Annotated in this window: 37 protein-coding genes (2 of these 37 only partly in view); 14 read left to right on the top strand and 23 right to left on the bottom strand. The window is 72.0% G+C overall.

Features of this window, described 5'->3' with window-relative positions:
• Positions 1 to 2306 carry the 5' portion of a putative bifunctional diguanylate cyclase/phosphodiesterase gene (locus ACFY3U_RS01705; RefSeq protein ID WP_387193138.1) on the bottom strand. Its footprint begins 103 nt before the window's first position, so only the first 2306 of its 2409 coding nucleotides appear in the window; the start codon lies at positions 2304 to 2306; its stop codon lies off the left edge, out of view.
• Positions 2307 to 2416: 110 nt separating this feature from the next.
• On the opposite strand from ACFY3U_RS01705, the gene ilvD reads away from it, so the two are divergent.
• Positions 2417 to 4264, top strand: a complete 1848-nt coding sequence (gene ilvD, locus ACFY3U_RS01710) for a dihydroxy-acid dehydratase (RefSeq protein WP_387193141.1) — start codon at positions 2417 to 2419, stop codon at positions 4262 to 4264.
• A gap of 87 nt (positions 4265 to 4351) precedes the next feature.
• Here ilvD and ACFY3U_RS01715 read toward each other — a convergent pair whose 3' ends face one another.
• Genes ACFY3U_RS01715 through ACFY3U_RS01730 form a run of 4 tightly spaced genes read right to left on the bottom strand, consistent with a single transcriptional unit; the run spans position 4352 to position 14230 of the window.
• Entirely contained in the window at positions 4352 to 6478 is a 2127-nt protein-coding gene (locus ACFY3U_RS01715) for a DEAD/DEAH box helicase (protein WP_387193144.1), read from the bottom strand.
• Positions 6475 to 7776 (bottom strand): BREX system ATP-binding protein BrxD, encoded by a 1302-nt coding sequence (gene brxD / locus ACFY3U_RS01720; protein ID WP_387193147.1) that lies wholly within the window; start codon positions 7774 to 7776, stop codon positions 6475 to 6477. The genes ACFY3U_RS01715 and brxD overlap by 4 nt, the downstream gene beginning before the upstream one ends.
• The gene (gene pglZ, locus ACFY3U_RS01725) at positions 7773 to 10514 is read right to left on the bottom strand and encodes a BREX-2 system phosphatase PglZ (RefSeq protein ID WP_387193150.1); all 2742 of its coding nucleotides are present in this window, start codon (positions 10512 to 10514) and stop codon (positions 7773 to 7775) included. Before pglZ ends, brxD begins: the two co-directional genes overlap by 4 nt.
• Positions 10511 to 14230, bottom strand: a complete 3720-nt coding sequence (locus tag ACFY3U_RS01730) for a phage resistance protein (RefSeq protein ID WP_387193154.1) — start codon at positions 14228 to 14230, stop codon at positions 10511 to 10513. Before ACFY3U_RS01730 ends, pglZ begins: the two co-directional genes overlap by 4 nt.
• Before the next feature lie 227 nt (positions 14231 to 14457).
• Here ACFY3U_RS01730 and ACFY3U_RS01735 point away from each other — a divergent pair, with 227 nt between their 5' ends.
• A complete protein-coding gene (locus ACFY3U_RS01735; protein WP_387193157.1) occupies positions 14458 to 14718 on the top strand; it encodes a hypothetical protein in 261 nt (86 codons plus the stop codon).
• Positions 14719 to 15086: 368 nt separating this feature from the next.
• Positions 15087 to 16364 (top strand): hypothetical protein, encoded by a 1278-nt coding sequence (locus ACFY3U_RS01740; RefSeq protein WP_387193160.1) that lies wholly within the window; start codon positions 15087 to 15089, stop codon positions 16362 to 16364.
• 267 nt (positions 16365 to 16631) lie between these two features.
• Here ACFY3U_RS01740 and ACFY3U_RS01745 read toward each other — a convergent pair whose 3' ends face one another.
• Both ACFY3U_RS01745 and ACFY3U_RS01750 read right to left on the bottom strand, forming a co-directional pair.
• Positions 16632 to 18590 (bottom strand): hypothetical protein, encoded by a 1959-nt coding sequence (locus tag ACFY3U_RS01745; RefSeq protein WP_387193163.1) that lies wholly within the window; start codon positions 18588 to 18590, stop codon positions 16632 to 16634.
• A 14-nt stretch (positions 18591 to 18604) separates the two neighbouring features.
• A complete protein-coding gene (locus tag ACFY3U_RS01750) occupies positions 18605 to 18901 on the bottom strand; it encodes a DivIVA domain-containing protein (protein ID WP_387193166.1) in 297 nt (98 codons plus the stop codon).
• Positions 18902 to 19112: 211 nt separating this feature from the next.
• On the opposite strand from ACFY3U_RS01750, the gene ACFY3U_RS01755 reads away from it, so the two are divergent.
• The 4 genes from ACFY3U_RS01755 to ACFY3U_RS01770 all read left to right on the top strand — a co-directional run bounded on the left by ACFY3U_RS01755 (position 19113) and on the right by ACFY3U_RS01770 (position 21132).
• Positions 19113 to 19994 (top strand): helix-turn-helix domain-containing protein, encoded by an 882-nt coding sequence (locus tag ACFY3U_RS01755; RefSeq protein WP_387193169.1) that lies wholly within the window; start codon positions 19113 to 19115, stop codon positions 19992 to 19994.
• Positions 19990 to 20175, top strand: a complete 186-nt coding sequence (locus tag ACFY3U_RS01760) for a DUF397 domain-containing protein (RefSeq protein WP_387194115.1) — start codon at positions 19990 to 19992, stop codon at positions 20173 to 20175. The genes ACFY3U_RS01755 and ACFY3U_RS01760 overlap by 5 nt, the downstream gene beginning before the upstream one ends.
• Positions 20176 to 20423: 248 nt before the next feature.
• Complete coding sequence (locus ACFY3U_RS01765) at positions 20424 to 20567, top strand: hypothetical protein (RefSeq protein ID WP_387193172.1); 144 nt, start codon at positions 20424 to 20426, stop codon at positions 20565 to 20567.
• Between the two features lie 7 nt (positions 20568 to 20574).
• The gene (locus ACFY3U_RS01770) at positions 20575 to 21132 is read left to right on the top strand and encodes a DUF6879 family protein (RefSeq protein ID WP_387193175.1); all 558 of its coding nucleotides are present in this window, start codon (positions 20575 to 20577) and stop codon (positions 21130 to 21132) included.
• Positions 21133 to 21258: 126 nt separating this feature from the next.
• On the opposite strand, the gene ACFY3U_RS01775 is transcribed toward ACFY3U_RS01770, so the two are convergent.
• The 9 genes from ACFY3U_RS01775 to ACFY3U_RS01815 form a co-directional block, all read right to left on the bottom strand.
• Positions 21259 to 22089: a DUF4352 domain-containing protein gene (locus ACFY3U_RS01775; protein ID WP_387193177.1), complete on the bottom strand. Its 831-nt coding sequence runs from the start codon at positions 22087 to 22089 to the stop codon at positions 21259 to 21261.
• A 287-nt stretch (positions 22090 to 22376) separates the two neighbouring features.
• Positions 22377 to 25877 (bottom strand): BREX-2 system adenine-specific DNA-methyltransferase PglX, encoded by a 3501-nt coding sequence (gene pglX / locus ACFY3U_RS01780; RefSeq protein ID WP_387193180.1) that lies wholly within the window; start codon positions 25875 to 25877, stop codon positions 22377 to 22379.
• Positions 25874 to 30004, bottom strand: a complete 4131-nt coding sequence (gene pglW, locus ACFY3U_RS01785) for a BREX system serine/threonine kinase PglW (RefSeq protein WP_387193184.1) — start codon at positions 30002 to 30004, stop codon at positions 25874 to 25876. Before pglW ends, pglX begins: the two co-directional genes overlap by 4 nt.
• Positions 30005 to 30123: 119 nt before the next feature.
• Entirely contained in the window at positions 30124 to 32142 is a 2019-nt protein-coding gene (locus ACFY3U_RS01790) for a DNA/RNA helicase domain-containing protein (protein ID WP_387193187.1), read from the bottom strand.
• A 359-nt stretch (positions 32143 to 32501) separates the two neighbouring features.
• Positions 32502 to 33086 (bottom strand): hypothetical protein, encoded by a 585-nt coding sequence (locus ACFY3U_RS01795; RefSeq protein WP_387193190.1) that lies wholly within the window; start codon positions 33084 to 33086, stop codon positions 32502 to 32504.
• Positions 33087 to 33307: 221 nt separating this feature from the next.
• Positions 33308 to 35800: a glycoside hydrolase family 2 protein gene (locus ACFY3U_RS01800; RefSeq protein ID WP_387193193.1), complete on the bottom strand. Its 2493-nt coding sequence runs from the start codon at positions 35798 to 35800 to the stop codon at positions 33308 to 33310.
• Positions 35801 to 35855: 55 nt separating this feature from the next.
• Complete coding sequence (locus ACFY3U_RS01805) at positions 35856 to 36698, bottom strand: carbohydrate ABC transporter permease (protein ID WP_387194118.1); 843 nt, start codon at positions 36696 to 36698, stop codon at positions 35856 to 35858.
• A 56-nt stretch (positions 36699 to 36754) separates the two neighbouring features.
• Positions 36755 to 37774 carry a carbohydrate ABC transporter permease gene (locus tag ACFY3U_RS01810; protein ID WP_387193197.1) on the bottom strand — a complete coding sequence of 340 codons (1020 nt, stop codon included), beginning with the start codon at positions 37772 to 37774 and terminating at the stop codon, positions 36755 to 36757.
• A gap of 98 nt (positions 37775 to 37872) precedes the next feature.
• Positions 37873 to 39153 carry an ABC transporter substrate-binding protein gene (locus ACFY3U_RS01815; RefSeq protein ID WP_387193199.1) on the bottom strand — a complete coding sequence of 427 codons (1281 nt, stop codon included), beginning with the start codon at positions 39151 to 39153 and terminating at the stop codon, positions 37873 to 37875.
• Positions 39154 to 39536: 383 nt separating this feature from the next.
• Between ACFY3U_RS01815 and ACFY3U_RS01820 the strand changes: the two genes are divergently transcribed.
• Positions 39537 to 40556, top strand: a complete 1020-nt coding sequence (locus ACFY3U_RS01820) for a LacI family DNA-binding transcriptional regulator (RefSeq protein WP_387193202.1) — start codon at positions 39537 to 39539, stop codon at positions 40554 to 40556.
• 55 nt (positions 40557 to 40611) lie between these two features.
• Here ACFY3U_RS01820 and ACFY3U_RS01825 read toward each other — a convergent pair whose 3' ends face one another.
• The gene (locus tag ACFY3U_RS01825; protein ID WP_387193205.1) at positions 40612 to 43224 is read right to left on the bottom strand and encodes a putative bifunctional diguanylate cyclase/phosphodiesterase; all 2613 of its coding nucleotides are present in this window, start codon (positions 43222 to 43224) and stop codon (positions 40612 to 40614) included.
• A 208-nt stretch (positions 43225 to 43432) separates the two neighbouring features.
• On the opposite strand from ACFY3U_RS01825, the gene ACFY3U_RS01830 reads away from it, so the two are divergent.
• Positions 43433 to 43807, top strand: a complete 375-nt coding sequence (locus tag ACFY3U_RS01830; RefSeq protein WP_387193207.1) for a PH domain-containing protein — start codon at positions 43433 to 43435, stop codon at positions 43805 to 43807.
• Between the two features lie 11 nt (positions 43808 to 43818).
• Here ACFY3U_RS01830 and ACFY3U_RS01835 read toward each other — a convergent pair whose 3' ends face one another.
• A complete protein-coding gene (locus ACFY3U_RS01835) occupies positions 43819 to 44745 on the bottom strand; it encodes a 2-hydroxyacid dehydrogenase (RefSeq protein WP_387193210.1) in 927 nt (308 codons plus the stop codon).
• A 177-nt stretch (positions 44746 to 44922) separates the two neighbouring features.
• On the opposite strand from ACFY3U_RS01835, the gene ACFY3U_RS01840 reads away from it, so the two are divergent.
• The 3 genes from ACFY3U_RS01840 (at position 44923) to ACFY3U_RS01850 (ending at position 49704) form a co-directional block, all read left to right on the top strand.
• Entirely contained in the window at positions 44923 to 46746 is a 1824-nt protein-coding gene (locus ACFY3U_RS01840) for a SpoIIE family protein phosphatase (RefSeq protein WP_387193213.1), read from the top strand.
• A 78-nt stretch (positions 46747 to 46824) separates the two neighbouring features.
• Positions 46825 to 47997 (top strand): PQQ-dependent sugar dehydrogenase, encoded by a 1173-nt coding sequence (locus tag ACFY3U_RS01845; protein ID WP_387193216.1) that lies wholly within the window; start codon positions 46825 to 46827, stop codon positions 47995 to 47997.
• A 132-nt stretch (positions 47998 to 48129) separates the two neighbouring features.
• Complete coding sequence (locus ACFY3U_RS01850; RefSeq protein ID WP_387193219.1) at positions 48130 to 49704, top strand: metallophosphoesterase; 1575 nt, start codon at positions 48130 to 48132, stop codon at positions 49702 to 49704.
• A gap of 338 nt (positions 49705 to 50042) precedes the next feature.
• On the opposite strand, the gene ACFY3U_RS01855 is transcribed toward ACFY3U_RS01850, so the two are convergent.
• Together ACFY3U_RS01855 and gatB are read right to left on the bottom strand one after the other, a co-directional pair.
• Entirely contained in the window at positions 50043 to 52400 is a 2358-nt protein-coding gene (locus tag ACFY3U_RS01855; protein ID WP_387193222.1) for a pyruvate dehydrogenase, read from the bottom strand.
• Between the two features lie 123 nt (positions 52401 to 52523).
• The gene (gatB, locus tag ACFY3U_RS01860; protein ID WP_387193225.1) at positions 52524 to 54023 is read right to left on the bottom strand and encodes an Asp-tRNA(Asn)/Glu-tRNA(Gln) amidotransferase subunit GatB; all 1500 of its coding nucleotides are present in this window, start codon (positions 54021 to 54023) and stop codon (positions 52524 to 52526) included.
• A gap of 153 nt (positions 54024 to 54176) precedes the next feature.
• Between gatB and ACFY3U_RS01865 the strand changes: the two genes are divergently transcribed.
• Both ACFY3U_RS01865 and ACFY3U_RS01870 read left to right on the top strand, forming a co-directional pair.
• Positions 54177 to 54428, top strand: a complete 252-nt coding sequence (locus tag ACFY3U_RS01865) for a hypothetical protein (protein ID WP_387193228.1) — start codon at positions 54177 to 54179, stop codon at positions 54426 to 54428.
• Positions 54429 to 54434: 6 nt separating this feature from the next.
• Positions 54435 to 54632 carry a hypothetical protein gene (locus ACFY3U_RS01870; protein WP_387193231.1) on the top strand — a complete coding sequence of 66 codons (198 nt, stop codon included), beginning with the start codon at positions 54435 to 54437 and terminating at the stop codon, positions 54630 to 54632.
• Here the strand turns inward: ACFY3U_RS01870 and gatA are convergent.
• From gatA to ACFY3U_RS01885, 3 genes are all read right to left on the bottom strand, one after another.
• Entirely contained in the window at positions 54613 to 56088 is a 1476-nt protein-coding gene (gene gatA / locus ACFY3U_RS01875; RefSeq protein WP_387193234.1) for an Asp-tRNA(Asn)/Glu-tRNA(Gln) amidotransferase subunit GatA, read from the bottom strand. The two genes, ACFY3U_RS01870 and gatA, sit on opposite strands and share 20 nt — an antisense overlap.
• On the bottom strand, positions 56085 to 56390 hold the full coding sequence (gatC, locus tag ACFY3U_RS01880) for an Asp-tRNA(Asn)/Glu-tRNA(Gln) amidotransferase subunit GatC (protein WP_130332719.1): 306 nt from the start codon (positions 56388 to 56390) through the stop codon (positions 56085 to 56087). Before gatC ends, gatA begins: the two co-directional genes overlap by 4 nt.
• Positions 56391 to 56527: 137 nt before the next feature.
• Positions 56528 to 57671, bottom strand: the 3' end of a protein-coding gene (locus tag ACFY3U_RS01885) for a putative bifunctional diguanylate cyclase/phosphodiesterase (protein WP_387193238.1). It continues 1310 nt past the right edge of the window; the window shows 1144 of its 2454 coding nt (coding positions 1311-2454); its start codon lies off the right edge, out of view; its stop codon occupies positions 56528 to 56530.

The raw sequence follows: 57671 nt of genomic DNA on the forward strand, positions 1-57671 counted from the left end.
GGGCCGGTGGAACGCAGCCGGGGCAGCAGCGGCGACGGGGTCGGCGGCAGCGGCGCGGCCGGTGGCGCCGGCGCGGCGGACGCCGGCCGGGCGCCGGGCGAGGTGGCCGCCTCCAGCATCGCCTCCAGGTGCTCCGCCGGCACCCCCCAACCGAAGAGCGCGCCCTGGCCGAAGCGGCACCCGGCGGCGACCACGGCGGCCAGCTCGGTCGGCGTGGTCACCCCCTCGGCGATCACCTCCAGGCCGAGCTGGTGCCCGAGCCGCATGACGATGTCGACCATCGGGGCGAACGCCGGGCCGTCCCGGTCGACCGGGCGCACCGGCTCGTGCTCGGCGACCAGGCTGTGGTCGATCTTCAGGATGTCGATCGGCAGCCGGCGCAGCTGCCCGAGCGAGGAGTAGCCGGCGCCGAAGTCGTCCAGCGCGATCCGCACCCCGGTCAGCCGCAGCGCGGTGAGCCGGCGGATCAGCTCGTCCAGGTCGGTGGCGACCGCGTGCTCGGTGACCTCCAGCACCAGCCGCTGGGGCGGTACGTGGTGGGCGCGCAGCGCCTCGGTGACCTGCACGACGTACTCCGGGGCGTGCAGCTCGCGCGGGGAGACGTTCACCGACACCCAGACGTCGTGCCCGTCGGCCAGCCAGCGGGACAGCTGCCGGCAGGCCTGGTGCAGCACCCAGGCGCCCAGCTTGGCGATCATCCCGCACTCCTCGGCCAGCGGGATGAACTCGTCCGGCCGGACGTTGCCCAGCTCCGGGTGGTGCCAGCGCAGCAGCGCCTCGGCGCCCACCGGCCGCACCGACGGCAGCGAGGCGACCGGCTGGAACACCAGCCGCAGCTCGTCGCGCTCGATCGCGCCGCGCAGCTCGTGCTCCAGCCGGGTGCGGCGCAGCATCAGCTGGTCGTGCGTGCCGTCGTAGCGTTCGATCCGGTTCTTGCCGCGCTGCTTGGCGTAGCGCAGGGCCAGGTCGGCGTGGCGCAGCAGCCCCACCACGTCGGTGTCCCCGCACTGGCCGGCCAGCCCGATGCTGACCGAGAGGAAGACCGGCCCGTCCGGCCGGTCGTACGCCCGGCCGAGCACCCCGAGCAGCCGCTCGGCGACCGCGTCCGCCTCGTCGGGGCGGCCGCGCATCAGCACCGCGAACTCGTCGCCGCCGAGCCGCGCGGCCAGGTCACCGGGGCGCAGGTTGCCCTTCAGCCGCCGGCCCACCTCGGCCAGCACCATGTCGCCCACGTCGTGGCCGCGCATGTCGTTGACGTTCTTGAAGCCGTCCAGGTCGAGCCCGAGCAGCACGCAGCGGACGCCCTCGTCGGCGCAGCGCTGCATCTCCCGCAGCAGGCCGCGCCGGTTGGCCAGGCCGGTCAGCGGGTCGGTGTGCGCCAGCTCGCGGAAGTGCGCCTCTCGCTCGGCCAACCGGCCGGCGTACCCGCGCACGTCGTGCAGGGTCAGGTACTGCCGGGCGACCAGGGCGAAGCCCTCGACGCTGCCGGCGACGATGCCGAGCACGTCGAACCGGCCGCCCTGGGCCAGGTGGTACAGCGCGGAGGCGGCCATCGCGGCCATCGGGACGAAGGCGAACTCCCCGTCGCGGCGGATCAGGTCGACGTCGACCTGCCCGGGCGCGGTCACCCGGTGCACCGCGACCGCGACCGCCAGCAGGCCCAGGGCGAGCAGCGCCGTGCCGGCGACGGTCACCGACCGACCGCTCTGGCAGACCCCGGCGGCGACGGCCAGTCCGCCGGTCGTGGTCGCGGTGATGCCGCCGCCGAGCAGCGCCAGCCGGGACCGGGGCGAATCGGCCCGCAGCACCACGATCAGGGCCAGCCCGCCGCTCGCCGCGGCCGCCACCGAGGCGAGCAGGATCGCCGGGCAGGACACCGGCGTGGCGTCGCCGAGCAGCCGGGTCGGGGCGCTGAACAGCACCCAGCCGACGAACCACAGGGCGCTGGCCATGATCAGCCCGTCCAGCAGCAGCCGGGCGGTGGCCGGCCGGCTGACCGCGGCCCCGGGCAGCCGGAGCAGGCCGGCGCAGGCGGCTGCCGCGCTCAGCGCGGTGGCCACGGAGATCACCGCCGGCCAACCGGACAGCCCGGTCGGGTTCGCCGGGTGGTGCCCGCCGGTGATCGTCTCGCCCAGGCCGACCAGCAGCCCGCCCAGCGCGAGCACCGCCGCGGCGGCGAGCAGGAGGTACGCGTGGCGGTGCGGGCCGCGGCGGCGCCGGGCCGAGTCGGCCAGCAGCGCGGCGGCGGTCACGGCGACGAGGCCGCACAGCACCGCGACGACGACCAGGCCCGGGGGGACACGCACGCCCTCAACTGTGCCGGATGGGTGCCGCGCGCGGGGGACCGGGTGTGCATCTGTTGGGACACGGCGCGACCGATGGGGGCCGGCGCGGCGACGGTGCCAGACTGGTACGCATGCCTGAGCTGCGGTCGAGGACCTCCACCCACGGTCGGACGATGGCCGGCGCCCGGGCCCTCTGGCGGGCCACCGGGATGACCGACGACGACTTCGGCAAGCCGATCGTCGCCATCGCCAACAGTTTCACCCAGTTCGTGCCCGGTCACGTCCATCTCAAGGACATGGGCGGCCTGGTCGCCGACGCGGTGGCGTCCGCCGGCGGGGTGGGCCGGGAGTTCAACACCATCGCGGTGGACGACGGCATCGCGATGGGCCACGGCGGGATGCTCTACTCGCTGCCCAGCCGGGAGCTGATCGCCGACGCGGTGGAGTACATGGTCAACGCGCACTGCGCGGACGCCCTGGTCTGCATCTCCAACTGCGACAAGATCACCCCCGGGATGCTGCTGGCCGCGCTGCGGCTGAACATCCCCACCGTCTTCGTCTCCGGCGGCCCGATGGAGGCCGGCAAGACCACGGCGATCGAGGGCGTCGTGCACAGCAAGATCGACCTGATCGACGCGATGATCGCGTCCTCGAACGAGGCGGTCACCGACGAGCAGCTCGGCGAGATCGAGCGGTCGGCCTGCCCCACCTGCGGCTCGTGCTCCGGCATGTTCACCGCCAACTCGATGAACTGCCTCACCGAGGCGATCGGCCTGGCCCTGCCGGGCAACGGCTCGACGCTGGCCACCCACGCCGCGCGCCGGTCGCTCTTCGTCGAGGCCGGCCGCACCGCCGTGGAGATCGCCAAGCGCTGGTACGACCACGACGACGCCTCGGTGCTGCCCCGCGCGGTCGCCGGCCGGGCCGCCTTCGAGAACGCCGTGGCGCTCGACGTGGCGATGGGCGGCTCGACCAACACGATCCTGCACCTGCTCGCCGCCGCCCGCGAGGCCGAGCTGGACTTCTCGGTCGCCGACATCGACGCGGTCTCCCGCCGGGTGCCCTGCCTAGCCAAGGTCGCGCCGAACTCGCCGCAGTACCACATGGAGGACGTGCACCGGGCCGGCGGCATCCCGGCCATCCTCGGCGAGCTGGACCGCGCCGGCCTGCTCCACCGGGACGTACACGCCGTGCACTCCCCCAGCCTGGCCCAGTGGCTCGCCGACTGGGACGTCCGGGGCGGCTCACCGCGCTCCGAGGCGGTCGAGCTGTTCCACGCTGCGCCCGGCGGGGTGCGCACCGTCGAGCCGTTCTCCACCACCAACCGCTGGTCGTCGCTGGACACCGACGCGGCCGACGGCTGCATCCGGGACCGCGAGCACGCCTACTCGGTCGACGGCGGGCTGGCCATCCTGCACGGCAACCTGGCGCCGGACGGCTGCGTGGTGAAGACCGCCGGGGTGCCCGAGGAGTGCCTGACCTTCCGCGGCCCGGCCAAGGTCTACGAGTCGCAGGACGACGCGGTCACCGCCATCCTCGCCAAGGAGATCGTCGCCGGGGACGTGGTGGTGATCCGGTACGAGGGCCCGAAGGGTGGCCCCGGCATGCAGGAGATGCTCTACCCCACGTCGTTCCTCAAGGGCCGGGGGCTGGGCCGGGCCTGTGCGCTGCTCACCGACGGGCGGTTCTCCGGCGGCACCTCCGGGCTGTCGATCGGGCACGTCTCCCCCGAGGCGGCCTCCGGCGGGCTGATCGCGCTGGTCCGCGACGGCGACGAGATCGTCATCGACATCCCCGGCCGGTCCATCTCGCTGGACGTTCCGGACGACGTGCTCCAGGCGCGCCGGGTCGCCGAGGAGAAGCGGGACCGGCCGTACACCCCGACCGACCGGCAGCGCCCGGTGTCGGCGGCGCTGCGCGCGTACGCCTCGATGGCCACCTCGGCCAGCGACGGCGCGTACCGGCGGGTGCCGGAGTAACCCTCCCCCACGGCTCTCGACAGCGCATCGCTGGTAGCTGCTTGGCGTCCTCGCCGCCCCTCCCGGCCAGGCGATGCTGGCAAGCGATCAGGTCAGGTCGACGAATCGGACCGGTTCGCGCAGTACGGCGAGCGCTCCGGAAACATCCGCGAGCCGCGCCGCGAGGGTGGCACGGGCCAGGCGCTCCGGCAGCGCGGAGCCGAACTTCAGCCCCGCCAGAGCGCGAGCACTGACGTCGGGTAGGCAGATCCGCTGCACCGCGTCGGCCACCAGCGACCGCCACTCTGTCCGGGTCAGGTCCGCCCGGAGCCGGATCGTGTAGTCGTCGAATCGTTGCACCGGATCCACGACCTCGCCCAGGGTGGCGGTGAGGGTGGCGTTCGCGCGCAGACCGGCCCAGGTCCACCAGGTCAGATCTTCGTGCGGGGCGCGCACGACGAGGCTTCCGCCGGGATGTACCACCGACGCCCGATCTTCCCGCTCCGCTGCCAACCGGTCCCTCGCCCTCGCCGTCAGCCGGACGGGCGGGTCCACGCCGAGGAGAACCTCCCGCATCGCGCGGGTGAGTGCGTAGCCCGATCCCAGCCAGCCCTGTGAGGTCCACCTCGCGCGACCCCCGCCATCAGCCGCTTCCACGAAACAGCGGCGTCGACGCCAGTCGACATACGTGACCCGCCAACTGCGCCCGCCAAGGAGCAGCCGACGGTCCCCCTGCACCTCCTCAGTCAGGAGGCTCGGATCGATACGACCCAGTTCCTGCCGACCGTGCAGCACCGTGAACTCCGGCGGTCCCGTGAAGACCGCCGTCATCTCCATGAAGTGCCGTCGACCGAACCGTCGGTCCGCCTCCGGGCCGATGAACAGCAGCCCGCCGTCACTGTCGAGGTAACCGTGATCCACGAGGTGACGGATGATCGGCTCAGCGCCTGAGTCGAACGGTGCGAGACCGTTCCACGCCTGCGTCCAGAGCCGGTCACCGACCCGAAGCTCCTGCAGGCAGAGCGCGAGCATCTGCTGGGCGACGATGTGTCGGGGTTCCGGGGGCGAGACGACCGGTTCGACCCATCGCCTCCCCCAGAGCGTCAGCAACCCAGCCGCCTGGGTCAGCTCCTGACCGGTTCGGCAGAGGAACATCGCGTTCCGGGCACTGCCCGGCCGACGACCGGTGCGGCCGAGCCGTTGCAGGAACGATGCCACGGAGGCGGGCGCGTCGATCTGGATGACCCGGTCGAGGTCGCCGACGTCGATGCCGAGTTCAAGCGTGCTGGTGGAGACGATGACACAGTCCCGCGCCTCGGCGAACGCCTGCTCGGACCGGTGCCGCTCGTCGGCCGAGAGCGAGGCGTGTGACAGGAAGGTCGTCACCCCCCGCTCGCGAAGCAGCTGACCCAGCTCCTCAACGGTCTGGCGGGACTCGCAGAAGACCAGCCGCTTCTCGCCGACGTGCAGCGCGGAGATGACCTTGGCAGCGTTGACGAGTGATCCGACATAGTCGAGTTCGACCTGTCCGGGTGGCGGGTCGCTGTGGGTGGGCCCCGGCGGAGCGGGAGGTGACAGGTCGGGGGCGACGACCTTTCCCGCGCGGGCGCGCGCCCCTGATCCCTGCAACCAGGTCAGCAGCTCGTCCGGGTTTCCGACGGTCGCTGAGAGCCCCACCCGCTGCAGCGGTCGGCCGGCAACCCGGGTCAGCCGCTCCAGCACCGCGAGCAGGTGCCAGCCGCGATCATCGCCCGCGAAGGCGTGGACCTCGTCCACCACGACCGCCCGCAGGCCGGAGAAGAAGGTGCGGTGGTCCACGTTGACGCTGACCAGCATCGCCTCCAGGGACTCCGGCGTGGTGAGCAGGATGTCGGGACGCTGCCAGAGCACCGCCCGCCTTGCGGCGGTCCGCACGTCGCCGTGCCAGAGCGCCGCGGTCCGGCCCAGCCAGCCGGCGTACCGCTCAAGCCGGGGGTGCAGGTTGTTGAGCAGAGCCTTGAGCGGGCACAGGTAGAGCAGCGAGGTGCCCGTCCAGCCCTCCCTGGTCATCCTCGACAGCAGGGGAAACGCGGCCGCCTCGGTCTTTCCGCCCGCCGTCGGGGCGAGCAGCAGGGCATCCTCCCCCTTGAGCAGCGGGTCGACCGCGGCCCGTTGCAGTGGCCGCAGCTCTGACCAACCGAGGGTGTTGACGACGTGGTGCACGACCACCGGGTCGAGCAGTGCTGCCTCGTTCACGGCGACAGGTCGACGTCGTCGGCCCAGGCGGCGTTCCGCTCGACCTCCGTCAGCTCGTCGGAGCGCAGCGTCAGCTCGTAGTGCTCGCGCGGATCCCAGTCGGCGAACTGGTCCACCCGGTCGAACACGTCGGCGACGAGCTTCTTGAGGTAGACCCGTGGGGCGACACCGACCTGGCCGCCCAGGCGACCCGCGACTGCCCGGGCAAGTTCGCCGAGGTAGCCGTCGTCGACCGTCTCGCTCACCCGGGCGCTGCCGTAGATGTCGCGGACCCGAATCCCGAGCTGGACCAGGGCTGCCTCGGTGAAACCGGGCAGGCGGAGCTGGGTGGCGCGGGGGTTGTCCCACCGGGCGTGCGGCCCGAAGTCGGTGGCGAGACGTTGGGCCAATGGGGCCAGCCGCTGCACGCCCTGCTGGCCGTCGAAGAACGCCGGAGTGCCGGTGATCAGCAGGAACAGGCCGGGGAACCGGCCGGCGTAGATGTCGTCGACCAATTGACGGAGCGCGTTGAGGGCCTTGTCCCGGGCGTCCGACCGCACTCGCTGCAGGGTCTCGACCTCGTCGAGCACCAGCAGCAGGCCGGGGTGACCGCTGTCGCGCAGCACCGTGAGCAGACCCTGCAGGAAGCTGAGCGCCCCGAAGTGGTCCAGGTCGCCTTTGACCCCGGCGGTCCGTCGTGCCGCGGCCGCCACGTGGGGTTGTCCGCCGAGCCAGGCGGCGAGGCCGCCGGCAGTCACCTGGTCGCCGGACGCGAGGGCGGTCCGATATCCCCGCAGGGCGGCCGCGAACCCGGGGGTGCTCCGGGAGATGTCTGCCAGCCGGCGTTCGAGCAGATCACCGACCGCCCGGTCGAGGCCGTCCGCGTCGGTTTCGACGATGGTGCCGTCGGCGAGGACGTCCTCCTCCAGGGCGAAGATCCAGCCGTCCAGCACGGGCCGCAACGCGCTCGGGGCGAACTGCTCGGTGGTGAGCTGCTCGACCAACCGCCGGTAGACGGTCTCCATCCGGTGCAGCGGAGTCTCGAGTTCCGACACCTGGACCTCGGCCACCGCGAATCCCCGGTGCTTCGCCCGCTCTCCGAGCCAACGGGTGAAGAAGGTCTTGCCGGACCCGTACTCGCCCCGCACCGCCTTGAAGACGCTTCCACCGCCGGCCACCCGGGCAAGGTCCTCGTCGAGGGCTCCGATGAACCGATCGAGTCCGACGGCGAGGGCGTCCAAGCCGTTGGCCGGCACCGCGCCTCGGCGCAGCGCATCGACGATGTCCCGTCGCCGCCGGGCGCTCACCTCGATCGTCACGACGGGTCCAATCCGAACTGCTCGACCATCAGCGCAATGTCGAGCTTGGCGGTCCGCCCGTCCGGGTCAAGGCTGAGCACCGGATAGCCCTCAACCTGCAGGAGGCGACGCAGCGCGGTGAACGTTCCGGAAACGCGGTGCACCGGGACGCCCGCCCTGGTGGCGAGTGTCTCGAGGGTGGCGCGTCCGTCGCCCGCGATGAGGGCGGCGACCATGGCGGCCACCCGATCGTCGGGCAGCGGCGCACGGGTGCCCCGACGGTCCGCGTACAGCGGACTGGAGAGCAGGGCATCGACGAGGGTCGTCGTCGGACCAGCCGCGGCCGATGGTTCGGGTTGGGCCACCGGGTCGGCTGCGGCCGGCACCGGCAGATCGAACAGTCCCTCGTCCTGGATCGGCTTCCTGGAGTTGCGGCGGGTCGGAGGCTTCCCTTCCGGCAGGGGAGCCGCGCGGGCCACCACCTCCGCAGGCGCCGGTCGCAGCGGCTCTCGCCACCATTCCGGACTGGACACCGGCGCCCCCGCCCACCCTGGCACGGCGTCCTCGTCGTGTGCGGCGAAGAGCATGAGCGGGATGACGGCTTCGGCGGGAGCGGCGCCACCGTGGTATCCGGCCTTGCGCGGGCCGTAGCGCAACTCCTCCCGCCACGGCAGGATCACCTTGCCATCGGAGAGCGCCACCCGGCTGCCCCGGAACAGCAACTCCCCGTCGGTGGGGTGCCCGGTCGGCGGGCGCCAGCGGTTCTCGCTCGACTCCGACGGACGCAGGACGGCATCGGACCCGCGGTCTACGACGTGACCGTGGTCGGAAACCAGCACCACGACCCGGTCCTGGGCCACCGCGAGCAGGTCGCGCAGCCCGTTCACAGTGTCCGTGCTCCACTCGGTGGTGCCTGGATCGCTGCGGTCCAGGGCGTCGTCGATGGTGTTGATGACGGCCGCGACCAGCGGGACGGCGGGATCACCGATCGCGGCGGCCACCTCAGGATCGACCGCCAGCCCGGCCGCCGTCCGCAGGTCGGACTTGTGCAGCAGGACGCTGCCGGGGAACTGCGCGGAGAATCCCCTCAGCTCGGCGCCGCGGTCACCGACGACGAGTCGTCCGCTGAGCAGGCTGCACCGGTTGACGGCCGTGATGGTCGGCAGCGCAGCGAGAACGCCGGTCCGTGGGCCGCCGTCCGGCGTCAACTCGGTCCAGGCGCCGCTCCGGTCGAGGGAGTCGGCGATCTCGATCCCGGCCGCCGCGCCCATACCGTCGAGCACCAGCATCAGGGCCCGCCGGCCGTTGTCGAGGATCGGACGGACGACCCGATCGAGCACGTCCTCGACCCGTAGCAACGAGCCGGGTTCCCGCTCGGCGGCGGTCATGTCCTGCAGCAGCTCGGCGAATTGCTGGTCGTGCCGGGCACGGCGGGCGTCGACCGCCTGGTGCAGCAGCCGGTACGCCTGCGCGACCTGTGGGTCCACGTCGCCGGCGAAGACGTCGAGCCGGGCCCGGTCGACCCATCCGTCGACCCGGACCTGCCGATGCACGGCGTCGAGCATCGTGAGCGGGGCAGCGCTCTCGGGAAGGGCCAGCCAGCGCAGCAACCGGACGGCCATTCGGGCGGTCTCCACCCGAGACCGGTCCGCCGACCGGTGGGCCTCCACTTCAGCGAGCCGGTCCTGCGCCCGCTCGATCAGCTCGTCGGCGGTCACTGCCGCGCCGGGGACCGGGGCGGCGAGGCGCACCGCGCTCCCGAAGGCCCGCATCCGCTGGGCGAAACCGGCCGGTAGGAGCGTCGAGGCGGCGAGCCGGCCCACCACGTCGATCTCGCCGGCGATCTCCTCCGCCCGGCGCAGCATCCGGCGGGCGTCGTGGCGTACCGCGTCGTCGCCGTCGAGGGCGCGGTAGATCCACGCCTCGGCAGCCTCGCCGAAGGCCGTCGCCTGACCTTCGGTAAGCCGGGTGCCACCGAAGCGAGGCTCCAGCCGGGTCCGGGCTACCACCAGTTCCATGTCGGGCGACCGCTCCGCGCCTCGGGGCCAGAGCACCCCGGCCAGCAGACCGAACGGGATGACGTCGCCCCCGTTCCCGGCCCGCACGGCGGCCAGCACCGGTACCGCGACCGGGCCGGCCGCCTCGACGAGGAAGGAAGCGATCCCCTCGGCCCAGTCGGCGGGCAGCTCCATGAAGCGCAGCTGCGCGGGGGCGTCGGTACTCCATTGGAGGAGGCCGGCACCGTCCAGCTCGTCCGGGTCGAGACCGAGCACCGAGCCGGTGAGGTGACGAAGCGCGTGGTCACGGGTCAGGATGAGACCCGCGGGCGGTGCCCAGCCTTCGGCCGGAGCGAGGTCGGTGAGGGCGTCCGCCACCCAGCGGCCGGTACGTACCAGCGTCGAGTCGAGCCGCACCTGGCCACCGAACACCTGACTGACCAGGTCCCACGGGTCGACGCTGCGCCCCTTCTGCATGCTGACGTGGGCCAGCAGGCCGTCGCCCAGCTCGATGTCGGTGAGATCGGTCAGCAGGACGAGCTTCTCGTGCGCAGCCCGATCGGCGAGGGCGGCCCGGGCCGCGATCGGCGTCGGGCAGGGCACGACGCGAACCGGGGTCTCCCCGACGGTGAGCACCGGCTCGTCGGCCCACTCCGGGCGGCACAGCAGCACGATGGCCTCGGCCTCGTCCCGCTCGGCGAGCCACGACTCAACCTTGCGTCGTACTGCCGCCGGCCGGACGGCGGCCCGGGTGATGCTCACGACCGACGCTCCGACTCCTCGATCTGCCAGGTGAGGGCGATCCGCCGGCCGGCGGTGACCTCGGCCCGCAGTTCGCCGACGAGTCGGTCCAGCCCCTGTTGGTCGACGACGGTGGCCTGGCGGACCGTGGGCGGCGGGGTGACCGGGTCGGCAGGGTCGCGGGGCTTCGGGACGAGCGGTGGCCTGATCGGGGGTGGCGTGACGATGACCGGATCGGGTCTGCTCTCGGCCAGCAGCGCGGCGGCGGCCCCGACCGCCTCCTGCAACGCCGCCGCCAGGTCGGAGCCGTGTTGCTCGTTGCGGGCAGCGGCCTGAAGCTGATCGACGATGACCTGGGCACGGCGGTCGGCTTCCGTGCGGGCCCGCACCGCGGCGATCAGCGGCCACTGGGTGGCGGCGAGGGCAGCGCGCAACTTCTGCGCCTGCTTGTAGACACCGCTCGCCGCCTGGCCGTTCAGGCCGCGAAGGCGTTCTTCTCCCTCCGCGACCACACCGACGAGGATGACGTCGTCCCGTTCGTTGGCTACCTGGGTGAGCAGGTCGGCGACCCGCCGGGCGGTGGCGAGCCGCCCGGTCTGCGCTTCGGGGTCCAGTCCGAGCTGGGCAGCGTGCTGCTGCAGTGTCGTGACGAGGTCGCGGGCGGTCCCGGCGTAGGTCGTTGCTACCCGGCGCATGGTCCGCGCCAGGGTGCTGAGGGTGGCCGGGTTGCGGAACTGCGGCAGCACCTCGCCGAAGAAGGGCTGTCCGAACGAAACGGCTGCCTTCCACACCTCGTCCGTCGGCATCGGCGGGTGACGCAGCTCGAACCGGTCCTCTACGCCGTTCACGGCGACGACCTTGGTCTTCCCGCCGTGGTCGTACCAGCTGAGCTGCTGCTCGAACGCGAAGACGGCGATGATCAGGTTCTGCAGGTCACGATCGAGGCCACGCCGCTTCGGCAGGTCGAGCCACTCCCGCAGCTTGTGCACCGGGAAGTGGTCATGGTAGCCCTCCTTCGCCGCCTCCTGCAGCAGGTGCCGACTCCAGTAGCAGGTGCTCATGGTGAGCACGTACCGGTGGTCGACCAGCTCACCGAGCTGCAGCGGGTTGCAGATCCGACGGAGGACCTTCTGCTCGACGGGCGAGGCGACGGACACGCCGTGGGTCGGATCGGCCGCGGCTTCCTCGGCGTACTGGAGCACCTTGCCCAGGTCGGCCCGGGTGAGCGGCTTCTCGTCGACGGGCAGGGCCGGCGTGCCGGGATACGACCATTCGAGCAGCTCGGCGGTCAGGTTGCGGAACGCGTCGGCCAGCGTCCCGCCGCGCGGGTCGCCGATGCGCAGCCCGTCGGCGAGGGTGTGCAGCACCCCGACGGTGTCGTCGTGCACGTCGGAGGGCTGCGGGTTGGCCGCCCCGTACGCCTGCTTGAGGGCGGTGATCAGGCCGTCGCGGAGCTGCGTCTGCCGCTGCAGCAGGTAGACCCGGCCCTGCTGTCGGTCGGCCTTGGGCCAGTCCGCGGCCAGGGTGTTGAGCCGCTCTCCGGCACCGCCGACCCCGAGCAGATAGTTGATCTTAGCCAGCTGGGCGACCCGGCCCATCATGTCGTCGGTCAGATAGAGCGGCAGCCAGAAGACGGTGTTGGAGCCCCGGGGCAACTCCTCGATCCGGGCCCGGTCGGCGCTGCGCGGGTAGTCGAGCGGGTCGAAGGGGTAGTCGACGACGATCCGCCACGACTCGCCGGGGGCGAGCAGCGCGGCCACGGGCATGGCGTCGGGATCCCGGACGTTGCCGAACTTCACCTGGACGATGTGCCGCCGGCCCCGCCAGTCGCGGGGCTGCTGCAGCTCACCGTGGCTGCCTTCGCTGCCGGCCAGGCCCATCTCGGCGCTGATCAGCTCACGGAGCAGTTGCTGCCGCACGCCCGCCGAGGTCTCGTTGAGCGGCACCAGGTCGAGCAGCTTGTCGAAGTCGACCGTGTGCAGCTTGAGCGAGACGACCGGATCGTGGTCGTCGGTGAGGTGCAGCTCCCCGGCGTCCTGCTCGATCTTGCGCAGGCGGTTGAGCACCATGGTGTTCTCGTAGCCGGGGATCGGCGAGGTGATGGAGCCGAAGTTCAGCGCGTGCAGCTTGGCGGCGGTGAGGTTGTGCAGGGCCGGCACCTCGGGCACCAGCGCACCGAGCAGGATGGTCTTCACCAGCTTGTCGTCGAGCTGGAACTGGGTGTGGGTGGCCGCCAGGTCCTCGTCGATGCCGTTGAGGGCGAGCAGGATCGGGCGCAGCTTGCGCAGGTAGAGGCTGCGCGCGGCCTCGAACTGCTGACGCAGCTTGGGGCGGTCGGGCAGCTCGCCGTGCAGGACCAGCGGGTCGAAGAGCGCGGCGACGCCGATCAGGTCGTTGACCCGCAGGGTGTCCCGCCGGTCGACCAGCAACTCGGTCATCACCTTCAGCGCGGTACGTTCCCGCTGCAACGCCTGGGACAGCGCGACCAGGGTCGCGACGAGGGCGGGCGAGAAGGGATAGAGCTGCCGGAAGGCGGTGGCGTCGGAGCCGATCCCGGCGTCGCCGTACTGGGCGCCGAGCAGCAGGGTGTCCCACACCTCGCGGTTGTGCCGCACCGCAGCGAACGCGTTGTCGATGACCGCGCGGTCGGCGTCGGTGTTCGGCTTGAGCAGCCGCTTCTCGGTGATCTCGGGCAGGTTGGTGTCGGCGAGCACGATCTCCCCGAGCCGGCCTTGGACGCTGCGCATCACGTGCGCCAGCGCCTCCCGCTCGGTGCCGCCGACCTGCGGGCCGAGGAACTCCTCGAGGTTGCGTTGCCGGGCGACGAAGGAGACCAGCGGCAGCGGCCGGGCCGCGTCGGCGGACTCGACGAGCTTGTTGAGCTTGGCGCCCTCGGTGTTGACGAAGGTGTAGTCGGCGATCCGGCCGGAGAGCCAGAGGATCAACTCGTCGAGGAAGAGCACGATCGCGTCGTACCCGAGGGACTTGGCGTGCCGGGTGATGACGGCGAGACCGGTGTCGAGGTCGAGGTATTCGGCGCTGTACACCGCGCCGCTGAAGAACACCTGGGTGAGCGCGCTGACCAGCGCGTCACGGTCCTTGGTTCCGGGCGGCTGCGCGGCGGCGTCGGCGTACCGCTGCGGGGTCCAGCCCTCGGCGCTGGCGCGCAGCGCGGCCAGGCCGCCGCCGCCCGCGCCGGGCCCGGTGGCACCGCCGCGCAGCGCCGCGAAGAACGTGTCGTCGCCCATCGCCTCGCGCAGGCCGGCCGCGTCCTTCAGCAGCGCGTCCGACCGGTGTACGGCGGGAACGGGCGCATCCGGGTGGACGGCGGTGACGTGGCGCAGGTAGCCCTCGAGGATCGCCTGTTCCACGGAGCGCGCGTCGAGCATGTGCAGGGTCAGGGTGAGGAACCTGCGGCCCGGCAGCCACGGGTCGGCGGCGACCACCGGCCCCTCCAGCCCGCTGATCTGCCGGGCTTTCGGGTTGTGGCCGAGGATCTCGCGCAGCACGGCCATGAAGTGCGACTTGCCGGAGCCGAACGAGCCGTGCAGGAACATCGCCTGCGAGCGGCCGGTGGTCACGGCGTGGCCGATCCGCTGCAACGCGCCGGTGAAGTTCTCCCGGAGCTGGTCGGTGACGACGTAGCGGTCCAGGTCGGCGCCCTCGGCCGCCTTCACCACGAAGTCACCTTCACCGACGGACGTCGGTATGTCGATCAGGTCGCGCAGCAGCGTCACCGGTGTTCCTCCAGCCTCCCCAGGGTGCCCGACACGCTACCCATCGACCCGAATGCTCGGGTACCGCACCGGATGGCCAGATTGCGGTCCGACCGACGGGACCATGGTGGACCGATGGCGAGCAGCTCCGCCGAGGGCCCGAGAAGGCCCAGCTCAGCGCCACGCCCGCCGGGGATCACCCCACAGCATCCAGAAGAGAGTCAGATTCTGGACAGGTTGAAGTCAAGGTGATCATCTGGAACGCGGAACGCTGGGACAGCGACGGCGACATCCCCACGCCGGTGGACGGCCTGCAGCGGCTGCGGGCGGCGTTCCCGGGCTACAAGGTGGTGGTGGCGGGCGACCTGGCCACCCGCCCCTCGCTGCAACCCACCGCTTGGGCCGCGCCGTTCTCTCCGGAGCTGCCACGGATGGTCGCCGTCATCACCAGCACATGCCATACGTTGCGGCCAGCCAGGCAGAACCACGCGAAACAGCACCAAAACTAGCAAAAAATCTGCCTAGGAAGATACGCCGAAGTTACGTGGCCAGCCGGCGCAATCATCGAGGACGGTCGTCAATGTGTGTCTTGTCACCCATCGACATGTGCGGTAACGTTGCAAGCGCTTACATCATCAACGAGAACCGCCCTCTCGGCCCAGGTCAGCTCCACAACTATCGATGATCGAGGTAGGTAGTCCACGCCGGTCGGCCCAGTGCTGAAACTGATGACGGACCTGCCTAACGGATGGTGGGCGCGGCGTGCGTTCGAAGTGATCAATCGGTGGTGGGCATGCCCCACCGAAACTTCGCGAACACTCCCCACCGACACTTCGCGAATGAGCCTCTGTCAAGAGTGAAGAAAGGTCGTGCCCCCGTGCCCCGAACCATACGCCATCCGCTCATATTCTTACTTGCTTCGGTGCTTACCGCCGGCGGTCTCGTCGCCCTCGGCAATCCACATCTCGCGCATGCCGATGACGGTTGTGGCACCGGCACCAACAGCTCGGTGAAAACCCGCGAGGCGCAACGCCACGCCTTCGGTCGCCGCGTCATTACGATTCCTGCCGCCTACGATGTCTCCGCCGATACTTGCAATGCGGCAGCGACGGCCACCGGCATTCGCGAGGAAGTCAACCGCATCAGCAATGGGCAGAAGAAGGTGGAAACGGTTGCCATCATTGGCACCCTTATCGGATGGCTCATCGGACCTGAAGGCGCGGCAGCGGTTGGCGGCGCCGGATTCATTCTCACGAGCGACATCGAGAGTGCGAAGGTGCGACTGAATAGCGTTGCGAACTCTATTCAAGAAGCCAACCAGCGCTGCGGGAATCGCGGCATCACCTATTCAGCAGGCATCGATTCTGCCGGCCGAACCCTTTATGCCTCCAACTTCGTTTGTCAGGGAAGCAACAATAAGGACCTGGACCCCGACATCTCGGACATTGCTCCACCTACTTCCGACATTGTCCCCGGCCCGGAGCCCGACGGGGGAACGCCGTGCAGTGCCGATCCAGACAACCTCTACTTCTCGCACGACGATGGTCTCGACCAGTACTGGATGGATACGTTCGAGAGCGCATCCGGAAGTGACCTCACCTTCCGCCACTATCAGTGGAACGAGAGCACGGGCGACTATGATCTAGATCAAGGGACGTTCACGAAGCAGTGCGGGCCCGTACCCAATGATGACGGTGGGCAAGCCTGCAGCTCGAACCCGAGCGACGTCTATTACTCCCACAGTGGCTCAACCTACTGGAAAGATGTCTTTGCGGGCACGGACGGCGCCGGCAACAACACGTATGAACGCTATCAGTGGAGTCCCACCGCGAAGTCTTACGAGACAGATCTGGGCCCGTTCACCGTCGATTGCGGACCGCCCGATTCACCCCATGATCCAACTCTCCCACCCGAAGTGCCCAACGGGTCTGACTGCTACAAGTACGGCGAGGAGACAGTAACTCAGATGGTCATCGACTGGTGCCAGGGGACCGGCGGGGGCAAGCTGGTGCTTCGCATCACGAATCTCTACAATCACAGCTACTGCTGGTCATACGACTACTATTCCTGGGGCCCGGGCGCATCGAGCTGGACCCTCACTTATCCAGCCGGCGAGAGATGCATTCTGACCAGCAGGAGCAGCCCCAATGGCTAAGATTGGGGCAACCTGTCAGCCCGGCAAGACGAATCGGTTGCATTAGCGTCGCGATCGGCGGTGCCAATCGACGCACGCACGAGCGGATTGCCTAGGCGCAGGATGGATTCATCCTGCGCCTCGGCGCTCCTTTGCCCCGAGCCCGCCGGCACCATCAGTTCCGACAATGCGCAAGGCGCCGGCAAGCGACGTGTGTGGGTGACGTAGGTCTGAGCGCACTGCCGGTCTCCTGGGCATCATGGGCGGCGTCGGACCAGCTCAGGCCAGTCAATCACAGACCCGCAGGTCGAGGGCATCGTCCAGCCCGCACGGCCCACCCTCGTCGTGGCGGTGGACGGTGCGTCCGGCCCGGCTGAACCGAACGGTCAGTGATCGGCCGGCGTGTCGGGCGGCGAGCCGCAGCAGGGCCGGTACGGGGTCGGTGGGCAACGCCCGAGGTGCCGACCGCGGCGCCGGGAGTGGTGCCCCGGGGTCCTCCGGAACCGTTTCGGGCAGGGTGACGTCGAGGCATTCCAGGCAGTGCGCCACGGCAGCCTCCAGGCTGAACCGGTCGGGCAGGTCGCCGGGGTGCACCGGGACGGTTGCCGAGCGCATCTCGACCGACCAGAGCAGTCCGTGTGCCCGCAGCGGATCGGCCGGGTGCCCCCGCAGGTCGACCACGTTCACCAGTAACGCCAGGTCGAGGCCGAGGGCGAGCCGGATCAGCTCGGTCAGCGGTGGGGCGGTGGGGCGTACCGCGGTGACCAGCAGGCGCGCGGCGGGCAGCGCGGGACCGACGGCGGCGAGCTGCTCGGCCACCGGGTCGGTACCCGCCCGGGGCAGGGTGACGTAGCCCTCGCGCACGTCCGGCGGGATCTCATGGCCGCCGTCGGCCTCGGCGAGATCCTCGGGCCGTACGCCGAAGACGGCAGCCCAGGCGCCCAGCCGGTAGCGGACGGGGAGCCGCACCACCCGCCGGCCACCGGGCTCGACGCCGGCCAGCGTCGCCTCCTCCGGGCGGTCGGCATGCCAGCTCACGTGCACCACCCGGTGCCGCAGGTCGGTGAGGGTCACCAGCACCGCCCGGTGGATGCGGCGGGTCCCGTCGCAGGTCAGGCAGGCGCGCGCGGAGGAGCGCAACCGGCAGTCGGGGCAGGGCTGCCACGGCATCGGCGCACCGAGCCAGGGCGGGTCGGGCGGCTCGGCGAGCCGGCGCAGCGGCACCCGCACCCGCCGGACGACCTGCCCGGTGGGCTGTTCAACCGGCGTCTCCACCGGCTCGCCCGAGCCGAGGCCGGTGTGCCACCAGCGGCCGTCCCGCCAGATCGCCTGCGCGCCGGGCAGTACCGCGCCACCGGCGCAGTCGGCGCGGACCCGGCGGTCGAGGTGGTCGACGGTCACGGTCGGCACGACCAGTCGGCGGGGCAGGTCGGGGTGGAGCAGCCGGGCGGGGGCGGTCCGGCCACGGGCGCCGAGCCCGGCCAGCGCTGCTGCCACATCGGTGCCGACCAGGGCGGCGGACAGATCCGGCCAGGGCTCCGGCGGCCCGGTGGGCACGGGCGAGCCGGGCACCTCGTACCGGACGCTCCAGCGCAGGTCGTCGCCGTGCCGGCGGGCCTCGACGACCAGGTCGAGCAGGAGCTGGTCGGCCAGCGCGCAGAGCCGGGCCAGCCGGGCGGCCGGGTCGACCGGGGGCGGCGGGGTGGACCGTCCCACCAGCACCCGCCAGGCCGGGCGGGCGCACTCGGCGAGCGCATGGGCCGCCAGCTCGTGACGGTCGGCCGCCGGCAGGTCGGGCCGCCACCCCGGCATTCGTACGGTCAGCGGGTCGACGGGGGCGGCGACGCCGGCCGCGGCGGCCAGCTCGCGCACACGGGGAGTCAGGTCGACCACCCCGCCACCCGCCGGGTCCGGCCGGGGGTCGAGGGCGCCGGGCCCGACCCGGTGGGACGCGACCGCGCCGGTGTCGAGGTTGGCCACGGTCAGCACGAGCTGCGCCCGGCGGCGGCCCCGCCGCCGGCAGCGCAGGCAGGCGACCGCGACGGTGCCGGCACCACGGCACAGCGCACAGCTGCGGTACGGCTCACGGCGCGCGACCGGTCCGGCCTGCGGCGGATCGTCGACCAGGAACTGGTCGCCGTGCCGGGTGCAGCGGCAGGGATCGAGCCGGAAGGTCGCGCCGGCACAGTGTGGGCAGACGACGGTGGGCGCGGCGGTCGGGTCAGCGGCGGTGCCCGACAGGCGCATCCGCCGACGCCGGCTCACCGGCGGGCCGCCAGGTCGGCGCGGGCCCGCTGCGACTGCCAGGTCCTCAACGCGTCCTTGATCCGCTCGGTCTCCCGGCGGCTGCTGCCGAGCGCCGCGTAGACCTGGGCCAGGTCGGCGGCGACCCGGTCGAGGAACTCGACGACCTCCACGGCGTCCACCCCGCGCCGGCCGCGCGGGGTGAACCGGCGCTCGCGGACCTGCCAGGGCTTCAGCGGTACGTAGTTGGCCGCCCGGTACGCGGACGGCTTCGGCGGCTCGACCCGACGCCACCAACGGATAAACGCACGCACGACAGCCAACCCTTCACCAATGAGAGATCAGACCGGCAATAAATGGACGGTGGGAATTCCACGGTCATCGCCTTTGTCAGAGCCATCTTGTAAGGTCAGGGGCGCTGTCGCAATGCATGTCAGACCATACTGTTCAATGATTTCTCAGCAACATTCCGGTGTTGCAGAACGGCCGGCGAGATGTTGCAAAACTCAACGGAGAGGAGGCCGGATGGCTGAGGACATGGGCTCGACGGTGCCCCGACGCCGGCTCGGCAGGACACTGCGTGACCTGCGCACCGAGGCGGGGATAACCCTGGACGCCGCCGCCGAGGCGCTGGAGTGCAGTCGTCAGAAGGTGTGGCGGATCGAGAGCGGGCTGGGCTCGGTGCGCGGCGTCGACGTCCGCGCGATGTGCGAGCTGTACGGAGTGGCGGCCGAGCTGGCCGGTGCGCTGACCGCCCTCGCCGGTGAGACCAGGGCGAAGGGATGGTGGCACGCCTACGGCGACGCCATCCCCGACTGGTTCGAGCTGTACGTCGGCCTCGAATCAGCCGCCTGCCGCATTCGGCGATACGACGAAGCCTTGGTCCCGGGTTTGTTGCAGACTCGCGGCTACGCGAATGCCGTTTACCAGCACCGTTCCGAGGTGACCGGTGAGGAACGAGACCGCCTGGTTCAGGTGCGGCTACAACGACAGTCCCTGTTGAGCCGCCGGCTGCCCGCAGCACCGGCGATGGACGTGATCCTCTCGGAGGGTGCGCTCCTCCGGATCGTCGGAGACCGACCCACGATGGCCGAGCAACTGCGTCACCTCCTCGACCTTGGCGAGCGAGAGACAGTGAGCATCCGGGTTCTGCCGCTGTCGGTCGGCCTTCACCGAGGCGTTGAGGCGGGCACCTTCGTCATGTTGGAGTTCCCGATCGGCAACCGGTCGACGCCAGAGCCGCCAGTGATCTACAGCGAGTCGTGGACCGGAGCGCTCTACCTCGATCGCCCGGAGGAGTTCGCCGCCTACGAGAAGGTCTGGACAAGCCTGGATCAGCTAGCTCTTGATGAAGGACAATCGAGGCACTTGATCAATAAGATCATCGGGGAGGTCCACCATGATTGATCTGAGCAGCGCGCGCTGGCGCAAGAGCACCCGCAGCGGCAGCAACGGCGGCGACTGCGTCGAGGTCGCCGACAACCTGCCCGGCGTCATCGCCGTACGCGACAGCAAGGACCCGGAAGGGCCGGTCCTCACCTTCTCCCCCGCAGCCTGGGCGGTCTTCACCGACGCCATGCACCGCTGACGACGCCACACAGCGCAGCAGACGCCGCCCCTTGCCATCGACCCAGTGCAGTTCAGCGCGCCAGTCAGCGCTGTGCGATGTCTTCGCCGGGCGAGATGTCTTCGCCGAACGAGATGCCTCCGTGGACGTCAGCAGGCTTGCGCCACAAGGCCGCTGATGTCACCGGAGATGGCAAGGCTTTCGCTACGCTGAGCACTACTTTCCTCACGAAGGGCAGCGACTGGACGTCTGCTGCGAAGGAGGTCACGGTGAAGCTGACCAAGCTCTACAAGGACGTCGGGTCGGGGGGCAACGGGCTGGAGAACGTCCTTCCTGGTGAGGGCGCGGTGCGGATCGCTGCCGAGGTGGTGCTCGGCGCGGTCGAGCGCTACCGCGAGCCCGGGCAGCGGTGAGCGAGGGTTGACCCGATCGTTCACGTCGCTGGATGACGCCGAGTTCAACCAACTGTTCCGCGACTTCCGCTACACCGCCTACCGGCTGGAGACGCTTCAGCGGTACGACGTGTCGTACGAGCAGGACGAGTTCGCCCGGTTCCTGGCCGGCGAGACCCGTGGGAAGTTTCCCGGGATCGCGGCCTGGTGCGACACCGTTCGGGCAGCGGTGTCGGCGGGCAAGCGGATGCACCGGGTCCATGTCGTCGCCGAGCCGCTGTCGGACTACGTCCGGTTCGAATGCGGCTGGGCCTATGAACACACGGTCGAGGCGGGCGAGGACGTCCGCCTCATCGTGGTCTCCGGTGATGACTGGCCGGCCGCGTTGCCGCACTACGACTACTGGTTGTTCGACTCCTCGCAGCTCGTGGCCATGTACTACGACGATGAGGGACGGTTCGTCTCCGGCGAGTTGATCAGCGAGCCGGAGAAGATCGTGCAGGCCAACCTGTGGCGTGATGCCGCCGCCTCGGCGTCGATCCCCTATCGGACGTACGCCGACCACCTCCGATCGACGTCCTCTTAGGTCCGCAGCCCGCGATCGAGGAGGAGGCAACGTGCACACAACGCGCAATGACCGCTGCTTACACCGGGCTGAGCAGGCTCGCACGTTCCCGCACTTCACGGGGTGTCTCCGACACTCGGCGGCCGGTCACAGGGTGACGACGGCGTCCTCAGCGAGGGTGAACAGGCCGGCGTCGAGCGTGATCGTCGTGAGCTTGGTGCCCTTCGGCACGTCGAAATAGACGTTCGCGGTCACCGAGTTGCCCGGGTTGATCTTGTCGAGAAAACCCTGTCCGTCGCTGTTGCCATAGAGCCCGGCCTCCCCGTCGACCTCGTACTCCCGGCCGCTGGCATCCTGCGCGGTGATGCTACCGTCGGCATGGAAATTCTGGGCATGCTTCGTCACGTTCTTGACGGTCACGCCGACCTTGCAGAACACGCCCTGCGCCTTGGTGTTGAGGAACTCGTCCCCGACCCGGGAGATCCCACACTTCACGCTCTTGACGGTGAACTCGAAATCGCCGCCGCGCACCTTGTCGCCGATGCCAGGATTCTTCGGCTTCGCCGGCGGTGGCGCCGCGGTCGTCTTCGCCGGCACGGGCGCCGCGGTGCTCGTCGCCGGTGCTGCCTCACTCGTGGCCGGTGCTGCCGCGCTCGCAGTGGGGGTGCTCGCCTGGGCAACGGAGGTGTCGCGGCTGGCAGAGACGCCCTCGGCTTTCTTGTCGCCGGTGGCCAGACCAAGTGCTATCGGCCCGCCGCAGCACAGCACCACGACGGCACCGACGCCGATGAGTGTGGGTACCAGCCAGGCGGGGCGCTTCTTCGCGACAGGTGGCGGGAACTGGCCGGCGGGCGGCGCGAACTGACCCGGAGGCGGGGGCGGGAACTGACCGGCAGGCAGTTGGGTGAACTGGGCGGTCGGGTGCATCGGCTGCTGGCCGGGGAGCTGATTCTGGGCAGGGTCGTGGGGATTTGTCATTGGCGATCTCCCGAGTCTTGATGCGGCTGTTGCCGCCTACCGAGCACAAGGCTTTACACGTTGCCATGGTTCGTCTGAGAAAATAGTCATCCGGCCGGCTTGACCCACATCGCCCGCTCAGCTCAACAAATACCCGAATTCATGACCCGACCTCGGGCATTGAGTCGCTCACCGGGCCACGCATTGGATCGCGGCGGAAACAGCGGCTCACCAACACAAATCTGTCAGCAATTCGTCAGACAGCTTCCATTCGGCACGACTGGGTGTCGCGCCCTGCGCGGGCCAGATCAGCCGTTCGCGTGCGCCGCAAGGGTCGCGCGGTCGGCACCGAGCTGAGCAAGCTCGGCATCGACGAGGTCGGTGAAGAACTGGGCGGGTGAGCCCGGGAAGTCGGATCGCTCGTCGGCGTACCACTGGTGCAGCCACGGTTCCAGTTCGGCGATGCCGGCCAGCAGCGGCAGCAGCCGATCCGCCGGCCAGGCCGCCTGGAGCCGCCGGTCCAGGTAGACGGTCGCCAGCGCCTGGGCCTGCGCGAGGTGGTCCCATCCGGCCCAGCCGAGCAACTCCGTCCCGTCGTTGTCCCGGCCCGCCTTCGGGTACGAGACGAACCGCTCCTTCGGCACGTCGAGCTTGCCCCGTGCCCGCCAGTACGACGGCTTGGCGAAGTCGGCCGAGGTGTACTTCGGCGGAACCTTGATGTCCACGTCCTCGCCCGCGTCCTCCAGCCGCTGCTGCATCCAGGTCCGCTCCCACTGCGCCCGCTTACGCAGCCCGGACGGCTTGTAACGGTGGATGGGAAGGTAGGGCACGTGCTCGTCGGCGACCAGCTTGGCGAGCGTCTTCGTCAGGTCGTAGTCGTCGCGGCCGACCCACAGCTCCAGCACCGACCGGAAGTCCTCGTCGTGGCGGACCTTGTCGGCGAGCTGCGCCACCGACTGCGGCGTCGGCCGGTCGCCCCACAGCTCGGGCGCCTCCAGTCGGTCGAGCAGCCAGTCCCGCAACGCCTTGGCCTGCATGACGTCCCAGCCATCGGTGGCCCACCGCCGCTTGCACTCCGGCCGCTCGATCAACGCGATGTGGCGATCCGACTCGATGACCTCAATCCGCCGCCGCACCAGCGCCCGGTACTCGTCCGACCAGTGCGCCGGCAGCTCCGTGATCGGCGTCGACCCATGCCGCGCGAACCACTGCGTCTCCACCTCACCGGCGGCCATCTTCCGCGCCAGCACGATCTCGAACGCCCGCTCCCCCAGCTTGATCTCCGGCGTATCCGCGCAGTTCAGGTCATCCTTCAGCAACCCGTAGAGCCGGTAGACCTCCCAGTCCAACTCCTCCTGTACCGCGATCATCCGGGCCCGCGTCAGGTCGTAGTCGTGATGCGCCGCGCGCAGCCGCTCGCGCGTCGGCACCCCGGACTCCGCGACCGCCGCCGGGGTCAGGCCCGCGAGCCGCTGCGCCAGCGAGTCGAGCACCCGCGCCCGCCCCACCGGGTACGCCTCCGGCAACGGAAACTCCTGAAGCTTCGTACCGGTGAACTCGTAGTGGTTCTTCCAGTCCTCGCTGCCAAGTGCCGCATACCCGGCCGCGACGCGCGCACCTCCGCCCTCGCCCTTGTTGTGGCTGACCTGCTTGAGCCAGAAGCAGGCGGTCGAACTGTTCAGCACCCCGAGCAGCCGCAGGTGATCGCCCTCCGTCGCCCCCTCCGGCAACTTGATCACCGGAGCTGACCGATTGAAGACCTTGCCACCCCGATCCAGCACAAAGTGGTTGTGCGTCGCCACGAAGGCAAAGGCAATTGACAGCGCCGTTTGATAGGCCGAAGCAGTGTGCTGGTGGTACTCCCACCAGCACAGAGCGGCATCGGCCATGCTGCCCTGAAAGGTCCGCCTTGCTGCCAGCATTGGCCGCCAGGGCCACAACTCGACGGAGAGCCCGTTTTCGTCAAGGGACGCGTCGTAGGGGTACCAGATCACGTCCTCGGGAGACGAGTCCCAGTCCCGCACAACCTCACCGATCAGCAGCGGACGCAACGCATCAGGATTGGCCGAAGTTCTGAGCTTCCGGCCGAGCGGTCGCATGAAGGCTTCGTCCGACCCTGCTCTGATGGCACGTCCCACGGGCAAGTCGATGACCCGCGCCATCTTGATCGAGTCTGCCTCCAACTCAGCGAGCAGATCACCTGCTCCGCCTCCGCTGAGGCTCCACGGATGCGCGGTGAGCTGGTTACGGCGAAGGCTGACGACGGTAACCCATTCAGACGGTGCCGCCGGATCATCTACGCCTGCCTTGATGGCTGACCACACCAGCCCCGTAGCGGGATCCTCCGGCTGCGATGGCTCCCCCCGGACGCTGAGAACAGCCAGGATCCTCTCGGAGCGCCGGCGATCCTTCGCTCTTCCGATGAGAATGACAGTCGGTGTGCCGTGACCTGGGATGTAAGCCCCTGAGGTGTCGATGACCTCAGTCAGTTCGACCTGACCGGCGAAGTAGTCCTCGATCAGCTTCTTGCCGAACTCGCGCTTCATGAAAGCGTTGCCGGTGATCTGGCCGACGTGGCCCGCCCCGTCGCCGTGCTCGTCGGAGCGCCTGGCCAGGTCGAAGAAGCGCTTGGCGAACGGCACCGTCAACGCGTACTGCCGGTGGCAGACGTCGGGGTAGATGTCGCGGTAGAGCTTGTTGCGGGCCGAGTCCGCCACCGTGATGTACGGCGGGTTGCCGACCACCACCGTGTACTGCCCCTCGCGCAGATAGTCGGCGAGCACGTCGGCGTCCTCCGTCGCGTACGCGAAGGCGTCCCCGCCCTCCAGCTCGGCGATCAGATCCCCCTGGTGGCGCGACTTGCGCCCCCACTGCAGCAGCGAGTCGCCGGTCGCCACCCGCACCGGCCAGGCCGGCGTGCGCTCCAGTGACGTCAGCCCGCACTGGTTCATCGCCGCGATCAGCAGCCGGAACCGGGCGATGGCCACCGCGAACGGGTTGATGTCCACCCCGGTCACCTGCCCGAGCGCCCGCTCGACCAGCACCCGGATGTCGGTGGCCGGTTCGCGCGACCTCCACAGACCCACCAACCGATCGAACGCCCCGAGCAGGAAGTGCCCCGAGCCGCAGGTCGGGTCGATGACCGACGTCTCCGGCAGGCCGAACTCCTTCACCGCCGGCTCGAACGTGCGGTCGAGGATGAACTCCTCCACGAAGTCCGGCGTCTGCAGCAGGGCGTACGTCTTCTTCGCGTGGGTCGACAGGTCCTGGTAGAGGTCGCCGAGGAAGCGGGTGTTCAGATCCTCGACCCGCAGCGACACCAGGCCCGGCCCGCGCCGGAAGAACTCCGACAGCCGCTCGGCCGCCTCGCCGGAGATGTCGAACCGCCACACCGGGTTGTGCTCGTCGAAGATCTTCCCGGTGGCCCTGAGGGTCCGCAGGTGACCGAACGCCTCCCGAAGCCACTCCCGGTCGTTGTGCCGGGGGTTGTCGATCAGGTGCTGCTGGCGTTCCTGCACTGCCCGCTCGACCGGCGCCGCCGGCTCCGGCCCGCCGATCCAGAGCCCCTCGACCAGCCCGTTGTCCTCGCAGAAGCGCACGAACACACACCCCAGCACCCAGGCCACCGCCGCCTGGTCGAGGACGTCCTCCAGCCAGGTCTCGAAGGTCCCCGCCGTCCGCCGCGCCTCGGTCGCCCTGGTGTGTTCCTTCTCCAGCGACGACTCCAGCTCGGAGTCCCGGGCGACCTGCCCGCGCAGGTCGTCGGTGAGGGCGGTGACCTGGGCCTGCAGCGCCTTGAGGGGGATCATCGGGAGGCGTTCCTCTTCTCCGGGGCGGGGGCGTTGCTCCACTCCTCGGGCAGCCACATCGACTGGCTGGCCGGGGAGGTGAGCGGGAGTTGCCGGCCGTCGACCAGCACCGGTTCGGTGCGGCGCACCGGCACCAGCAGCAGCCGGGCGGCGGGGCGGGGTCGGGTCGGGTCGGCCAGCTCCTGGACCAGCCGGAGCTGCTGATAGCGGGCCAGCGGCGCGGCCTCGGTGATCAGCACCGGCCGGTCGGTCTCGGCGAGCCTCCGCTCGATCGCGGGCACCACCTCATGCTGGAACAGCTCCATGAGGGACCGGAAGTCGGCGTCCGTCGGGGTGCCCGTGTCGGCGGCGACGATCACCTCCCAGGGGAAACTGAGCGCCCGCAGCCGTTCCAGCATGATCGACGTGACGTCGACCTCGGTGAGTTCGTACCGGTCGAGCAGCGCCCGGCGGGCCCGGGCGGGCCGCCGGATCGAGGTGAGCGCCACCAGGAAACCGCGCCGGTCGATGACGTCGGCGAGCCGCCTGCTGGTGCGCGCGGCGGCGTCGGGCTCCAGGATCGGGCCGATCGTGCTCAGCGCGCGGGTCCCGGTGACCGAGGAGGTGTGCGTCGGCGGGGCGTACCGCTCCCGGACCCCGTCCCAGAACAGCGGGATCTGCCGCAGCAGGTCGTCGAGCTGCGGACGTGGCGGCAACGGCTCGGCGCGGGGGAACCGGGCGCGCACTCTGGCGCGTACCGTCTCAGGGTCGAGCTTCTGGCCGACCAGCGCGCCCGCGGCGAGGCGCAGCGCGCGCTCGGCGGCCATCCCCGCCGGATAGAGCTGGCCCTGCGCGTTGACGGCTGCCTCGCCGCCGCTGCCGGCCGCGGCGAGTTGCAGCAGCCGGGCGTCGCTCAGCGGCGGCATACCCGCCGGCGGCGGTTCCAGCGCCCGCAGCTCCTCCACCGCCCGGGCGCGGGTGGGCAGCGGGTCCGCGCCGGCCAGCGCGGCGGCGCGGCGGCCGAGCCGGGTCACGTACCCGAGCAGGTCGTCGGCCGTGCGCTCGGTGGCCGGATCGTCGGGCTCGCGGCCGATGAGCACGGTGTCGCTACCGCGCAGCCGTTGCCGGGCCAGCCGGGCGTCGCCACCCCGGGCCAGCTCCGTCTCGACTGCGGCCCGGACCAGGCCGATCGCCTGGGCGGTGCGCTTCGGCTCGGCGGTGTAGGAGCCGCGGGCGGCGATCAGCGCCTCGGCGACCTCTTCGGCGGAGGCCACCCCACCGCGGCCGTCGAGCAGCGCGACGATCTCGTCGCGGACCAGGCCGAGGGCCGGGTTCGGCTGCCAGTCCCGGGTGACAACGCGCCCGAGCAGACGGGAGACGTCCGGCTGGTGCTTGCCGGTCACCCGGGCCACGTCCGCCTGGGACGGCCAGCGCAGGTGGTTACCGTCCCCGTCGGCGGCCTGGCCGAGCAGCACCTGCACCGCCGTGCGGTGCCAGGCGGTGCGGCCGGTACCCGGGGGCAGCAGGGTGACGCAGAGCGCCTCCACCCCCTGGGCGTACGGAAGGGCGGTCGCCGGCTCGGGCTCGGCGTCGAGCAGGTCGCGCAGCTCCCGGGTGCGGGCCAGGATCTCCTTGCGGGTGGCGTCCGGCACGCCCCGGGCGCGGGTCAGCGCGGACGGCTCGGCGGTCAGCAGCTCGCCGACCGTGGTGATGCCGAGCCGCTCCAGCGCCGAACGGGCCCGCGCGGTCAGCTCGGTGGCCTCCAGCGGCGAGGCCCGGCCCAGCGGAGCGACCGCGGCGGTGTCGTCGGTGGCCGCCGCCGGCTCGGGGATCTCCCGGAACACCGCGCGCCAGGCGTCGGTCATCTCGTCGAGGGTGTCGAACCGGTCGCCGGTGTCGCGGGCGAGAGCCTTGGCGAAGAACGCGACGAGCCGATCGGCGACCGACTGGTCGAAGGCGGCCGGGTCGAGGGTGACCTCGTCGGGGACGGTCGCCGGGTTCGCCCCGTCACCCCACCGCGGCAGCGTGCCGGTGGCCATCTCGTAGAGGGTGACGGCGGCCGCGAAGCGCTCGGCGGCGGCGTCGAAACGTGGCCTGCTCGGCGTGCCGAGGAACGGGTCGAGATAGCCGGTGGTGCCGGCGGAGAGCTGGTCGGCGGGCACCCCGGCCAGGGAGAAATCGAAGATGCACAGGTGCGGCTGCTTGTCCTTCGGCCGGGGGCGGGAGGCCAGGTTGGCGGGCTTGATGTCCCGGTGCCACACCCCCTGGCCGTCGAGGAAGGCGACGATCTCCAGCAGGTCCCGGCCGTAGCGCTCCAGCAGGTCCAGCGCCAGCCGGCCGCCGCGCAGATCCTCGGCGAGAGTGCGCTCGCCGGCGTTCTCCAGCAGCAGAGCGGTGCGGTTGCCCACCTTGATCGGGCCCTGCACCAGGGCGGCCACCCGGGAATCCCGCAGCTTGTCGACGGCGTGGGCCTCGGCGGCGAACCGGTCGGCGTACTGCTCGTCCCGGGCCACCTTGAGCACCAGCTTGTTACGTCCGTCGGACGGCTCCTGAGCGACGGCGAGGGCGACGGCGGTGGCGCCGCTGCCCATGTTGCCCAGCACCGTGAGCCCGCCGTCGAGCACGTCGCCCCGGTGTGCCCGCAGTGGGTCGACCACCGGCTCGGGCTCCGGGGCGGTCAGCTGCTCCCAGACCAGGTCGATCCAGGTGAGGAAATCGCCCACCCGCTTCATCCGCTGCGCCGGATCCCCCCGGGTCGCATCGTAGACGGCCGAGACGAGCGCGTCCGGCATGCCGTCGGCGACCGCGTCGAGGTGCAGGCCGCCGTCGGCGACGGCCGCGAGCAACTCCTCGGCGGACGTCGCCGGTTCGAGCCCGGCGAAGATCCGGTACGCCAGCGCGCCGAGGGAGAAGATGTCGAGCTGGTGGCCCGGCAGCTCCTCCAGGGCCGCCGCCTCGGGAGCCTGGTAGCGGCGGACCACGTCGTCGAAGAACAACTCCAGGCTGGCCGGATCGGTCGGGGAGCCGAGCGTGGTGAGCCGGGTGCCGGGCAGCCGGCCGCCGGTCTGCCAGTCGGTCACCACGAGACTCGGACGGGCGCTGTCCGGGTCGCAGACGAAGACGGCGCGGGGGTTCAGCGAGCGGTGCGACAGTCGACGGGAGTGGGCGTGATCGACGATCTCGGCGAGATCCTGCACGAGCTGGAGGCGTTGGGCCAACTGCAGACGGCCGTCCCGCTCGGTGAGCCACTGGTCGAGGCGCACCCACTCGGGCCGATGGTCGAAGACGACCGCCGGCCCCCAGGGGTGCTCGACCAGGTCGAGGGCGCGGGCGATGCCGGGATGGTGGATGCCCTGCAACAGCCGGAACTCGCGCTCCGCCGCAAGCTTGATCTTCGGTACGTCCTCCTCGGTCGCCCGGCTGGTCAGATAGAACCGGACCCGGCGCAGCAACTCGGCGCCGACCGTGTGGTCGGCAAGGAAGTCCTGCCAGCCCCTGCCCTCAGCGAACGGCCGCTGGTGCAGCGCGAGCTGGTTGACCCGGCGGTCGGCGACCGAGGGGCGGATCCGCGCCCCCCGGACCAGTTCGACGATCTGCCGCCCCCGGACCGCGTCGACGTGGTGCCGGGCCTCCACCGGCTGGGCAAGCAGCATGTCCCTGAGACTGGGCAGCTTCGCGGCGGCGTTGCCGTCCAGACCGTAGACGTGCTGGCGGCCGATCTCGTCCAGCTCGCAGCGCAGATCGCGGGCGTGCAGGAAGACCGCCGCGTGGACGTACGGGACCTTCGCGCCGGGCGGGGCGTACTGCTGGATGACACTGCGCAGCCGCTTCGCCTTGCGGTTGGCCAGGATCAGCGGGCTGTCGACCACCTGGGTGCGGCCGTTGGGCTTGCGCCGCCGCCACTGCTGGCCATCGCCGGAGAGCCGACCCTGCCAGTGCTTGAGCTCCAACACGTAGAGTCCGCTGCGGGCGAGCACCAGCGCGTCGACCTCGTTGATCGAGCCGTCGGTGCCGACGAACTCCACATTCGCCCAGACATGGTAGGGCTCTGCGTCGGGCAGGTAGCCAGCCAGTTCGCGCAGACCCTCCTGCTCGTGCTGGTAGGCGCTCGGATTGATCTGCTCCCAGCGCGGTGAGCCCTCACGCATGCCGTGCCTCGCGCCCCCGCGCCGTCATGACGTTTACTCCCACCTATTCAGCTGTTTTGGGAACTCGTGGACGGTACCGGCCATGGAGTGCCTTCATGGTCGGAAATCTGACACTTACACTATTGACCGCCGTGCGGCCGAACGCCGCCGGGACGCACAGCGCCCGCGTCCTGCCCGGAAGGTTGATCCTCTGTGGAGGATCGCGGCGGGTTGGTGGGCGCGACCCGCGTCACGCCGGAGGCCACGGCGTCGCCCAGCGCCCGCGGGGGAGGAACCAGCCCGGCCAGGAACTCCTGTGTCTCCTGGTCCACCGAATAGATCATGGTGCCCCGCATGCCCCGGGTGAGCAGCACCTTGTAAGCGTTGCGGATGAGCCGCTCCGCATTGTCCGCGGGAACCTGTCGCCGCCTGTCGAAGATGGCGCTGTCGTAGGACTCGGACGGCCGGCAGACCAGCTTCCCGTCGCGGGCCACCAGATCCGGGCCGAGGATGACACCCGACCAGTCGTACTCGAAGCCCTGCGCCGTGTAGATGCAACCGACCTGCTCGAAACCGCTCGATTCGGTGGCCCAGTAGGAACCGGCCGGGATCCCCCGGGGCGGATACTCGCTCTTGGCGTTCCACGGCTTTGACCACGAGCCGATCCTGACGTCGGGCACAAGCTGGCCGCCTCGAGGCTTCTCCGTCCAGGGCCAGCAGAAGCCGGCAGAGATCCGCGCCGAAGCGCCACCGTCGTGCGCCCGCCGCAGCCGTGCCTCCAACTGCTGCGGCGAATCGGCGAGCGCCAGCCGGAAGTTGTCGTCACCAGCCCAGACGTACGGACGGGAGCCGGCAAGGCCCAGCAGGTGGCGCACCCACCGCTCGTACCGGGGGCTGCCGCCGCAGCGGAACTGCGCGCCCAGGTGGACGAAGTCGACCTCCAGGTCAAGCCGCTCCGCCATCCCCCGGATCATGGCGACGCTACCCACCTCGTTGGGCCGGACCACCTGGTCGTCGTCGAGCAGGAAGACGGGCACCTTCGCCACCTCGATGAGTTCCTGCACCTGCGGCTTCCTCCCACGCAGCTCGCCCCGGGTCGACCGGTTGCGGATCCGGTGCGCCTCGTCGCAGATCAGCACGTCGAGGCTGTCCGCCGACTCGTTCATGAAGTCCATGAAGTAGTGGAACATCGGGGCGGTCCGCTGCCGTGGGTCGCCGGGTCGGCTTCTGGCGTACCGCTGCACCGTTTTCTTGAACGCCTTGGAGCCCGTGGCGTGAGCGACCTGACGACTCTCCCCCGCCAACTTCTCCATCAGGGTCAACGCGATGGCGCTCTTGCCGCTGCCCGGTCCGCCGGAGACCAGTACCACCCGCTTACGTCTGCCCTGCTCCGCCCAGCGAACGCCCCGCATCACCAACTCGTACGCCAGGCGCTGCTCGTCCAGCAGGACGAGATGCCGACGGCTCGCCATCTCCTCGGCGGTCACTGCCAGGAGTTGCTTGCTGGGGCGAGCGGGCGCCGTCAGGAGCCGCTGTGCAACTGCCGTGTCCCGCCACGGAGCAAAACGATTCTTCAGATAGTCGCGCAGTGGCGCGACGCGGTCCCGGGTGAAGAGCATGCGTCGACAGTCCAGGTCCTCGGCACCCTCGGCAGGCAGCGCGGGAATCCACCGACTGTCCGCGTTGTGGAGGTACACGAGTCCGTGTACGGAGTCCGGCCACTCCCACAGCACGGGCAGGCAGTCTGTCAGGTAGGTGCAGTAGGTCTGCACCTGCAAGGAGGGATGCAACTGGGGGTCGGTCATCCCCGGCACCCGCACCAGCTTCTCCACCTCGTCATAGACGTTCGCGGTGCTCCACTGCTTGAGTTCCACGACGAGGTAGGCCGGACGCCGGGATAGCGGCTCCACGCCCGCGAGGATCACGTCGATCCGCCGGCTGCTGCGGGGTAGCTGGCACTCCACGAGAGCATCGAGATCCGCTAGACCCGCGTCGACGAGTACCTCGGCCAACGCGGGGAGGCTGTGCCGCCAGGATGATCGCTCGCTGTCCGACACCCGGAACCCCGCGCCGGCCAGGTGGGCACCTACCCGCTCGGCCAGCTGTCCCGTCCCGGCCAGATCCAGGATCTGCTGGGGAGTGGTCTGGAATGCGAGCAAGTGATGAACCCCCGGGCACGAAGATCTCGTGCGGTGGGGGCATGTCCTTGCGGGAAGCCCGTCGGTCCGCTGAACCGACGGTCACTGTAGCGACACCGTGCGGCTACCGCTACCCGGGCTCCTGCTCGAAACGGGCCACCGAGTCCCTCCACAATCCGATCTCGGCCAAGGTCGGCGTCGGCGGCGTCCTGCGCCGAGCGCCGGGAACTGGGTTGAGAAAATCAGTCACCGGCTACGACCGGGGTGCCCGGTCACCGATCCTCGCGAGGTCTCCACCGGGGAGCGCCGGGCCGAGTCCGCCAGCTACCCATGCCTCGGATCCTCACACGACCGCACTACAGGGCTCGTGCAGCTCCGGCTCAGCCGGTCACCAGGTTGATCGCCACCCCGATCGGCACGGAGGCCGCGAGGCCGGCGACGAGCCACCACAGCTGATCGCGTCGCGACCGTTCCTGCGCCGACTCGATGCGGTCCTGAATCTCCGCGAGGTCGTCCGCGACCAGCATCAGTCGATCATCTACAGGTGACCGGTCGCTCGCGTCACGCCGCTGGGCGCCGATCCGCCGTACCCGGCTCGTCGCCGACAGCGTGAGCCGGTACCGCCGGCGCCGACGCTCGGCGATGCCCGGTTCGGGCGGCTCACCCCAATCCCGGTCCGGCCGGCCCCGCGGTCGCTCCACCGGCACCGGCTCGGGTTGCGGGACGTCACCGCGGACGGCCCCGACGCCGCCGGTCGCCCGATCGGCCGTCCGGTGCAGCTTGAGCCATCGCCGGTCCCGGGACCAGCCGCGCCACCACAGGCCACCGCCTGCGGCGAGCACGCCGATGCTGGCGATGATCGAGGCCACCGCCCAGGCGTCGGGCAGCAGGAATCCGGCCGTGCCGATCGGTATGGCCGCAACGATGCAGGCCTTCGCCGTGGCCCGGCTGCCGACTCTCCGCATGCCCGCCAATTGAACCGGTTCCGGACCCGGTCGGGGACGTTCTGTCCGGGGGGCGACAGAGCCACCGCGCCCCGAAACCGCCTCCCGGGACACTCCATGTGTTGCGTCGGGACTGACCCTGTTCCGGGTGCCGACATGACGGGAGGAACCTTCGTGCCTCCCGTCATGTCGCACTCGACCGAGTCACCCTCGGCGCTGGCCGCCCTCGGTGACCGCGGAGATCACCCGTTTCCGCGCGAGAAGTCGACCGACTCGCCGACAGTCGGGGCCGCGCTGGCGATGTCGTTGACGCAGCGCAGCACCGGGCGGGCGGTCAGCGCCGCCGCATCCAGTGACCCGCCCCCGGTCACCGTGAACGTCACCGACTCACCGGGCAGCAGGGTGACCAGCGCGTCGTCCACCTGCGCGGCCGGGTCCAGCCGGTCCGGGAAGAGGGTCAGGTCGCGCAGCACCGTCCGGGCGGTCACCCGGACCCGCTGCCCGCCGTCGGCCGGCTCGACCGTCGTCTCGTACCGGGCCGCCGGCCAGTCGGCGTCGCGGTCCTCGGCGAAGAACCACAGCGCCCGCTCGGCGCTGTCACCGGCCTCCGCGACCAGCAGCTCCCGCCGGGCGTCCTCCGGCCGCGCCAGGTCCGCCGGCAGTTCCACGGTCACCGCCGAGTACGCCGGGACGTCGAGGTCGACCGAGGTCTTCGCCCTCGGCTCCCCGGTGAGGGTGAGTCGGGTGACCGTGGCCGGCGCGGTCCACGCCTCGCCGGTCTCGTTCACCGCCACCAACGCCAGCCCGCCGTCGCGCGGCTGCACGGTGAGCAGCCGGTCGGCGTACGCCCGGCGCAGCGCGTACCACAGCGGCTTGCGGCGGCCGTCGCCGTCGATCGCCGACCAGGAGGTCACCGGCCAGCAGTCGTTGAGCTGCCAGACGATGGTGCCGGAGCAGACCTCCCGGTACGACCGGAAGTGCTCCACCCCGAGCTGGATCGCCCGGGCCTGGTTGAGCTGGGTCAGGTAGTGCCAGTCGTCGAAGTCGGCCGGCGCCGGCAGGTGCGCGTCCAGCCCCCGCTGGAGCTTCAGATCCCCGTCGATCGCCTTCTGGTGGTGCGCCATGCCCGGTGAGTCGTGCGCCAACGGGTCGTCGGAGATCGACCGGCGCAGCGTCGCGTACGCCGGGGGCGCCTGGTAGCCGAACTCGGCGACGAAGCGCGGCACGTACTCGCGGTACTTCGTGTAGTCGTCGTCGTTCCACACGTCCCAGATGTGCATGGTGCCGTGCGCCGGGTCGTTGGGGTGGATCTCCTCGCGGCCCGACCACGGGCTGCCCGGCCAGTACGGCCGGGTCGGGTCCAGCTCGCCGACGATCCGGGGCAGCAGGTCGAGGTAGTAGCCGCGGCCCCAGGTGCGCCCGGCCAGCGGCTCCTGCCAGTCCCAGTCGTGCCAGCCCCAGATGTTCTCGTTGTTGCCGGTCCACAGCACCAGCGACGGGTGGCTGGCCAGTCGGGTCACCTGCTCGGCGGCCTCGGCGGCCACCTCGGTGCCGAACGGCTCCTCCTCCGGGTACGCCGCGCAGGCGAAGAGGAAGTCCTGCTGCACCAGCAGCCCCAGCTCGTCGGCCAGGTCGTAGAAGTCCTCCGACTCGTACCGCCCGCCGCCCCAGATCCGCAGCAGGTTGATGTTCGCCCCGGCGGCCTGGGTCAGCCGGGTGGCCAGCCGGTCGGAGGTGATCCGGGGCAGGAAGGCGTCGTCCGGGATCCAGTTGATCCCGCGCACGATCACCGGCACGTCGTTGACGTGCAGGGTGAACGGGGTGCCGTGCGCGTCCGGGGTGGTGTCCAGGTGGACCTGCCGGAAGCCGATCCGGCGGGACCACTCGTCCAGGGCCCGGCCGTCGGCGTGCAGGGTGACGTCCAGCCGGTGCAGGGCCTGCTCGCCGTACCCGTGGGGCCACCAGAGCTCGGGGTCGGGGACGGTGAGGGTCAGCACGGCCGTGCGCTCCCCGGCCGGGATCGTGGCCTCGCCGCTGGCCCCGGCCACCTCGGCCACCACGGTCAACGGGGTGTCGGCCGCGCGCTCGACCTCGACGTGCAGCTCCACCCGGCCCTCGCCGTCGGCCACCGTCACCAGTGGACGGACGGTGGCCAGCCGGGCGGTCGACCAGCCGTGCAGGCCGACCTCCTGCCAGATGCCGGCGGTGACCACGGTCGGTCCCCAGTCCCAGCCGAAGTTGCAGGCCATCTTGCGGATGAACTGGAACGGCTCCGGGTACGCGTTGGGCCGGTCGCCCAGCCGGTCGCGCTGCGCCTCGGCGTAGCGGTACGCCGAGTCGAACCGGACGGCGAGCGTGTTCGGGCCGGTGCGCAGCAGCGACCGGACGTCGAACCGGTAGCCGCGGTGCATGTTCTCGGTGCGGCCGACCTCGGTGCCGTTGAGGGTGATCGTGGCGACCGTGTCCAGCCCCGCGCAGACCAGGTCGACCCGGTCCTCGTCGCCCGGCTCCCGGGCGAAGGTGGTCTCGTACACCCAGTCGGTGCGGCCGATCCAGGCCAGCGCCTTCTCGTTGTCGTCCAGGTACGGGTCGGGGATCAGGCCGGCGGCCAGCAGGTCGGTGTGCACGACGCCGGGCACGGTGGCCGGTACCGCCCGGTCGGCGACCTCCGGCGGCACCTCGGGACCCGGTACGGCCCGCAGCACCCAACCCTCGTGCAACGCTTGACGGCTCACAGTGCCACCTCTGATCGCGACTGCGGGGCTCGCAAAACCGGCTCACTCCTCGCGCTCACGACTTCACCGCGCCTTCCATGATTCCGCGGACGATCTGGCGCCCACCGATGAAGAGCATCACCAGCAGCGGAACGGTGGCGATGAACGCACCGGCCAGCACCCGGCGGTAGATCACGTAGTTGCCGCTGGCCAGGTCGGAGATGGCCACCATCGAGGTGGGGAAGTCGGTGCCGCTCAGCGTGATCAGCGGCCACTGGAAGTCATTCCAGGTGGCCACGAAGGTGAGCAGGCCGAGCACCGCCAGGGCCGGGCGGATCGCCGGCAGCACGATGCTGGCGTACACCCGCATGGTGGTGGCGCCGTCGACCCGGGCCGACTCGATCAGCTCGTCCGGGACGGTGTTGACGATGAACTGTCGCATGTAGAACACGCCGAACGCGGTGACCAGGCCCGGGGCGATGACCGCGAGCAGGGTGCCGTTCCAGCCGAGCTTGCCCATCACGATGTAGAGCGCGACGATGCCCAGCTGGTTGGGCACGGTCAGGGTGAGCACCACGAAGAGCATCAGCCCGTTGCTGCCCTTGAACCGCAGCTTGGCGAAGGCGAAGCCGGCCAGCGAGCAGAAGAACAGCACCGAGGCGGTCACCACGGTCGAGACGATGAGGCTGTTGATCAGCGAGGCGGCGAAGTAGACGTCCTGGAGGGTGAAGACCTCCCGGGCGTTGACCAGGAACAGGTTGCTGGGGATCACCGCGGGCGGCAGCTTGGCCAGCGCCTCGTCGTTGTTCGTGGCGATCACGAACATCCAGTACAGCGGGAACGCGGCGAACACCATGGTCACCGCGAGCAGCAGGTACGTCCAGAGGCCGGCCGGCGTGTCCTGCGGCGCCCGGGCCATCGCCGTCGGCCGGCGCCGCTTGGGCGCCGCGACGGGGCGCGGAGGTGCGACGGCGGTCATTTGCGACCTCCGGAGAGTCGGTTGGTCAGCAGGAAGTTGATCCCGGCCACGACCAGGATGATCAGGAAGAGCGCCCAGGACATCGCGCCGGCGTAGCCGAGGTTGAGGTCCTTCCAGCCGACCTTGTAGATGAGCTGGGCGATGGTCTGCCACTCACCGTTCGGGCCGCCGGTGGCGTTCTGCGCGTTCAGGTCGAACAGCATCGGCTCGGTGAACAGCTGCAACCCGCCGATGGTGGAGAGGATGACCGTGAAGACCACCACGGGCTGGATCATCGGCACGGTGATCCGCCAGAGCTGCTTCCACGGGCCGGCGCCGTCGATCGCGGCGGCCTCGTAGACGTCGCGCGGGATGGACTGCATGGCGGCCAGGTAGAGCAGCGCGTTGTAGCCGATCCACTTCCAGTTGACCATCGTGGCGATCGCGATCCAGGAGTGCACCTTGTCGGCCCGCCAGTCGATCGGCGAGTCCGGGCCGCCGATGCCGAACAGCCCGAGCGCCCAGTTCGCCAGGCCGAAGTCGCGGGAGAAGAAGACGCTGAACACCATGGTGGAGGCGACGATCGGGGTGACGTACGGCAGCAGGATGCCGACCCGCCACCAGGTCTGCGCCCGCAGCTGCCGGTTGAGCAGCGAGGCGACCACGAGCGCGAGCAGCAGCTGCGGGATCGAGGAGAGCAGGAAGATGCCGAAGGTGTTGTAGAGCGCGTTCCAGAAGTCCTCGTCACCGAAGAGCCTGGTGAAGTTCGCGAAGCCGGCCCAGTACGGCAGCGTCGGGTCGTCGAGCCGGTAGTTGCGGAGCGAGACGACCGCGTTGAAGATCAGCGGGAAGAGCCCGAAGACGATGAAGAGCAGGAAGAACGGGGCGATCATCAGGTACGGCATGTAGCGCATGTCGAAGCGGTGGAGCCGGTTGCGCCAGTTCAGTCGCCGCTCGTCCGCCCCGGCCCCGCCGGTGCCGCGCCTCGGCGCGGAACGGTGGCTCGACGGCGTGGGCGCGGCACGCGTGGTGGACATGGAAAACACTCCAGGGGGCCGATGGCTGACACGGGGTACGGGTTCGGCGGCGCCGGTGGCGGGGCGGGCGACCCGCCCCGCCACCGGTCAACCGTTGGTCAGGACTTCTCGGCCTTCTGGGCCGCCTTGACCGCCTCGGCCCACGCGGCGTCCGGCTTCAAGGTCTTGTTCTCCACCCGGCGGATGACGTTCTCCACCTCGACCCGGGTCGGGCCGTTCTTCTTGCCCAGGTACTGCGGGGTCAGGCCCTGCGCCATCTTGGGGAAGATCTGCCCCACCGGCGCGTTGTTGAAGAACGGGTTCTTGAAGGTGGCGATCGCCGGGTCCGCGTAGAGCGCCGGCTGCGACGGCAGGTTGCCGACCTTCTTGAAGATCTCGATCTGCTGCTCCGGCTGGACCAGCCACTCCAGCAGCTTGTACGCCTCGTCGACGTGCTTGCCCTGCTTGGGAATGGTCAGGAACGAGCCGCCCCAGTTGCCGCCGCCACCGGGCACCGCGGCGATGTCCCACTTGCCCTGGGTGCCGGGCGCGGTGTCCTTGATGTGGCCGAGCATCCACGCCGGGCAGGCCAGCACGGCGAAGGCGCCGCTGGTGAAGCCCTTGTCCCAGTCGGCCTGGAAGCTCACCAGGTTGGCCGAGAGGCCGGCGTCGATCGCCTTGACGGTGTAGTCGAACGCGACCTTGGGGCCCTGCTCCATCTGGAGCTGCTCCTGGTCGTTGTAGAAGCCGACCTGCTGCTGACCCAGGATCGGGTTGAACAGGTTCGTGCCCGAGTCGACGAACTTCTTCTTGGTCTTGCTGGTGTACTGCTGGCCGACCTCGATGAACTTGTCCCAGGTGGGCCAGAGCGCGGAGACCTGGTCGCGGTCGGTCGGCAGCCCGGCGGCCTTGAACAGGTCGGTGCGGTAGCACATGGCCAGGCCGCCGACGTCGGTGCCGAGGCCGATCTGGGTCTTGCCGTCGGCCGACAGCGACTGCTTCCACTTCCAGGGCAGGTACTTGCTCTCGTACGAGCCGGCGCCCTTGTCGAGCAGGTTGACGAACTTGTCCGACTGGCCGCGGAACTGGACCATGAAGCCCTCGTCGATGGCCGCGATGTCGGCGGCGCCGTTGCCCGCGACCAGCTTCTTCTGCAGGTCCTCGTGCTGGGCGTTGTACTCGCCGGAGTTGAGCTGGATCTTGACGTTCGGGTTCGCGGCCTCGTACTTGGTCTTGAGGTCCTGGAGCCCGAAGTCACCCCAGAAGTTGATCTTCAGAGTCACCGGGCCGTCGCCGGAACCCGAGTCAGTGGTGCTCTTGCCGCTGCAACCAGCGACCATGACGAGGCTGGCAGCACCGGCCACCGCCACGCGGGCCCAGTGGGTCCAGGACCGTTTCATGACATCCTCCGCGCCAAATGGGAACGCTCCCAGGATCGAGAGACGTTGACTGAACCGGATAAGTGAGCCCACCGTACGATCCGCTTCTCACAGTGTCAACGGCCGGTTAACCCCGAGTCCTTCCCGTAACCTTCCGGCGATCTTGGGAGCGCGCCCATGCGTGGTGAAGCGCTCTTTCGCGCAAAAGAACACGGCTCGGGGTAGCGCCGACCGGGCGGGTAGGCCGTACGCTTAACCGCGCAAGTGAACGTTCAGCCATAATGCTGAACGACGATCCGGGCCGGCGCGAGCGCCGCTCCGGGTCGCCGATAGCGTGAGGGCCGCCGGTGACCCCGGCGGCGTGAGACCGGCCCGTGGGGCCGCCATACCGAAGGAGCTCGCCGGTGAAGCGGCCCACCATCGCCGATGTGGCCCGGCGCGCCGGGGTGTCCAAGGGCGCCGTCTCGTACGCGCTGAACGGCCAGCCGGGTGTCTCGGAGGCCACCCGGGCGCGGATCCTGGCCATCGCCACGGAGATCGGCTTCAGCCCGAGCAGCGCGGCCCGGGCGCTCTCCGGCGCCACCGCCAACGCCGTCGGCCTGGCCCTGTGCCGACCCGCCCGGATACTGGGCATCGAGCCGTTCTTCATGGAGCTGATCAGCGGCGTCGAGGCGGAGCTCTCCGCCCGGTCGTACGCGCTGACCCTCCAGGTGGTGGCCGACCAGCAGGCGGAGATCGGGGTCTACCGCCGCTGGTGGGCCGAGCGGCGGGTGGACGGCGTCTTCGTCTGCGACCTGCGCACCGACGACGCCCGGGTGGCCGCCCTGGAGGAGCTGCAGCTGCCGGCGGTGGTGATCGGCGGCCCCGGCCACACCGGGAAGTTGAGCAGCGTCTGGTCCGACGACGCGGCGGCGCTGGTGGAGACCGTGGAGTACCTGGTCGCCCTGGGCCACCGGCGGATCGCCCGGGTCGGTGGACTGCCCTCGCTGCTGCACACCGAGATCCGCACCGACGCGTTCGCCGAGGTGTGCCGGCGGCTCGGCCTGGAGGACTCGGCGACGGTCTGGTCCGACTACACCGGCGAGGAGGGGGCCCGCGCCACCCGCCGGCTGCTCAGCTCCGCCGCCCGCCCCACCGCGGTGATCTACGACAACGACGTGATGGCGATCGCCGGCCTGTCGGTCGCCCAGGAGATGGGCCTGGCGGTGCCCGGCGACCTGTCCATCGTGGCGTGGGACGACTCGCCGCTGTGCCAGCTGGTGCACCCGCCGCTGACCGCGCTCGGCCGGGACATCCCGGCGTACGGCGCGCACGCGGCGCGGCAGTTGCTCCGGGTGATCGCCGGCGAGCCGGTCAGCGGGCTGCAGGACGAGACGGCGCACCTGACGCCGCGCGGCAGCACCGCTCCCCCACGCACGAGGTGAACCGGTTAAGCAATCCACTGAACCGGTCAGCTCACCGACCGATCGGTGGAGCCGGTCAGTGAAAGGCGGACGGGAACTCCGCGAAGTACGCCTCCACCCGCTCCGCGGTGGCCGGTCGGGCCAGCGCGAAGCCCTGCCCGTAACGGCAGCCGGCCCGCTCCGCCCGGGCCAGGTCGGCCTCGGATTCCAGCTCCTGCGCCACCGCGGCGAGACCCAACCGGTCGCAGAGCGTCACCACCACGTCCAGCAGCGGGCGGACCGGCCCGTCCACCGGTTCCGCCGGGGCCCGCACCTTGAGCAGGTCCACCGGGAGCCGGCGGAGCCGGGCCAGCGAGGCGTGCTCGGCGCGGAAGTCGTCCAGCGCCGTGCGCACCCCCGCCGACCGCAGGCCGGCCAGCCGCGCCACCACCGTGGACAGCTCCGCGCCGACCCGCGGCTCGGCCACCTCCACCACCAACCGCTCCGCCGGCACCGCGTGCCCGGCCAGCGCGCCGCTCACCCGGGCCGGAAAGTCCGGCGACAGCAGCTCCCGCGGCGTCACGTTCACCGACATCCAGAGCTGCCGGCCGGCGGCGGCCCAGTCGGCCAGCTGCCGGCAGGCCCGCCCCAGCACCCAGCCGCCCAGCTCGCCGACCAGGTCCAGCTCCTCGGCCACCGGCAGCAGCTCCGCCGGCAGGACGGTGCCCAGCACCGGACTGCGCCAGCGCAGCAGCGCCTCCACCCCGACCGGTGACCGGTCGGCCAGCGACAGCACCGGCTGGTAGACCAGGTCCAGCTCGCCCCGGGCGATCGCCCCGGGCAGCTCGCGCTCCAGGTCGAGCCGGCGCACCAGCTGCTCCTCCAGGTACGCGTCGTACCACTCGACCCGGTTGCGGCCCAGTTGCACGGCCCGGCGGCGGGCCAGGTCCGCCTGCCGCAGCACGTCCTCGGGCGCCTCGCCGGCCAGCTCGGCCAGCCCCACGCTCACCCGCAGCCGGAGCATCGCGTCGGGCACCGGGCACGGCTCGCCCAACGCCGCCAGCAGCTGCCCACCGAGCGCGTACGCCGGCACCGGCCCGGCGTCGGTCACCACCGCGAACTCCTCCGCCGACACCCGCGCCACCAGGTCCCGAGGGCCCACCACGTCCCGTAGGCGGCGGGCGGCCGTTCCCATTGCGACGTCCCGCGCCGACGGTCCGTCCTCGCCGTCGAGCCCGCCGAAGCCGTGCAGGTCGACCAGGAGCAGCGTGCCCGGTTCGGCGCGCCGGACCCCGAGGATCCGCAACAGCTCCGCGCGGTCGAGGAACCCGGTCGGCCGATCGGCGCCGGGCGGACCCTCCGTCCGCCCGGTGCGGTCGGTCGGGACGGGCGACGGGTCCGGAGCGGCTGACCGTTGCCGTGGCGCCACCTCGCGGACGTGCAGCACCACGGCGGCGACCGTCGGCTCGGCACGCTGGTCGCGCACCGTCGACTCGGTCTCCCGCCAGCCGCCGTCCCCGGCGGCCAGCCGGGCCACCAGCAGCGGCGGCTCGGCGCCGGCGCGGAGCGCGGCGAGCAGCTCCCGCGCCGCCGGCGCGTCGTCCGGGTGCAGCAGCTCGGCGAGGGGACGGCCGCGCAGCTCGTCGTCGCCCCACCCGAGACGCGCCGCCGCCGCGGCGGACCAGCTCACCCGCAGCTCGTCGTCGAGTAGCAGGACGACGTCCGGCCCGCCGGTGACCAGCGCGCGGAAGTGCGCCTCCCGGGCGGCCAGCCGGCGGATCCGGCGCCGGTGGTCGGCGGCGGCGAGCAGCTCCCGGCCGACCAGCGGCCCGACGGCGGCCCACCCGAGCAGCACGGCGTCCGGCGGGATCGAGCCGACCACCCCCAGTCGGAGCAGGGCGGCGAGCAGGATGACCGCGGCCGGAGCGGTGATCCGGGGCCAGGGCCGCGCCGGGCCCTCGCCGCGCGGCGGATCGCCGGCCGCCACCCGGGTCATCCCGGCGGCGGTGAGCAGGGCACCGACCATCAACGGCGGCACCGTGGTCAGCAGCAGCGGATCCGGCGCGGCGGCTGCCAGCAGCGCCACCAGGCCGGCCAGCCCGGTGAGGGTGGCGGCCGCGCCGGCCCGGCACAGCGCGGCGCCCGGGCGGCTGCGGCGCTGCGCCACCGCGCTCACCCCGAGCGCCGCCAGCCCGACCGCGCCGGCCAGGGTGACCACCCGGACCCCCGGCGGCACCGGCCCGGGCGGCACCAGCAACCGGCCGGCGAAGGCGAGGGCGGCGCCGAGGGCCAGCATGTCGACGGCCCGGCGCAGCCGCTCCGCCGGCGCCAGCCGAGCCTGGCCGGGCAGGGCGAGCAGTCCGCCGCCGTAGGCGACCGCCGCGGCGACCAGCCCGGCCGTGGCGACCTCCGCGCGGTTCGCGCGCGCGGCCAGCGGCAGCACCGCGACGGTCATGCCGACGATCGCCACGGCGGTGTCCAGCAGCGCGGCCGCGTGCCGGGCCCGGCGGTCCCGGCGGCCCCCGCCGCGAGCGCCGGCCAGCCGGGAGAGCCGGATCCCGGCCAGGGCGCAGGCCGCTGCGGCGGCCGGGGTGACGGCGGCCAACGGCGGCAACGCGCCGGCCAGGGCGGCACCGGCCAGCAGCGCGGCCAGCGCGAGCACCCCGGCCACGGCGGGCCGCGGAGGGCGGAGCAGGTACGCGAGGGGCACGGCGGTCGCCTTCGTGAGGGGACACGGGGGCGGTGCGGCGGCGCGAGGTGCGAGGTGCCGGACGGATCTCCGACACCTCACAGCCGCCAACGAGCGGCCAGCCCTCCGGTTACGGGCCCGGCCCGTGACGCAGGTCACCGCCATGGCCGCCGTCACCGGGCGACCGCCCGACCGGTCGTTGGCCGCCCCGGAGTGGGATCATCGACGGGTGAGTAGTTCCGACGCCATCCACTTCCGGTTCAACCAGGCCATCCTGGTCGCCGCGATCGTCGCCTTCATCGGCGCGCTCCCGCTGGCCACCGCCGAGTGGTACCTGCTGCCGGTGCTGCTCGTCCCGCTTGCCGTCGCCGTCTGGGCCTGGCGGGCCGGCACTGACGCCGACGCCCGCGAGCTGCGGCTGCGGGCGCTGGTCGGCGGCCGCCGCATCCCGTGGGAGCGGGTCGCCGAGCTGACCACCGACCCGCGCGGCCGGGCCGTCGCCCGGCTTGACGACGGTCAGCAGGTGGTGCTTCCCGCGGTCCGCGGCGCCGACCTGCCCCGGCTGGTGGCCGCCACCGGCCAGACCCTGCCGGGTGTGCGCTGACCGCCCCCGGCTCAGTAGCCGTCGACCACCGTGTTGGTCAGTGACTCGCCCGCGGCGTACCGGCGCAGCTGCGCACCGACCAGCGCGTACGCCCGGGGAAGCAGGCCGCGGACCGAGCCGGCGACGTGCGGGGTGAGCAGCACGTTCGGCAACTCCCACAGCGGGCTGTCGGCGGGCAGCGGCTCGGGATCGGTCACGTCCAGCGCGGCCCGCAGCCGGCCGGAGGCGAGCTCGGCCACCAACGCGTCGGTGCGCGCCACCGGCCCCCGGGCCGCGTTGACCAGCAGGGCGCCGTCCGGCATCGCGGCGAGGAACTCCGCGTCCACCAGGCCACGGGTCAGCGGGGTGAGCGGCACCAGCAGCACCACCACGTCCGCCGCGGGCAGCAGCCGGGGCAGCTCGTCCACCCCGTGCACCCCGTCCGCCGGGCGGGCGGAGCGGGCCACCCGGGTGAAGCTCACCCCGAACGGGGCGAGCCGGGCCTGCACCGCCGCCCCGATCGAGCCCGCGCCGACGATGAGCACCCGCTTGCCGGTCAGCTCGTCGGTCGGGGTCACCCGGTCGTACGCCCACTCGCGGCGGGCCTGGGCGCGGGCCATCGCCGGGAAGTTCCGCAGTTGGGCCAGGATCGCGGTGACCACCCACTCCGCGGTGCCGGCGTCGTGCACGCCCCGCGCGTCGCACAGCGTCACCCCGGGCGGCGTCCGGCCGACCCAGGCGTCCGCGCCGGCGGAGAGCAGCTGCACCACCGCCAGGTCGGGCAGCCGGTCCAGCATCGCGGTGGCGTCCGTACCGGCCAGGAACGGCGGCACCCAGAACCGCACCCCGGCCGGATCCGAGGGCGGGTCGGCCGGGTCGGTCCAGGCCTGCACCGTGACCCCGGCGGGCGGCTCCCCCAGCAGGTCGATGCCGATCTCGTGCGGAATCCAAGCCTTCACGCCCGCCGACGATAGCGACCACGTCCGGCCGGGTGCGGGCGGCCCCGAGCAGACCGTCGACCGCGATCGGTGCCGGGCCCGGGCGGGTCGCGGCCGTGGCCGGCACCGCGCCCGGGCGGGTATAACCAAGGGTCGGAGCGCCGGTCGGCGTGCCGTCCCCGTCGAGACAGGTGGCCGATGACCGCGCCCTCCCCGGGTCGCCCCGAGCGAGCGCCCATCGTCGACATCGCGGCGCTGACCGATCCGGCGCGGCTGCGCGCGCTGCTCGACACCGGCCTGGACGCCCAGCCGGACGAGGCCTTCGACCGATTCGCCCGGTTGGTCAGCGACCTGCTGGACGTGCCGGTGGCGCTGGTCTCCCTGGTGGACGAGGACCGGCAGTTCTTCCCCGGCATGGTGGGGCTGCCCGACCCGTGGGCCGAGCGACGGCAGACCCCGCTGAGCCACTCCTTCTGCCAGCACGTGGTGGACATCGAGGTCCCGTTGGTGCTGCCGGACGCCCGGCTCTACCCCCGGGTCCGGCACAACCTCGCGGTGCCCGATCTGGGCGTCGTGGCGTACGCCGGGATGCCGCTGACCGACCTGGACGGTCGGGTGCTCGGCTCGCTCTGCGCGATCGACAGCAAGCCGCGGGCCTGGACGGCCGGCCAGCTGCGCACGCTGTCCGACCTGGCCGCCGCCTGCTCGTCGGAGCTGCGGTTGCGGATCGCCCTGGACGCGGCGCAGCAGGCCCGGCACGATGCCGAGGAGGCGCACGAGCGGCTCAAGCTGCTCGCCGGGCTGAGCGAGACGCTGACCGGGACGCTGGACGTGACGGCCACCGCGACCCGGCTGACCGAGGCGGTGGTGCCGCTGCTGGCCGACTGGGCCCTGGTCACCCTGGTCGACCGGGAGGGCGGGGCGCGCAGCGTCACCGCCGTGCACCGCGACCCGGCGTACGCCGCCGAGGTGGCCCGGTTCGCCGCGCTGATGCCGACCCGGCTGCGCGCCGAGTCGATCACCCACACCGTGCTGCGGACCGGCCAGCCGATGTTGGGCAGCGCCGCCAGCCTGGACGACGTGCGCCGGGCCAGCGCGGATCCGGAGATGACGACGCTCGCCGATCGGCTCGGCTTCGGCTCGCACCTCACGGTGCCGGTGCCGGCCCCCGGGCGGGCCACCGTGCTGGGCACCATCACCCTGGTCAACGCCCCGGAGCGCCGCCCGTTCGACGACGGTGACCTGCACACCGCCCTGGAGATCGGCCGCCGGGCCGGGCAGGCGGTCGGCATCGGCTGGATGTACAGCGAGCAGCGGCACGTGGCCGAGGTGCTGCAGCACAGCATGCTGCCGACGCTGCCGGAGAGCCCGCGGGTGGAGCTGGCCGCGCGGTACCAGCCGGCCGCCGACCGGGTCGAGGTGGGCGGCGACTGGTACGACGCCTTCGTCCAGCCGGACGGCGACCTGATCGTCGCGATCGGGGACGTGGCCGGGCACGACATCGAGGCCGCCGCCACCATGGGTCAGCTGCGCAACCTGGTGCGGGGCAACGCGTACGGCCGGACCGACCCGATGGACGAGCTGATGAGCCGGCTGGACGGGGCGATCTCCGGGCTGCGCATCCCCACCGCCGCCACCGCGATCCTGGCCCGGCTGCGCCCCGACCCGGCCGGCGGTCTCTCGGTCAGCTGGTGCAACGCCGGCCACCCGCCGCCGCTGCTGCTCGCCGCCGACGGCGCGGTACGCGTGCTCGACGGCCGCCGGGAGCCGCTGCTCGGGTTCCGCCGGCCGGTCGACCGGACCAGCCGGACGACCCGGCTGCACTCCGGCGACACCCTGCTGCTGTTCACCGACGGGCTGATCGAGCGGCGGGACCGGCCGGTCGACGAGGGCACCGCCGAGCTGCTCGACCGGGTGGCCGGCACCGCCGCGCTCTCCCCCGACGGCCTGTGCGACCTGCTGCTGACCGCCGCGGACAGCCGGGAGGACGACATCGCCCTGCTCGCCGTGCGGGCCCGCTGACGCACCGAACCGCACCGGGGCGTCGGGCGGTCACCGACTCCCCGGGCGGGGGCGGCGCCGCGGGCTAGGCTTGGCCGGGTGAGCATCCGTCCCCCGTACCGATGCACCGGCCGTGCCCGCGCGGCCCTGGCGGCCGCCTGCGCGGCGCTGCTGCTGACCACCGCCGGGTGCAGCTTCGGCCAGCCCGCCCCGGACCCGGCCGGCGAGCCGCCCAACCTGCCCACCCCGTCGACGTCGGCCACCTCCGGGGTCGGCCAGCAGGTGGTGGCGACCGTGCTGGCCAAGGGCCTGCGGGTGCCGTGGGGGATCGCCTTCCTGCCCGACGGCGCGGCGCTGGTCACCGAGCGGGACAGCGGGCGGATCCTGAAGGTGGGCCCGGAGTCGAGCCAGGAGGGGCTGACCGTCACGCCGGTGCAGACCGTGCCGGGCGTCGCGGCCCTCGGCGAGGCCGGCCTGCTCGGGATCGCCGTCTCCCCCGGGTACGCCAAGGACCGCACGATCTTCGTCTACTACACCACCGAGCAGGACAACCGGGTCGCCCGGCTGACCATCGGCGGCACCCCGAAGCCGATCCTCACCGGCATCCCGAAGGCCGGCAACCACGACGGCGGCGGCCTCGGCTTCGGCCCGGACGGGCAGCTCTACGTGAGCACCGGCGACGCCGGTGACCGGGACGCCGCGCAGGACCGCAAGAGCCTCGGCGGCAAGATCCTGCGGATCACGCCGGACGGCAGGCCGTCGACCGGCAACCCGTACCCGGGCTCGCCGGTCTGGTCGCTCGGGCACCGCAACGTGCAGGGCTTCACCTGGGACGCCGGCAAGCGGATGTACGCCGTGGAATTCGGCCAGAACACCTGGGACGAGATCAACCAGATCAACGCGGGCGGCAACTACGGCTGGCCCACCGTCGAGGGGCAGGCCGGCGACTCCCGGTACGTCGACCCGATCGTCCAGTGGCGCACCACCGACGCCTCCTGCTCCGGGCTGGCCGCGGTGAAGCGCCTGCTGGTCACCGCCTGCCTGCGCGGCGAGCGGCTGTGGCTGGTCGAGCTCACCGACACCGGCAGCGTGCTCGGGCAGCCGCGCGAGCTGCTGACCCGCAGGTACGGCCGGCTGCGGGCGGTGGCGGCCGCCCCGGACGGCTCGGTCTGGGTCTCCACGTCCAACCACGACGGGCGGGGCCAGCCGGTGCCGGAGGACGACCGGCTGCTGCGGCTGGTCTTCGCCGACGGCGGCGCCGGCCGCAGCTGACCCGCACCGACCGGGCCGCCCCACCGTCGTGGCGGCGCTTCCCGGCCGGCCCGCGCGACCGTTCCCGGCGCGGACGGGCGCGCGTCGCCCGGGTTTGCCAAGATCTTCGACTGGGCAGGTCAGAATCTCAGCATGGACGGTCAGCAGAACGAGCAGCGCGAGCCGGCGGACGGCGACGTCCCCGGCCGGCGTGAGCGGGACCGGCGGTCGTGGCGTCCAGGTGCGGGCCGCCTCGCCCGCTCCGGTCGGGCCCGCCGGGCCGCGCTGGTGCTGGCGGTGCTCGCGGTCGGCCTGGCCGGCGCGGTGCTCGGGGTGCTGGCCGGCGGGCGGGTGGACACCGACATCGGGCCGTTCCGGGCCAACCTGTCCATCGCCCCCGCGTGGACGGGCAGCACCACCGTCGACGTGCCGCCGCTGGGCGCGCTGATCCTGAACAGCCACGACGGGCCGACCCACCTGACCGTCCGGCTCGGCGCGCTCGACCAGAGCCGCACCGAGGCGTTGATCGACGACCCGGCCGGCATCAGCCGGGCCAGCCAGTCCGCCGTGGAGGACGTCCGCAACGGCGCGATGCGGCTCGGGCTGCGTACCCTCGGCTCGGCCGTGCTGGCCAGCCTGCTGCTGGCCGCGCTGGTCTTCCGGGACACCCGCCGGACGGCCTGGGCCGGCGGGACCGCGCTGGCGGTCACCGCCGGCAGCCTCGGGCTGGCGGTGGCCACCATCCGCCCCGAGTCGATCGACGAACCGCGGTACGAGGGCCTGCTGGTCAACGCGCCGGCGATCGTCGGCGACGCGCGGAAGATCGCCAACGACTACACGAAGTACTCCGAGCAGCTCCAGCGGATCGTCGGCAACGTCAGCCAGCTCTACACCACGGTGTCGGCGCTGCCGGTCTACGAGCCCGCGCCCGGCACCACCCGGGTGCTGCACGTGTCGGACATGCACCTCAACCCGACCGGGTGGCAGCTGATCCGCACCGTGGTGGAGCAGTTCAACATCGACGTGGTGATCGACACCGGGGACCTGACCGACTGGGGCAGCGAGCCCGAGGCGTCGTACGTGGGCTCGATCGGCCTGCTGAAGAAGCCGTACGTCTACATCCGCGGCAACCACGACTCGGCCAGGACGGCGGCGGCCGTGGCGCAGCAGCCGAACGCGATCGTGCTGAACAACTCGACCACCACGGTGGCCGGGCTGACCATCGCCGGCATCGGCGACCCCCGGTTCACGCCCGACAAGGAGACCTCCCCGGCCGGCAGCGGCCTCACCAAGCAGGTCGCCGACCAGGTGATCGGGGCGGGCGACAAGCTGGCCGGGACGGTCCGCGACTCGCCGCGGAAGGTGAACATCGCGCTGGTGCACGACCCGGCCTCGGCCGGCCCGCTCTCCGGCACCTGCCCGTTGGTGCTGGCCGGGCACACCCACGCCCGGCAGGTGTCCCGGCTGCCCGAGGTGCCAGGGCAGCAGCCCACCCAGTTGATGGTGGAGGGTTCCACCGGTGGGGCGGGGCTGCGCGGGCTGGAGGGTGAGAAGCCCACCCCGCTGTCGATGTCGGTGCTCTACTTCGACCCGCAGAAGCTGCTCCAGGCGTACGACGACATCACCGTCGGCGGCACCGGGCAGGCGCAGGTCAACCTGGAGCGGCACGTGGTCAAGGACCCGGCGCAGGGCGCGCCGGTGCCGGTCACCCCCACCCCGACCCGCTGAGCCGCACCCGGCCGCGCGGCCGTGCGGCCGCACGGCCGGGTGCGGTCGCCGGTGGCGGCTCCGCCTCGCCCGCCGGTGACGCTACGCAACGAAGGGCCCGCTGCCGACCCGGCCCTGCGCCCCGCTTTGCTCTGCCGCCATCGACGCGACAGGCACGCAGCGCTACCGGACGCCGGTGGAAGCGAATCGCGTCCTACCTGTTCAACGCCGGTGTCGCCGATATGGCAGCAGAGCAAAGCCTGGTGCTCTTCGCCACGCGGCCGGACGGGCTGTCACCCTGCGCGACGACTACCGTCCGTACCACAACATCGCCCGCCCCCGACGGGGCCGACCGGGGCTCAGCGCAGGGACAGCGCGGCCAGGGCGGCGTTGACGATGCTGCCCGGGCGCAGGTCGTGCAGCTCGTACAGGTCGCGGACGCTGCCGGACTGGCCGAACTCGTCCACCCCGAGCGGCACCGCCGGGGCGCCGAGCGCCGAGCCGAGCCAGGCCATCGCGTGCGAGGCGGCGTCGTGCACGGTCACCACCGGCACCCGGTCGGCGAAGGCGGACCGCAGCGCGCCGGGCACGCTCGGCACGGTCGCGGTCCGGACGCCCTGGCGCAGGGTCCGCTGCCAGGCCCGGTAGAGCCGGTCCAGGCTGGTCACGTCCACCACGTGCGCGGCGACGCCCTCGTCGGCCAGCTCCGCGGCGGCGGCGAGCACCTCCGGCAGCACCGCGCCGGAGGCGGCCAGCTGCACCACCGGGGCGTCGGCCAGCTCCGGATACGCCTGGTGGGCGTCGACCAGCCGGTACGCCCCGGCGACCACCTGCCGGCGCAGCACCGCGTCGCCGAGCCGGGCTCGGGCCGCCTCGAACGGCGCCTGGTCGATCGGCCGGGTGCTGAGCCGGAAGTAGTACGCCCCGTCCTCGGCCGGCGCGGCGGTGGCGGCCGGCGTCGTGCCACCGGCGATCTGCCCGAGCGCGTCGCAGAGCAGCCAGTCGAGGCTGCCGGCGTACGCGGGTTCGAGGAAGGTCACGCCGGGCAGCTCCAGGCCGACCGAGGCGGTGATGGTGGACTGGTGCGCGCCGCCCTCGGGGGCCAGCGTGACGCCCGACGGGGTGCCGGCCACCACGAACCGGGAGCCCGAGTAGGTCCCGTAGAGGAACGCGTCCAGGCCGCGCAGCACGAACGGGTCGTAGACCGTGCCCACCGGCAGCAGCGGCTGCCCGGACAGGTCCCACGAGAGGCCGAGCTGGCCGAGCAGCAGGAACAGGTTCATCTCCGAGATGCCCAGCTCGATGTGCTGCCCGGCCGGGCTCTCCGTCCAGCGCAGCATTCGGTCCTCGGTCCAGGAGCGCTGCTCGGTGGGGGCGAAGACACCGGTCTTGTTGATGAACCCGGCGAGGTTGGTGGAGGTGGCCACGTCCGGCGCGGTGGTCACCAGGTAGGGCGCCACGGCCGGGTCGCGGGCCAGGTCGACCAGCACCCGGCCGAAGACCTCCTGGGTGGAGACCGGCTTGTTGACGCGTACCTTCGTGGTTTCCGGGACGGTGACCCCTAGCGCACGCTCGCGCGGCGCGCGAGACAGCGCCTCCCGGCGCTCGCCGGCCCGGATGCCGGCCTCCGACGCCGGGTCGAGGCGGTCCCACTCGGTCTCGCGGGTCAGGCCGTGCGCGGACCGCAGCGCGTCGACCTGCTCGGTGCTGAGCAGCGCGGAGTGGTTGCGCGGGTTGCCGGCGATCGGCAACCCCCAACCCTTCACCGTGTACGCGAACACCACGCTGGGCCGGTCGGTGACCGCGTCGCACTGGGCGTACGCGTCGAGCATCGCGGCCAGGTCGTGGCCGCCCAGGTCGGTCACCAGCGGGCCCAGCTCGGCGTCGGAGACGTCGGCGATCAGCTCGCCGATGCCGGCGGGCGCGCCGTCCAGGAACTGCTTGCGCAGCTCCGGCCCGGCCAGCCCGAACAGCGACTGGTACTGCTCGTTGGGCATCCGGTCGATCCAGTCGCGCAGCGCGTCACCGCCCGGCCGGGCGTACGCCTCGGCGAGCTTGCGGCCGTACTTGACCTCCACGACGTGCCAGCCGGCGGCCTCGAACTGGCCCCGCCACTGGTCGATCCGGATGCCGGGGACCACCCGGTCCAGCGACTGGCGGTTGAAGTCGACCAGCCACATCACGTTGCCCAGCCCGGTGGTGGCCGGGTCGGCGACCGCCTCCCAGATGTTCCCCTCGTCCAGCTCGGCGTCGCCGATCAGCGCCACGAACCGGGAGTGCGGGCGCTGCCCGAAGTGCGCGTCGACGTACCGCCGGGTCACCGCGGCGAACAGCGGCGCGGCGGCCCCCAGGCCGACCGAGCCGGTGCTGAAGTCCACCTCGTCCGGGTCCTTGGTGCGGGACGGGTAGGACTGGAGGCCGCCGCGCGCCCGCAGCTTCGGCAGGTACGACCGGTCCAGGTTGCCCAGCAGGTACTGGATGGCGTGGAACACCGGGGAGGCGTGCGGCTTGACGGCGACCCGGTCCGCGGCGTCCAGGTGGGCGAACCAGAGCGCGGTCATCGCGGTGACCAGGGACGCGCTGGACGCCTGGTGCCCGCCGACCTTCACCCCGTCGCCGGTGTCCCGGTCGTGGTTGGCCGCGTCCACGATCCGGGTGGCGAGCCAGAGCACCCGCCGCTGGATCTCGCCAAGAACCTCAAGCTCACGCTGCTTCACGGTGACTCCATCCGGGCGTCGCCGTTGACGCCCTCGCGAGGGGGTGGCGCGGGTCGCGCGCGTACCCGAGGGAAGCGGCGAGGGCCGCCGCCGGGTTGCGACGGCGGCCCTCCCCGGGGTGGCTCAGCCCTGGGCGCCGAGGCGTTCCAGGATCAGGTCACGGACGGTTTTGGCGTCGGCCTGGCCGCGGGTGGTCTTCATGACGGCGCCCACCAGGGCGCCGGCGGCGGCGACCTTGCCGCTGCGGATCTTGTCGGCGATGCCCGGGTTGGCGGCGATCGCCTCGTCCACCGCGGCGGTGAGCGCGCCGGTGTCGGAGACGACCTCCAGGCCGCGGTTGGCCATGATCTCGGCCGGCGAGCCCTCGCCGGCCACCACGCCCTCCAGCACGGTACGGGCCAGCTTGTCGTTGAGCTTGCCCGCGTCGACCAGGCCCTGCAGCTCGGCGACCTGGGACGGGGTGGCGCCGATGTCGGCCAGCTCCACACCGGACTCGTTGGCCCGGCGGGACAGCTCGCCCAGCCACCACTTGCGGGCGGCGGCCGGGGTGGCGCCCGCGGCCACGGTGGCCTCGATCAGCTCCACCGCGCCGGCGTTCAGCACCGACTGCATGTCCGCCTCGGACAGGCCCCACTGCTCCTGCAACCGGCGGCGGTGCAGCCGGGGCAGCTCCGGCAGGGCGGCCTTCAGCTCGGCCACCCAGGCGGTGTCCGGCGCGAGCGGGACCAGGTCCGGCTCCGGGAAGTACCGGTAGTCGGTGGCGGTCTCCTTGGACCGGCCCGGCCGGGTGTCCCCGGTGTCCTCCTGGAAGTGCCGGGTCTCCTGGGTGATCTTCCCGCCGGCGTCCAGCACCGAGGCCTGGCGCAGGATCTCCGAGCGGACCGCGCGCTCCACCGAGCGCAGCGAGTTGACGTTCTTGGTCTCGGTGCGGGTGCCCCACTCCTCGCCCGGCTTGTTCAGCGAGGTGTTGACGTCGCAGCGCAGCGAGCCCTCCTCCATCCGGACGTCGGAGACGCCCAGCGAGCGCAGCACGTCGCGCAGCTCGGTCACGTACGCCTTGGCCACCTCGGGGGCGAGCGCGCCGATGCCGGGGACCGGCTTGGTGACGATCTCCACCAGCGGGATGCCGGCCCGGTTGTAGTCGACCAGCGACTCGGTAGCGCCGTGGATCCGGCCGGTGGCGCCGCCGACGTGCAGCGTCTTGCCGGTGTCCTCCTCCAGGTGCACCCGCTCGATGCCGATCCGCACCAGCTCGCCGCCCACCTCGACGTCCAGGTAGCCGTCGAAGCACAGCGGCTCGTCGTACTGGCTGATCTGGAAGTCCTTCGGCATGTCCGGGTAGAAGTAGTTCTTCCGGGCGAACCGGCACCACTCGGCGATGGAGCAGTTCAGCGCGAGGCCGATCCGGATGGTCGCCTCGATGGCCGCCTTGTTGGCCACCGGCAGCGAACCCGGCAGGCCCAGGCAGACCGGGCAGACCCGGGTGTTCGGCTCGCCGCCGAAGTCGGTCGGGCAGCCGCAGAACATCTTGGTGTTCGTGCCCAGCTCGACGTGGGTCTCCAGGCCGATCACCGGTTCGTAGCGCGCGACGACCTCGTCGTACGCGGGCAGTGTCGTCGTCATCTGAGCTCCAGGCGCGATCCGGACAGAACCTGTCCAGCCTAATGGGGTTGCCCGGCCGGGCGGCGCGCGGGTTTCCAGATCACTCCGGGTCGGTCGCCGTGCTTCTGTCGCCGGGCGCGCATAGCGGGAAAGACCGATGGGTACGGGTCGACCATGACGAATACGGGGGACAACTCGACGGTACGGCCGGACGACGCGCCTCGGCGGGTGGCGCGAACGCGACACGTCCTGCTGGCGGTGCTTGCGGTGTGGGCGGTGGCGGCGCTGATCGGCTGGGCCCAGTGGCTGCCCAGCGACGACCGCAACCCGGACAGCCTGCTCACGATGGTGATCGGCACGGTCGTCCCCGGGCTGGTCGCGGTGGCCGTGGCGCTCGGGGTGCTGCGGTGGATGCAGCGGCGGTGATCCGGTGTGACCGAGCGACGGCCGATGCGCATCGACCGGGGCATCCTCATCACGGCCGGCGCGGTGGGCCTGCTGCTGCTGGTGCCGCCGGTGCGCCTGGGAGTGCCCACCATCGCCGCGCTGGCCGACCCGACGACCGGCGCCGGCGGAAGCTCCGTCGGCGCCGGTCAGGTGACGCGGGTGGTTACAGCGTGGGCGGGGTGAGGGTGCCGACCACGGACTCCAGCGCGGCGGCGACCCGGTACATCCGGTCGTCGGCCATCGTCGGGGCCATGATCTGCAGGCCCACCGGGAGCCCGTCGGACAGCCCGCACGGCACCGAGATGCCCGGGCCGCCGTACAGGTTGGTCGGGATGGTGAACAGGTCCGCCAGGTACATCTGGTACGGGTCCGAGGTGCGCGCGCCGATCGGGAACGCCACGAACGGGGTGGTCGGCGAGATCAGCGCGTCCACCCGTTCGAACGCCGAGGTGAAGTCCCGCGTGATCAGCGTGCGGACCTTCTGCGCCTGGCCGTAGTACGCGTCGTAGTAGCCCGAGGAGAGGGCGTACGTGCCGAGCATGATCCGCCGCTTGACCTCGGGGCCGAAGCCGGCCTCGCGGGTCAGCGACATGACCTCCTCCAGCGACCGGTTGCCGTCGTCGCCGACCCGCAGGCCGAAGCGCACGCCGTCGAACCGGGCCAGGTTCGAGGAGGCCTCGCTCGGGGCGATCAGGTAGTACGCCGGCAGTGCGTACTTGAAGTGCGGGCAGGACACGTCGACGATCTCCGCGCCCAGCTTGGCCAGCGCGTCGACCGACTCGCGGAACGCGGCCATCACGCCCGGCTCGGCCCCCTCGCCGGTGAACTCGGTGACCACGCCCAGCCGCACGCCGGTCAGGTCGCCGGTGGCGCCGAGCTTCGCGGCGGCCACCACGTCCGGCATTGCAGCCGGGATGGAGGTGGAGTCGCGCGGGTCGTGGCCGCCGATCACCTGGTGCAGCAGCGCGGCGTCGAGCACCGTACGCGCGCACGGGCCGGGGGTGTCCAGCGACGAGGAGAACGCCACCAGGCCGTACCGGGAGGTGCCGCCGTAGGTGGGCTTCGCGCCGACGGTGCCGGTGACCGCGCCGGGCTGGCGGATCGAGCCGCCGGTGTCCGAGCCGATCGCCAGCGGCGCCTCGTACGCGGCCAGCGCCGCGGCGCTGCCCCCACCGGAGCCGCCGGGAATGCGCGCGGTGTCCCAAGGGTTGCGGGTCGGCCCGTACGCCGAGTACTCCGTGGAGGAGCCCATCGCGAACTCGTCCATGTTGGTCTTGCCGAGCATCACCGTGCCGGCGGCGCGCAGCCGCTCGACGATCGTCGAGTCGTACGGCGGGCGCCAGCCCTCCAGGATCTTCGACCCGACGGTGGTCGGCACGCCCTTGGTGGTGAGCACGTCCTTGACCGCGACCGGCACCCCGGCCAGCGGGCCCAGCTCCTCGCCGGCGGCCCGACGCTCGTCCACCGCGCGGGCGGCGGCCAGCGCACCCTCGGTGTCGACGTGCAGGAACGCGTGCACCCGCTCGTCGACCGCGGCGATCCGGTCCAGGTGGGCCCGCGTCACCTCGACGGCGGACGTGTCCCCGGCGGCGACGAGTCCGGCGATCTCACTCGCCGTCATCTTGATCAAGTCGGTCATGAGGCCACGTCCTCGTCAAGGATCCGCGGGACGCGGAACCGCTGCTGGTCGGCGTCGGGCGCGCCGGAGAGCGCCTCCTGCGGGGTCAGGCAGGGCGTCACCACGTCCTCGCGGAGCACGTTGGTCAGCGGCACCGAGTGGGAGGTCGGCGGGATGTCCGCCGCGGCGACCTCGCCGACCTGGGCGACCGACTGGAGGATCACGTCGAGCTGGCCGGCGAAGGTGTCCAGCTCCTCCTCCGTCACGGCGAGCCGCGACAGTCGCGCCAGGTGCGCGACCTCCTCGCGGGAGATGGCGGCCATCAATGCCCCCTTCGTGGCTGTCCTGCTGGGTCTGCGTGCCGGCCGCGCCGCCGGGTGGTGCGATGACGCGCGGTGACCGGAGCGAGTCTATTGTCCGCCGCCGCCGGCTCCCCCACCGCCCTGCGCCCCGGCACGGCTCACCGGGCGTGCCGGCGGGGCAGCTCCACGTCCGGGTCGGGAACCGGGCGGACCGGGCGGTAGCGGGCCAGCCAGGCGGCCAACTCCTCGGCCGGCATCGGGCGGGCGTAGAACCAGCCCTGCGCGGCGTCGCAGCCGGCGGCGTGCAGCAGCCGCCAGGTCCGCTCGTCCTCGACGCCCTCGGCCACCACCCGCAGGCCGAGGGCCCCGGCCAGCTCGATGGTCGAGCGGACGATGGCCGCGTCATCGGCGTCGTCGGCCATCCCGAGGACGAACGACCGGTCCACCTTCACCTCGGCCAGTGGCAGCCGGCGCAGGTGCTGCAAGGAGGAGTAGCCGGTGCCGAAGTCGTCCAGCGAGATGGCCACCCCGAGCCGGTGCAGCCGGGTGATGGTGGCCAGCACCCGCCTCGGGTCGGCCATCAGCGCGCCCTCGGTGATCTCCAGCTGGAGCCGCTCCGGGAGCACCCCGTAGCGGGTCAGCCGCTCGGCGATCCGGTCGGCGATCTCGCCGGTGTGCAGGTCCCGGACGCTGACGTTGAGCGCGGCCCGGAGGGTGATGCCGGCGGCTGACCACTTCGCCAACTGCTCCACCACGTCGTCCACCACCCGGTGGGTGAGCAGCCGCATCACCGCGCTCTGCTCGGCCACCCGGATCAGCTCCTCCGGGTCGACCATGCCCCGGCGCGGGTGCCGCCAGCGCAGCAGCGCCTCGACACCGACCACCTCGCCGGTGGCGATGGCGATCTGCGGCTGGTAATACATGGTGATCTCACCGACGCCGCCGCCGCCGCCGCCCGCCTCCGACCGGGCCGCCGGCACCGGCTCGGCCGCGCCGCGCGGACCGGACCGGTCCGCCGGCCCTTCGGCCGCGGCCACCGGACCAGCCGCCGCGCCACCCGCGACCTGGTCCGCCGCGGCCGCCGGGGCCGGATCGGCGGAGATCACGTCCTCGGGTACGCCGGCCCGCCGACGGACCGGATCGGCCCCGGTGAGGATGCGGGTCAGCAGCTCGTCCGACCCGTCCAGCGGGACCGCCGTCCGGCGCCGGCCCAGCCGCCACCACGGCGCACCACCGGCCGCGCCCGGGTCGAGCCGGGACGGCAGGGCCGCGCCGTCCCCGCCCCGCACCGGCTGCTCGGAG

Origin of the sequence: Micromonospora sp. NPDC000089, assembly GCF_042899365.1 — a bacterium.
GTDB lineage: Bacteria > Actinomycetota > Actinomycetes > Mycobacteriales > Micromonosporaceae > Micromonospora.

Excerpts from the sequence above, each read along its gene's own strand:
- ilvD (WP_387193141.1), top strand. The coding sequence starts at position 2,417 with ATGCCTGAGCTGCGGTCGAGGACCTCCACCCACGGTCGGACGATGGCC.
- ACFY3U_RS01745 (WP_387193163.1), bottom strand. The coding sequence starts at position 18,590 with ATGCGCCTGTCGGGCACCGCCGCTGACCCGACCGCCGCGCCCACCGTC.
- ACFY3U_RS01755 (WP_387193169.1), top strand. The coding sequence starts at position 19,113 with ATGGCTGAGGACATGGGCTCGACGGTGCCCCGACGCCGGCTCGGCAGG.
- ACFY3U_RS01775 (WP_387193177.1), bottom strand. The coding sequence starts at position 22,089 with ATGACAAATCCCCACGACCCTGCCCAGAATCAGCTCCCCGGCCAGCAG.
- pglX (WP_387193180.1), bottom strand. The coding sequence starts at position 25,877 with ATGATCCCCCTCAAGGCGCTGCAGGCCCAGGTCACCGCCCTCACCGAC.
- pglW (WP_387193184.1), bottom strand. The coding sequence starts at position 30,004 with ATGCGTGAGGGCTCACCGCGCTGGGAGCAGATCAATCCGAGCGCCTAC.
- ACFY3U_RS01795 (WP_387193190.1), bottom strand. The coding sequence starts at position 33,086 with ATGCGGAGAGTCGGCAGCCGGGCCACGGCGAAGGCCTGCATCGTTGCG.
- ACFY3U_RS01805 (WP_387194118.1), bottom strand. The coding sequence starts at position 36,698 with ATGGCCCGGGCGCCGCAGGACACGCCGGCCGGCCTCTGGACGTACCTG.
- ACFY3U_RS01810 (WP_387193197.1), bottom strand. The coding sequence starts at position 37,774 with ATGTCCACCACGCGTGCCGCGCCCACGCCGTCGAGCCACCGTTCCGCG.
- ACFY3U_RS01815 (WP_387193199.1), bottom strand. The coding sequence starts at position 39,153 with ATGAAACGGTCCTGGACCCACTGGGCCCGCGTGGCGGTGGCCGGTGCT.
- ACFY3U_RS01840 (WP_387193213.1), top strand. The coding sequence starts at position 44,923 with ATGACCGCGCCCTCCCCGGGTCGCCCCGAGCGAGCGCCCATCGTCGAC.
- ACFY3U_RS01850 (WP_387193219.1), top strand. The coding sequence starts at position 48,130 with ATGGACGGTCAGCAGAACGAGCAGCGCGAGCCGGCGGACGGCGACGTC.
- gatB (WP_387193225.1), bottom strand. The coding sequence starts at position 54,023 with ATGACGACGACACTGCCCGCGTACGACGAGGTCGTCGCGCGCTACGAA.
- ACFY3U_RS01865 (WP_387193228.1), top strand. The coding sequence starts at position 54,177 with ATGACGAATACGGGGGACAACTCGACGGTACGGCCGGACGACGCGCCT.
- gatA (WP_387193234.1), bottom strand. The coding sequence starts at position 56,088 with ATGACCGACTTGATCAAGATGACGGCGAGTGAGATCGCCGGACTCGTC.
- gatC (WP_130332719.1), bottom strand. The coding sequence starts at position 56,390 with ATGGCCGCCATCTCCCGCGAGGAGGTCGCGCACCTGGCGCGACTGTCG.